Raw genomic sequence first — 54150 nt, forward strand, 5'->3', positions numbered from 1 at the left:
GATATGCGGTGGGATTTCAACGAACATATGGACGTGATCGCGTGAAAGCGCGCCATTGACGATCGTCACGCCCATTTCGACACAGACCTGCTTGATGATCTCGCGCACCCTGAGGCGGACCTCGCCGTGCAACACCTTGAACCGGTATTTGGGCGCCCAGACGATATGATAGCGATGATGAAAGGTCGTGTGGCAACCACTCGAATAGCCCATAGCAGGTATCCTCGGGAAAGTGAGACTTCACGCCCTTCAGGCGGTCTCACTTTCCCGAGGATACCTGCTATTATGCGAGTCTATGGCTGAAGCCAGTATCCGACTGAAGTCGGAGGGGTTGCTCCCAAAGCGTGACGCTAAAGCGTTTTCACACCCTTGAGCAGTGTCTCTTCCAGCTTGTTCCCGTGAAGTACCGAAATGTCGCCGGTCGTTTCCAGCACGACGGCTCTCACTTCGGAAAGATCCAAGACATTCGCTTCACGAAGCTTGGCGACGAGATCGTTTTCCGGAACGCGCGTCGCCTTCAAGGCCTCGCGAATGATTTCCCCATCACGCATGAGAATAACCGGGTTGTTCTGCAACATATCTTCTATCCGGTCCGAAGAATTCCGGAGGCGTCCTGCCAGATGCTGAAGCAGGAAAAGCCCTGCCATACCCGCTACTGGTTGTAGCCATTCCCGCCAATCTGCCGCCTGTGCAGCATTGGCGATCAAGCTTCCCAGCGCGATCGTCATGATGAAATCGAAGTTTGTCATCTTCGAGAGCGAGCGCAAACCGTTGATACGCACCAGCGCGACCGCCCAACTCAGGGCGAGCATCGCCAATAGCAGTCCCCGAAGAACCGCATCGAATTCGGGAGAGGATACGAACATAACGGCCCAACGAATGCGCCGCGCGATTTATCCCTCCGGCGCTCCGCCGGAACAGCTGGCTCCACCGAGCACGCAGAAACGGGCGCAGTGAGGGTGATTAAGAGCGATGTCGCAGGATGCTTCTTCCAGCGTTTCACCGAGATCGAAGCCCTCATCATACGGGATGAGCGTGCAGGCGACCACGCGCGATGACGCTTCGCCTTTGCGATGGACGATCATGCGGCTGTTACTGCACATTACATCGGCAGGGGACTTGCCGAGGATTGTCCAGCACTCGGTCGTGATTTCCGCAATATCCTTTTCGGCATCCATTTCTGGAAAGAGGACGAGCCGGGAGCGATCATATGCATCGATTGCAATCCCCTCACGCTCGAACAGCGCCGCGTAGCGCTCTCGCGCACGAGCATCGCCCTCTTCGGGAAGCAAACGTCCGGCGACTGCAATGGAAAAGCCATTCCTGGACAACCAGCACAGTCCCTCGATAGCTGGCTGCCAGCTACGTAAGCCGCGCTCGGCTTCGTGAGCGCGCTGGCTGTGGTGGTCGAGGCTGACTCGCAAGGTCAGACTGTCGCCATACGTTTCGCGAAGCCGCAGCAACGCCGCATCATGCCGACGCATCGGCTTCATCGCATTGGTCAGGACAAGAGCTTCGAAACCTCGATCGAGCGCACCATCCATCATCCTGACAATGTCGGGGTTCATGAAGGGTTCGCCGCCGGTGAAACCGATCTCGCGGGCTCCCAATCCTGCCGCCTCATCGAGGAAGCGTACGGCATCGCTTGCAGTAAGATATACCAGCGCATCGTTCGTGGGACTGCTCTCGATATAGCAGGTCGTGCAGGCCAGATTGCACAAGGTGCCGGTATTCAGCCACAGCGTATCCAATCTTGAAAAGGGCACATGAGCGCGCTTCTCCCCTTTCGCAGTTAATTGCGGATCGCTGAATTTTTCTCGGGATAGGGGCGCAGCCTCGACCGCGAACGGTGAGGGTCCGGCAGGTGCGTTGCGCGAACCCATGCGGGCTCTACTCACGCGAAACGCCTGCGCAGCCTTGCCACCAGCTGCGCCCATTTCTTGGGGATAGCTCCGAAAACCGTCGGCTCCCAGGCACTGAACGCGGCGGCCTTGGATATTTCGCTACGTGTGGGGTAGGCGATGATCGCCGAGCCGAGCGCAAAAGTGCTGCTCTTGCCGGTAATCGCCTGAGCGAAGGGCAGCAGCAATTCTCCAGCATCCTTTCCGACCATGCTCGCACCGAGAACCTTCTTGCCCTTCAATACGAGTTTGAGATGCCCCTTGTCCTTGCCTTCGGCGAGGGCCCGCTCATTGTCGCGGAAAGCTTCCTTCACGATCCTGATCGTATCGCCGTATTTCCTGCGCGCATCTTTTTCGGTGAGGCCAATTTGTGCGACTTCGGGATCGGTATAGGTGCACCATGGCAGTGCGGACCAGTCTACCTTCGTCGGGATGCCCAAAGTAATCTCTAGCGCGACGTTCGAGCCTTCATAGCCCGAAACATGGGTTAGCCGCGGCCCGTCCCGGCAATCGCCAATGGCATAGATGCCTTTGACCGAAGTGCGTCGGCGTGCGTCGACTGCAATCCCGTTGACTCCCATCTTCACACCGATTTCTTCAAGCCCGAAGCCTGTGCATCTCGCCTTGCGCCCGGTCGCGAGGAGGAGGTGGCTTCCCTCGATAGTCTCGCCGCCAGCAAACAGACGGATCGCTCCCCCACGGCTTTCGACTCTTTCCGCCTTGTCGTTGACGAAGCGGACGCCCTCGTCCTCCAGAACCTCGCGTATTACCGCAACACTTTCGGGATCGTCGCGGGCCAATAATCTGCCCGGCTCGATGACCGTAACTTCGCTGCCCAACCGCCGGAAGGCCTGCGCCATTTCCATACCAATCGCCCCGCCGCCCACGATTACTAGATGGTCGGGGAGATCTTCGAGATCGAACAGGTTTTCATTGGTCAGATACGGAACCTCATCCAATCCCTCGACGAGTGGAAGTGCAGGTTCTGAGCCTGTAGCTATGACGATGCGCGGCGCAGTCAGTGTGCGCCATGCCACCTCGACGGATTGCGGGCCGGTCACCTGGGCCCAGTCACGGATGACTTCGCAACCAATCTGCTCGAAACGTTCCTCGCTGTCATGCGGTGCAATGGCAGCAATCGCATCGTGGATGTGCCTGTGCACGCCCGCCCACTCTACAACGGGCTTGGCCAAGGTAACGCCATACCGGGTTCTTTCTCGCGCTTCTGCGGCGCGCTTCGCGGCAGCCAGTAGTGCTTTCGACGGCACGCAGCCATCGTTCAGACACTCACCACCCATCTTGCGGGCTTCGATCAGCGCCACGTCCAGGCCGAAGAGCGCACAGCCTCCTGCAGCGGTGAGCCCGGCGGCCCCGCCACCGATCACGATCACGTCATGGGTGAATTTCATCGCTTGCTGCCTAACGCACAATGCTGCCATTGCGAAGGAATGTTCGCTACTCCGCCTTCGACGGCCGATATCACGTGAGAATTCTCGTCACCGGGGCAGCTGGTTTATTGGGCGGCGAGATCTGCGCGCTGCTTGCGGCGGCCGGGTACGAGGTCACCGGCCTCGTACATCGCAACCCCACTATTCTTGGCAACGACGGTTCACACGTACCGGTCCGGCCCCTGTCGGGCGACGTATCGCTCCCGCGCTTCGGATGGAGCAAGGATAGATTCGCCAAGATAGCTGCGAGCCACGAATTGCTGGTTCACTGTGCCGCCACAGTACGCTTCGATCTCGCAGAAGCGGATTATCGTGCAGTCAATGTAGGTGGCGTTACCCATGCGCTCGCCCTGGCCGAGGCGGGCGACATGAATTTCCTGCATGTCTCGACCGCCTATGTCTGCGGCACGCGCGGCGGCTTGATCCGCGAGACCGATACCCTGCCGGAAACGGGATTTGCAAACGGTTACGAAGCAAGCAAGGCCGAGGGCGAGCGGCTGGTACGGCAAAGCCAACTACGCTGGGTCATAGCGCGACCCTCCATCGTCGTAGGCGAATACGACAGCGGGCAAATCCGCCAGTTCGATACGACCTATGCCGCTTTCCAACTGATTGCCGGGGGGCGGGTCCGCCACATGCCTGCTCGCCTCGACGCGACGCTGGATTTCGTGCCGATCGATCATGTCGCAGGCGGAATTTTCAGATTATTGCAGGCAATGGGCAAGGCAGCGGGAGGCACCTTCCACCTGGTATCGGGTCAGCCGCTGCCCGTTGCGGCATTCACCGGCACGATTGGGACCTATCCACAATTCCAGGAACCCGAGCTCGTCTCGCCTGAGCTTTTCGATCCGGCCAAACTGCCCGCAATCGAACGACGGCTCTTCAGGCAGGTCGCTGGCCTCTACGCGAGCTATTTCCAGCGCAATCCGCATTTCGACGATGCTGCATTCCGGGAAGTCACCGGCCTCGAATGCCCGGCGACCGGGCAAGCCTATATCCGGCGATTGATAGATTATTGTATCGGTGAGGGCTTTCTGCCGGACGCCTAGCGCACATCCGGATAGTTTTCGGCCATCCGGTGCCTGAGGCCGATGGCCCAGAGCATGCCGACCTTGAAATATATCCAGTTGGCCTTGACCGGACCCCACGCGACGATCCGGCGGTCAGACGTATATACGCACCGCAGCACCATTTTCACCCGGCCCAGCGCGGCGAGTTTCACACACAGATCCGCCTCCTCCATCACTGCATCTCCCGGCGTGCAACCACCAACCCGGAGGAAATCGCTGCGTCTGAAAAACATCACGTGATCTCCGAACAGCAGTCGCACTCCGCGAAAGAACAAGTGAGGCCGGGTAATAAGCGGAGCGTACCAGGTTTTGGCCCAATTATGGACGGTCGTAACCCACCGGGTCTTCTCCGTCCCGCGAATGATCGGGGTAAAGCTGGCGAGCGCAATTCGCCGATCCGCCAGCGTATCCTCGATCACACGGACCATATCGCTTGGTGGGATCGTGTCGGCATGAACAACACAGACAATCTCGCCCATCGCTCGATCTACGCCGAGATTAATCTGTCGTGCCCGGCCTGTGTCGCATTCCAGGATACGCCATCCCGCTTCGCGCGCTATGTCAATCGTCCTGTCGCTGCTTCCGCCATCGACCAAGAGGATTTCCTGCGGCCGGGGATCGAGTTTATCGAAGGCCTCGATCAATTCCGGAAGAGCCTTCTCCTCATCCAGCGTCGGGACGAGTAAAGTGGCGCTCATTCGAATTCGGGCCACTGAGCGAAATCTTCAGCTGTGTCGATATCGGCCAGTTCGGGCAATATCGCCGGACCGATCCCGTGCGTGGCCAGCCGCGCGAGCGTTTCCGGAAACACGCGCGGCGTACTCCACTCCATCTCTTCGAACAGGAATGATACGGGCTCGCGAAAGCCGATGAGATAGTAACCGCCGTCGTTTGCGGGACCCAGCACCACTCGCCGATCCTCCAGTGCGCCGGATGCAGCTTGCAGAAGTGGCACAGTGACACCCGGACAATCGCTCCCGATCAAGAGAGCGGGCGCTTCCACCCGCGCCATTCTCGCCCCGAGATCGCCCTCGCCCTGATCAACCACCGCAACCTCATCGCCAAACAAATCATGAAATGCAGCCACTTCGCCGCCGGTGACGCGAAGTTCGAACTCAAGTCCGCTTTCCTTCGCGACCTCCACAGTCCGCGCCAGCATTCTTGCATAAAGCCTTGCCGCACCTTCTTCGCCAAGCGCCGGAATCAAGCGTGTCTTCACCTTGCCGGGCACAGGCAGGCGAGCGAAAATCGAAAGTCTCGGAGAAGCCATCACAGTGCAGGATAGCGCACTGGCAGCGCGGGGAAAGAGGCGATGGGCGGAAATGGTGGTGAGCCGTGCTGGGTTCGAACCAGCGACCTACTGATTAAAAGTCAGTTGCTCTACCGACTGAGCTAACGGCCCGACCACGGGCGCTCACCTAGGCAGGTGATGACAGCGGGTCAAGCATCCATCGCTGCCATCCGACAATCAATCGCGCGACCCGTGATTTGCAATTTGCCGAAGCGTAAGGCCGGTTACCGGGTCGCGCCACTCGGGGGCTATTTCTGCCGCCGGTCCGATGACGAAGGGACGTTCGCGAAACAGGGGGTGCGGAATAATCAGGTCGCGGGATCCCCAAAAGCCACCACTCCACAGCACGATATCCAGATCGAGTGGCCGTGCGCGCCAAGCCGCTCCGCGCCGCCGTCTGCCAAAACGCAGTTCAAGCTGCTGCAACTGCCTCAAAAAATGCGGCGGCTCGACCGCTGTCTCCACCAGAGCCGCGGAATTCGCATAGAGGCGCTGGGAAGGACCGATTGGGCGGCTGCTGCCGGTAGACGAGACCGCTGTAACATTCCCGGCCTCCGCCAAAGCAATTGCGGCTGCATCCACGACACGATGCGGCGCGCCTATACCCGGCACCCGCATGTTCGACCCGATCGCGACCAGATAGCGATGGGTCACGCTGGCGTACCGAACAGATTGTTCCGCGCCGGTCGATGCGAAAACTCGCCCAGATTGATCCTACGCTTTCGCTTGAAAACACCGGTGGTTTCCATTGTGAAAGGCACACGGATATCGCTTGAATAATTGGCAGCGCGTACCTGGACCTCCAGGACGGCAGAGGATGAATGAAGCAAGGCAATAGCGACGCCATAGATAGTTCCACATTGCGCCCGCGGCTTGAGCAGGTCGAAGAGCCTTTCGACAGGACCTCGCTCGTCGTTCACCTCGCCGGTTTCAAGAAGGACTATTGCCTGGATCGCCCCATTGTCGCGCAATTCGAAGACCAGCGGGTGAAAATGGCCATCTTTCTCGACCCGTCCGATCGCTGCTTCGAGCGCAGCGGTGAAAAGCCGGTCAAGCTGATCTTGGCGGATAACACGACCCTTGGCCAAGCCTAGATATCCTCGCTGATCCGCCCGTACAGCTGTGGGCGACGGTCGCGGAAAAATCCCATACCCGCGCGATGCCTCGCCGCCTGATCGAGGTCGAGCGTGGCAACCAGAGTTCCAGAATCCGATGCGCCATATTCTTCCAGCAAGTCGCCCCACTCGTTGCTGATGAAGCTGTGACCATAGAAACTCTGCTGGCGGTCGGCAGGACCTTCATGACCTATCCGATTGGCGGCGCAGACCGGCATGCAGTTCGACACCGCATGACCGATCATCGCCCTGCGCCACATGCGACTGGTATCGAGATCCGCATCGTAGGGTTCGGAGCCTATGGCCGTAGGATAGAACAGCACTTCGGCCCCCTTGAGCGCCATCACGCGTGCGCATTCGGGATACCACTGGTCCCAGCAGATGCCGACGCCAATCCGGGCGCCGAAGACATCCCAAACCTTGAAGTCGTCATTGCCCGGCCGGAAATAGTATTTTTCCTCGTAACCCGGTCCGTCGGGAATGTGGCTCTTGCGATAGGTGCCCATGATCTCGCCATCGGGGCCGATCATGGCCAGCGTGTTGTAGTAGTGATGCCCGTCACGCTCGAAGAAACTGGTCGGAATTGCAACACCGAGCTTTCGTGCCAATTTCTGCATTGCCAGCACACTCGGAGACGCAGCGGTCGGGTGCGCCAGAGCGAACAACTCCTCCTCTTCCTCTCGGCAAAAATACTCGCCCGCAAACAGTTCCGGCGGCAGGATCACCTGCGCGCCCTTCGCCGCCGCTTCCTCGACCAGCGACGAAACGGCAGCGATATTGTCAGCCGCTTGCGAACGGGCAAGCGGCAGTTGCAGGACAGCGATGGTCAGCTTTCTCATGCGCGCGAGATAGGGTGCCGCCGTCGTTCAGGCAATGATTACGGGCGCTTGCGAAAAAGCAGTGTCATGCGGTCACTTTCTCCAAGATCGCGCGTGCGGGCGTCCATTTCATCGTCGCCGCCTAGGCTAGGCGGCATCATCCATACGCCCCCTTCCCAGTTGGCGGGATCGTTCGGGTTCGCATTGACTTCGCTGCTGCCAACGAATTCGAAGCCGAGCGCCTCGACGAAACCAACCACGTCGTCTTGCCGCAGATAACCTTTCGAACCGTTTGCATAGTCCGCGCTCGCATCCTGAGGCGCGCGATGCTGGACGATGCCGAGCATTCCGCCCGGCTTCAGCAATTCGCGCATTTTCTTCAGCTCGCTGTCGGCATTGTTCCAGCGCATCATGTTGTGCAGCATGCGGATCACCAGCACCCTATCGAAGGTGCCCGTCTCTCCCTCAGGCACGGCATCCAGTGTCATCGCGGAGAAATTTTCGATCGGGAGGCCTGTGAACTCCGCTGCTTCGGCTGGAAAACCTGCGGCGCCGGCACGAATACCCTGCTGCGATTCAGCGTTGAACGGACCACTGGTCGGATCGAAATAGAGGCCGACGAGCTGGCCCTCACCCCCAAGGTAATGACCCAGGACGCGGGTATACCAACCGCCCCCCGGAGCATATTCGCCGACTTTCATATCCGGTTTGACGCGGAAGAAAGCGAGGGTTTCGGCTGGATTACGAAACTCATCTCGCGCTCGGTCTTCGGCGCGGCTGGGGTGATTGATCGCACTCGAAAGCGCTTCTGCATGGGTGGCAGCGAACTCGGCCGGATCCGCCAGTTCGTGATGGTCGGCGGCGGCGGGAACGGCCAGTGTCAGCACGGCGGCGGCAAGCAGGTAGCGCATCGATTTTCTCCCTCGGTATGGTGCGGCGAGTTCTGCACGCGCACGTCCCGGATGACAAGCGAGAGACGGCTTCCTATCTGCCCCTCCAACAAGGAGATCGATCGAGATGGCAAAAGAGCAGGTAATGGTTGCGGGCGGGTGCTTCTGGTGCACCGAGGCGGTGATGAAGGACGTGATCGGCGTGAGCGAGGTCGAAAGCGGCTATATCGGAGGTGACAAGCCGAACCCCACCTACAAAGAGGTCTGCACCGGCAATACCGGCCATGCCGAAGGCGTTCGCGTAACCTTCGACAGCGAGCAGATCACGCTGGACCAGATCCTCGATATATTCATGGGAACGCATGACCCGACCCAGCTCAACCGCCAAGGCAACGATGTCGGGACGCAATATCGCAGCGCAATTTTCCCGTTGGAGGATCAGCGCGCAGCCGCCGAGAACGCGATTACCCGCTGGAACGATGATCATCCGGGGCAGACCGCGGTCACCACCATCGAAGGCGGCGAATGGTATCCCGCAGAGGACTACCATCAGGAATATTGGGAAGGCGAAGGCCAGCGGAATCCCTATTGTCTTGCAGTTATACCTCCGAAGCTGATGAAGCTGCGCAAGAGCTTTCAAAAATACCTCAAAGACGATGCATGAATAAAAAGGGGCGAGCCCGAAGGCCTGCCCCTGATCTTTCAGCATCTCGCGTCAGATTTAGCCTTCTTCGGCGGCCTTGCTGACGAGGATGTTTACCGAAACGCGGCGGTTCTGTGCCTTACCTTCGGCAGTGCTGTTGTCCGCCACTGGATCCGCTTCCGCCATGCCGGTCGGGGTCAGCATACGCCACGGCTCCCAGCCGCATTCCTGCTGGAGGTAATTGACGACGCGGCTTGCTCGGCGCTCGCTCAGAACCTGGTTGTAATCCTGATCGCCGACCGAGTCGGTATAGCCGACGACGAGCAGCAGGGCATTGTCCATCTGCTCCGCCTGCGAGGCAATGTTGCATATCTCACGCTGGCCTTCTCCAGTCAGGTTCCACTTACCGGAGTCGAAATAGACGTTGGTGACGCCGCGGACATTATACTGGTCGATATTTCCCATGCGGCCGCGCAGTGCCTCGGCAGCGGCGGTGTTTTCATCGATGTCGGCGCGGTGCTCGGCGAACTGCTGCTGGGTTGCGCCGCGGATCATCGAGGCGGTTTCGAGGTCGCTCGACTTGAGCTTGACCTGCTTGGCGACGAGGCCGCCCTGAAACTGGAGCGTCTCCACTTCGACAGGAAGGCCGTTCATCAACTGGGCAGTGTTGAGGGTCTTGCTACCGAGGCCGAGGAAGCCACCCGAGGCTTTGACCTCGGTGCCCTCGTCCACGATGATTGTGGTGGCCTGCCCGTTTTCGGTGGTCACCTGAATCCGGTCGTTTTCACGCGCGGTGATCATGCCCTCGACCTTGGGGCCTTCGGTAAGCGCCGAACCATAGACGTCGATGCCACTATCGGCTTCCTGCGCCGCAAGCGGTGCGACTATCGGAAGGGCCATTGCGGATAGCAGAAGGGGGATACCTGCCTTCTTAGTAAATGCAGTCACTTTGGTACTCCTTATTAAACGATGACGACGCCTTGAGGGGGAAGGGCGAAGTCATGACCGGCGACCCGGTGCTCGAAATCCTACGTCATTGCCTCCACGCCGAAACGGCGCAGGGCCCGGGGCTTGGCGCCACGAGAGGAGAGCGGTGTTGAGAATGGCCTTGCTCGCAAATGAACAATGGCCGGAATGTGGCGAGACTGGGGCCGGTTCGGTCGGTCGGTGCGACGAGTTGAAACCTGCGCCGCTCCGTCAGACCCCCATATCAAGCGGCTTTGCGCCGCCTCGTGATATAGAAACCATCGAGTCCACCAAGATGAGCAAGCATGCCGGGATCGGTGCGCAGGCTTCCATTTGTGTCCGGAGAGAGGCCCGCTGGCAGATCGCCTGGTGCGATCGGAACGGTTTGCAGGCCTGTAAATGTCTGTTGCTCGCCTTCGGCGGGTTCGAGTGAACAGGTGGCATAGACCAATAGCCCCCCCGGCTTCAGCCATTGGCTGGCCCTCTCGATCAGCGCGGCCTGCAGCTCGGCCATCTCCTCAATCTGACGCTGGCCGATGCGATGGATGACGTCGGGATGGCGCCGGGCCGTCCCCGTTGCGGTGCAAGGGGCATCGAGCAGGATCGCATCGAAATTGTGCTTCGGCTCCCAGACAAGTGCGTCAGCACGAACCACGCCTGCCTTGAGGCCGGTACGTTTGAGATTTACCTTGAGCCGATCGAGGCGGCGTTTGGAGATATCGAGCGCAGTTACCTGCCAGCCCTGCGCCGCCAGTTGCAGCGTCTTTCCTCCAGGTGCGGCGCACAGGTCGAGCACATGGCGCCCCTCACCCTTTCCGAGCAACCGCGCGGGCAATGAAGCAGCCAGATCCTGCACCCACCATTCGCCCTCGGCAAACCCGGCCAGCTTTTCTACATTTTCACCGCGCGGAAGGCGTATGTGCCCAGGCATGATGCTGTCGGCGGCAAGCTTCGCCTTCCAGATCTCGGTCTGGGCCGGGTCCTTCAATGTGATATCGAGCGGTGGCGGCTCGGCAAGTCCTCGCGCGATCGAAGCACTTCGCCCACCCCAACGCTCGGCAACCTCGGCAGGTAATGTCGGCATGTCCGGCAGGACCACTTCGCGCTTGGCCAGTGCCGAAAAGACACCGTGCGCCAATTTTCGCGGTCCGCCAGCGAGCAGAGGCAGGCATGTCGCGATGACCGCATGTGGCGGGGTCTGCAGGCGCAGCCACTGGGCCAGCATCATGCGCAGCACAACTCGCGCCTTGGCATCCGCGGGCAACGGCTTCTTCGTCGTGCTGTCTATGAGGGCATCGAGGTCGATCAGCCAGCGCAAGACTTCACTGGCAATTGCCCGCGCGAGCGCCTTGTCCTCGAATTTTCGCACATCCTTGGTTGCGGAGGCGAAGGCGATATCGAGCGTCTCGCCCCGGCGCAGGACGGCATCGAGCAGGCGAAGCGCGGCGCGGCGCGCATGTATTCCGGTGGGCTGGACCATGAGACAGCGCCCCTACCTGCTCTTGCGCAAAGCCGCCAGAGCGCTCATCTTGCCCGCATGACAAAACGCGTCACCAAGCGGCCCGAGACTTTCGAAAAGCCGAAGCATTGGAACAGCGAGCCGCCGCCAGAACCGAAAAAGGGTAGCGACGACGAAGACCTCAGCCCCACCCGCTATGGCGACTGGGTCAAGGATGGCATCGCGATCGATTTCTAGATTTTCTCGAGCCGGACCTTGAGCCCGTCTTTTGGCTTGGGAATCGGCCAAGGCTGCCAGTCCGGCTCCTGCTCGAGGCTTACGCGATAGCGCGGCAGGAACTGGGCGAGCAGGATCTTCACCTGCATATAGGCGAAGTGAAGACCCAGGCACATATGCGCGCCGCCGCCGAACGGCACCCATGCATATTTGTGACGCGTCTTTACCTTGTCGGGCGTGAATCGCATCGGATCGAAGGCAAAGGGATCGTCCCAATGCTCTTCTTCGTGGTGAACGAAATACTGGTTGATATTGACATGGCTGCCCGCCGGGATGCGATATCCGCCAAACTCGAATTCTCGTAACGCACGGCGCGGCATCGATGGGACAGGCGGTACCATGCGCAAGGCTTCCTTGAAGGCCATTTCGCAGAGTTCGAGTTTGCCCATGTCCTCATAGGCAAGATCGCGCGGCTTGCCGTCCGAACCCGCGCCGCCGGTTACGCTTTCGACTTCCTGCCGTAGTTTTTCCTGCCAGTCGGGGTGCTTCGCGAGCAGCCAGATGAGCGAGGTCGCCGAGCTGGTAATCGTGTCATGGGCCGCCATCATAAGAAAGTTCATGTGATCGACGACTTCATCGACCGGCATGAGACTGCCGTCCTCATATTCGGCCGTAGCGAACTGGCTGAACATATCCTTCCCTCCGCCCTCGGCCCGGCGCCGCTGCGTTTCCCGGGTGAAAAAATCCACTAGGAAGGCACGACCATCCACGCCGCGTTTCATCTGGGTGAAGGGCAATGGCTTGCGCACCGGTGCTACGCTCGCCTGAACCATATCGATGAAAGCGGTGTTGATCCGATCGGCTTCCGGGCCCCACTCGATGCCGATGAAACTGTCTGCGGCAAGATCGAGCGTCAGCGTCTTGATCTCCGGATAGAAGCGCATCGACCCTTCGCCCCAATTCTCCACCTTCTTCGCAATCCCGTGATTGAGGCTGCCCGAATAATGCCGCATCGGCTCAGGCTTGAAGGCGATGGAAAGAGCGCGACGATCTGCGCGGTGGTGATCGAAATCGAGCAGCATGAGCCCGCGCGGGAAGAGCTGGTCGAGGATCGGACCCCACCCCTGTTCGCTGCTGAAATTCCTGCCTCGGTCGAACAGTACCAGTTCGTTGGCATCGGCACCGATCAGCGCGATGTTCCAGCCCCCGAAAGCCCTGTTCTTGTACACCCGACCATAGGTCCGGACCATGTGCCGGGTGAAGGCGTGCGGGTCCTTGAGCATCCTGAAAGTGTTGCCGACCAGCGGCCAGCCCCCTTCGCCGGGGATGTGGGCTAACTGATCGTCGTTCAGATTGCCTTCGGTCCAGTGCGTCGGGATGGGATCGTGTGCTGCCGAGGTTGCCATGGGCCGACTATGCCTCAGCAGGGATTAAGTAGCAATTAGCAATCTATCCAGCCGGACAGCTCACGCCGAAGGATGGTTTCGAGCATGATCAGACCCGCCTCCGAGGTATTGAGGCAGGAAAGAGCAGCAAAACTTTCGCCCCCACCTTCAAGGAATTGGTCGCGCCCCTGGATCGCCAGCTCTTCCAAGGTTTCGAGGCAATCCGCGGAAAACCCCGGAGCCGCGATGGCCAGTCGTTTCGTCCCTTTCGCAGCTTCTTCGCCGATGACTGTATCTGTCGCTGGCTCGAGCCATTTGGCCGGGCCGAAACGGGACTGGAAAGTTGTGCGAATTCGCAAGTTTCTGCCTGTCAGCCGTTCTTGCAGCAGCCGCGAAGTCTTCTGGCAGTGACAGTGGTAGGGATCGCCAAGATGCAGCGTTCGCTCAGGCATCCCATGAAAGCTCAAGAGCAGGACTTCGGCTTCGAAATCCAGGGCATCCAGTTGGCGAGTCAGATCGGCTTCAAGCGCATCGATATAGGCCGGATCGTCGTGATAGGCCGGCAAAGTGCGCAGCGCAGGTTGCCAACGCATTGTCCGCAACTTGTCCGCAGCCTTGTCCACAACCGTAGCCGTCGTCGCAGCTGAATATTGCGGGTAGAGCGGGGCGATCAGGATACGCTCGCAGCCAGCGTCCATCAGCGCCTGCAAACGGTCAGGGATTGACGGCGTGCCGTAACGCATTGCCCAATCGACCTTCACGCCTTCGCCGAATGCCTCCTGCATGGCCTCCGCCTGTTTACGGGTAATGACTGCGAGAGGCGAACCCTCCTTTGTCCAGACCTGCGAATAGGCGTGCGCGCTCTTCTTGGGCCGGGTGTTGAGGATTATGCCGCGGAGGATGGGTTGCCAGGCGATGGGCGGAATCTCGACCACGCGGCGATCTGACAGAAACTCCGCAAGATAGCGCCTGACGGGACCGGCTTCGGGGGCATCGGGTGTGCCGAGATTGACGAGCAGCAAGCCCACCCGTCCCGATTGCACGGGGGGATGGTCTGTGGGGAGCTTCTGTGGCTGCAAGGTCATGGGGCCAGCGGCAGACGGTATGATCGCTCGCCCGTCAAGGCAAAGAGCGCATTGGCTATGGCCGGCGCGGCAACGGCGACACCGATTTCTCCCGGATCGAAGGGCTCCGCATCGCTCGCCATGAAGTCGATCAGCATGTCGGGCATCTGCGAGAGACCCGGCAGCCTCATGCCGCCCAAGGTCTTCGGCACCGGATGCCCGCTGTCGAAGCTCAGCGGCGCGCCCAGAGCGATGCCCATACCGTATAGAAGGCCACCTTCTATCTGCTGGCGCGCTATATCAAGGTTCACAATACGCCCGATATCGACGACCGCACTCAATTGCCGCACAGCTATACCGCCCTCGCCGCGCCGAACATGGGCGACACAGGCAATATGGCCTGCCCGCTCGGGATCCCGGCCCATACGGACCATGGCAAGGCCTTCGCCTGATCCTTCCTGCCCCCCATCCCAGTCCCCGAGCCGCGTGGCCCGTCTCAGAACTTCGGCCATGCGCGGAGCTCCGCCCAGCATGGCCATCCGGTAGAGAAACGGGTCACGTCCTGCATTCCTTGCGAGTTCGTCGACAAAACACTCGGTGAAGAAGGAGGTGTATGCCTGCGCCCCTCCGCGCATACGACCAGTCGGCAGACCGATGCTGGCAGGCACATGCTCCACGGCGACATGCGCGATCCGATAAGAGGGGATCGCGCCCTCCACTACATAGCTGTCGGGCTCGCCCGCACTTTCGCGCTGCGCAGCTTCGACCACGTAATTGTCGAACAACCTGTGGCCGGTTTCACGCATCCAGGCGGGAGCCGTGATGCGGGAGCGCCAGGCGACGGGCTGACCCTGCGCGCCCAGGGCCGCAGCAATCTCCGCCGAGACCGGAGCGCGTGGCGGTACGGACTGGAACTCCTGCGCACGGGTCCACGTCAGCTGGACGGGTCTACCTACCTGTGCCGCAATCTGTGCCACCTCGATCGCATGCTGCTTTTCGAGCCGAGCATCGAAGCTCCCACCAGCCGACATGGGGTAGAGGATTACGTCCTCCGCCGAGAGCCCAATGGCCTTTGCTGCCGCATCGCGCGCGGTGGCTGGAGCCTGGGTAGCGATCCAGAGCTCGAGCCGCCCGTCGGACAGCCGCGCAGTCGCCGAAGCGGTTTCGAGTGGAGCATGCGCGGCCGCGGCTACATCATAGCGCCGCGTAAACTGCACATCTGCGAGCAGACCATCGGGCTCTCCGATCGTTTCGATGCGTTCGGCAAGGTCCTCCGCCGCTTCGACCGCTCTCTCCATTTCACTGTCAATCACAACCTGCTCGAGCGCACCGGGTCCGGTGAATTGCGGGCGCATTCTTGCCAGGGCCTGGTCCGCGATCCACCAGCTTTCGGCGACAGCTGCCAACCAGCGCCTGGATCGCACCACTGCAACCAGTCCTTGCGTCCCGGCCGCAGCGTCCTCGTCGAACCGCAAGAGTTCCGGCAGACCATGCGGCCCGTGACGGATTGAAGCGTAGACCAAGCCCGGCAGGCGAATATCCCCCACGAACAGATGGCTGCCGTCCACTTTCGATGGCAAGTCGAGCCGCGTAAATAGCGTTTGCGCACCTCCTTCGCCGGGTACGGGCTCCTCGAAGGCCGGCGTCGGCCGGAGTGGTGGCGGATCGGGTGGATCGTAGTCTGCCGCCTCCTCCACCAGATCGCCGAAAGGCAGGCGGTCGGATCCGCGAATTACGAAGCCTTCCGCTACTTCGCATTCTTCGGGCTCGATTTCCCAGCGATCGGCCGCAACCCGGGTCAGCATGTCGCGCGCGCTGGCTGCGGCCTCTCGCAAAGGCAATTCATACGCCGCCAGGCTTGTGCCTGCAGCGGTCAGAGTGAAATCGTTCGACCGTGCGAATCTCTTCACCGTTCCATCCTGCGGATGATCCCCGGCACCGAGGAATCCTTCCCACAGCGGCGCCCATTCGGCGGCGAGCGGAAGATTGGCGAAGAAGCCCGCAGGCGGAACGGGTTCGATCCCCACCTGACGCCAGTCCGCACCGAGCTCGGTCGCCGCGACCTGCGCCAGCACCGTACCCACGCCCTGCCCCATTTCGAGTTGCGGAAGAGCTACCGTGATTACCCCGTCCCGCCCGATGACAAGCCAACCGCCAAACTCGGTCTCATCTTCGCGGGCAGCCAACGGGCTCGCATAGCTGCGCGGCCAGAGCGACCATGCAAGGAGCAGCCCCCCGCCTGCCGCTGCGCCGACCAGCAGCTTGCGGCGGGATACTGGAAGGCCGCTCAGTTTTTTGCGGAGATCCATGCCTGCAATCTTTCGGCAATCCGCAGGAAGGGTTCGGCCATGGAGCTGTCACCTGCCGCCGGTGGATCGCCGGCATCGCTGCCTTGTCTGATCTCGATATCGAGCGGGATACGGCCGAGGAATGGCAGGTCGAGCTTTCCGGCCGCCGCTTCCACACCGCCCGCGCCGAAGGGATCGGACAGTTCACCGCAATGAGGGCAGGCATAGCCCGACATATTTTCGACCAGCCCGATGACTTCCACGCCTGCGGTATCGAACAACTGTCCGGCGCGAGCGGCATCGATCAGCGCCAAATCCTGCGGTGTCGAAACCAGTATCGCGCCGGCCGGTTTGAACTTCTGGATCATGGTGAGCTGCACATCGCCCGTTCCCGGAGGCAAATCCACCAGCAAGACCTCGGTATCCTTGCTCCAGTGCGCTTCGATCAACTGCCCGAGTGCGCTGGCCGCCATCGGCCCGCGCCAGGCCAACGCCTTGCCTGGTGTAACGAGGTGACCCATCGAGAGATGCGGAACATCGAACTTGCCTTCGATCGGAACCGGTTTGTTGTCGCGGGCAACAGGCTTTTGGCCCTGTGTGCCAAAGATCATCGGCTGCGAAGGCCCATAGATATCGGCATCTACCAGCCCAACTTTCACACCGCTGCGCGCCAGGGCGATGGCGAGATTGGCGGTCAGCGTCGACTTACCCACGCCACCCTTGCCCGAACCGACGGCAATTATCATCGGCTCCTTTCGTTCGGCTGTCATCACAACGCGTACGTCGCCGACATCTTCGCGCGCTTCGAGTTTGTCGTGGATCAAGCGTTCCATATCGGCACGCTCTTCGTCGGAGAGGCCTGCAACGTCGAGCACCACCGTCGCCCGTCCTTCGTTGAGGACCGATCCCGTGATGCGGGCTGCGATTTCGGGTGAAAACTGGTCGGAAAAGTCGGCTCGGCTCATGTCGACCGCTGCTGTAGCATCGAAAAGCGCGCTGCAACCCCTGTTTTTCCGCCAAAGCCTTCCTATAAGACACTTATGAGAATTTTGGACGGGCTTGGACAGAGGATCCGCCTCGCAATGGCAGGAAACAATCCGTGGGGTTCGGGGAGCGAAGGCTCTTCGGGCTCGGGTGATGACGGAGATAAGGGAGGCAACGACAAGCCCAAGGGGCCGCGCAATCCTTGGCTTCCACCAGGTTCTGGCGGCACAGGCGGCGATGGACGTCGCGGCCCGAATATCGAGGAAATTTTCAGGAATCGCGGGCCTGAAGGCCCGCGTCGTCGCGGCGGCGGCGGAACGGGCGGACCGGGTTTCCGCATGCCGCAGCGCCCCGGCGGGAAAAGTTGGTTCCCGGTTCTGGTTGTCGGAATCATAGCGCTCGGTCTGCTTGCCACCAGCGTCCACCTCATTGGTCCGCAGCAGCAGGCTGTGGTCAAGACACTTGGCAATTATACGCGAACGCTCGACTCGGGCCTTCAGTTCTCCGCGCCTTTTCCCATCGAGTCTGTCGAAGTGGAAGATGTCCAGGGGGTGCGCGCCGTGCGCATTCCTGGCAACGATAGCCAGGTGAAGCTCATCCTTACCGGCGACCAGAATCTGGTAGATCTGAGCTACATCGTTCGCTGGAACATCAGAAACCTCTCCGATTTCAAGTTCCGCGTAGTCGATCCAATCGAGACCGTGAATGAAGTGGCTGAAGCCGCCATGCGCGCCTCGATTGCCGAAAAGCAGCTCGACGAGACGTTCTCTGGCCAAGGCCGTGCGGCTATCGAACTCGATGTGCGCGAAAGAATGCAGCGCACTCTCGACAATTACCAGGCCGGTATCAATGTGCTGGGTGTCGAAATCGAAAAGGCCGACCCGCCCGGCCAGGTAGTCGATGCCTTCCGCGATGTGCAGGTCGCCGAACAGAATGCCGATGCCGCGCGCAACCAGGCTGAGGGGTATGCCCAGCAGGTGCTGGCGCAGGCGCAGGGTGAAGCCCAGGCCTTCAACAAAGTTTACGAAGAGTACCGGCTCGCTCCGGAAGTGACGCGCCAGCGTCTCTATTATGAAACGATGGAACGCGTTCTGAGCAACACTGACAAGACCATCATAGAAACGGAAGGGGTTACGCCCTACCTACCGCTCCCCGAGATCCGACGGCGCGCGCAGCAATCGCAGCCAGCCACCACCGTAACCGCGCCCGAAGGACAGTAAGATGCAGCGTATCTGGGAAGATCACCGCCTGTCGATCATTGTCGGCGCAATCGTTCTGCTCGGTCTGTTGATGAGCGTCTATGTCGTATCGGAAGAACAGCAGGCAGTCGTCATCCGAACCGGTGAGCCGATCGGCACGGTCAATACTCCGGACGGAAAAACAAATGCGGGCATTTACCTCCGCATGCCGTTCGTGGACCGTGTCGTGCGCGTCGAGAAACGATTGCTGGACCTCGAGATGAGTGACGAGGAAGTGCTGTCCAACGACCAGCAGCGCCTGCTGGTCAATGCCTATGCTCGCTTCCGCATCATCGATCCGGTTCGCATGGTGGAACGCGCCGGCTCGACCGATGGTGTGCGCAACGCACTCGAACCGATTCTCAACTCGGTGCTGCGTCAGGAGCTCGGACGCCGTACTTTTCAGGCCATGTTGACCGCGGAACGTGGATCAGCCCTCGAGAATGTACGTATCAATCTCGATCGACAGGCGCGCCAGTACGGCGCCGAAGTTGTCGGCGTGCAGATTACCCGCACGGATTTACCTGACGCGCCTCTGCAATCGGCGTTCACCCGTATGGAGTCGGACCGTCAACGCGAAGCGCGCACGATCCGCGCGCAAGGTAATCGCGATGCCCGTATCATCCGTGCAAATGCCGATGCCGAATCTGCGCGCATCTATGCGGAAGCGTTCGGTAAGGATGCGGATTTCTACGATTTCTACCGCGCTATGCAGAGCTACGACGCAACGTTCGCTTCGGAAAATGATGCGGCAAGCAGCATCATCCTTTCGCCGGACAACGAGTATCTGCAGCAGTTCCGCGGACGCCGTTGATCTTTGGTCGAGAGGGGCGGACTACGAGCATCCTCGTTCAAGGGGCGTTCAGCGCGTCGGAGCAGTTTGCCGCACAAGGAACCGCAGCCTCAGCGCTGCATAGCCTGACTGCACGCGCGCAATGTGACGTGAGATAGAGGATTAGAAAGAGGACGTGAAAAAAGTGCGATATGCCTATTCCGTAACCGCGACCCTGCTGGCTGGTGGCGCCGCCCTTTCCCTCGCCGGTTTTCCGGCCGGAGCCCAGGTTGCTCAGAACGACGACGCGCAAATGGCCCGCATGGTCCCGCGTGCCGGAGCGCCGGAGAGCTTTGCGGATCTGACCGCCCAATTGCAACCTGCCGTAGTCAATATTTCGACGCGTCAGCGTATCGAAGTGCAAAACGGAGGCAACCCGTTCGCCGGCACTCCGTTCGAGGGACTGTTCAACCGCCGCCAGGGACAACAGGAGACTGAACCGCAGTATCGCGAGGGTCAGTCCCTTGGTTCGGGCTTTATCATCTCGGCCGATGGCTATGTCGTCACCAACAATCACGTGGTCAGCCCCACCGGGCGAGGATCGGTCGAAGAAATTACCGTGACCCTGCCCGACGGAACCGAATATGAAGCCGAATTGATCGGTACGGATCCGCAATCGGATCTCGCAGTGCTCAAGGTCAATCGCGACGAGCCGTTCCCGTTCGTAACCTTTGGCGATTCCAGGCAGGCACGTGTCGGCGACTGGGTTATCGCTATCGGTAATCCCTTCGGTCTTGGCGGCACTGTCACCAGCGGGATCGTTTCTTCGGTGCTCCGCAACACCGGGGGCGGTGCCTACGATCGCTATTTGCAGACCGATGCCAGCATCAACCGCGGCAATTCAGGCGGCCCCCTGTTCGACATGGAGGGCAATGTAATAGGCATCAACAACGCCATTATTTCGCCAACGGGTGGCAGTGTAGGCATCGGCTTCGCCATTCCGGCCGAGACTGCAGAGCCTATTGTCGACAAACTGGTGCGCGGCATCGAGATTGAACGCGGCTATCTGGGCATCCAGATCCAGCCGGTAAGCGACGATGTCGCTGCTTCGCTGGGTCTTGAACGCAACCGCGGCGAAATCGTGCAGATGGTCCAGTCGGGCGAAGCCGCAGATCGTGGAGGCGTCGAGGCAGGTGATATCGTGCTCTCGGTCAATGGACGCGAGGTGACACCGGATCAGACCCTCTCCTATCTCATCGCAAATATCGCACCAGGTACGACCATTCCGCTGGATGTAGTCCGTGATGGCGAGCGACGCCGCCTCAACGTCACTGTCGGCAAACGTCCGAGCGAGGAGGAATTGCGACAGAGCCAGATGTTCGACCCCGATGCGGAATCGGAAGATGATATGGCACCCAGCGACAGTGAGGTGCTGGAAGAGAGCCTTGGACTCCAGGTACTTCAGTTAACCCCGCAGATCGCCCGCCAACTCGGAGTAGGTGCCGACACACAAGGCTTGGTCGTGGCTTCGGTCAACCAGAATTCGGATGCCGCACGCAAAGGCTTGCGGCGCGGGGACATCATTCTCACCGCCAATTATCGTCCGGTGCTTCAGGTATCGGAACTTGAGGCAATCGTCCGCAGCGCTCAATCGGACAACCGCGATGCCGTGCTGCTTCGTGTCCAACGGCGCGGTGGCTCACCAGAGTATGTCGCCATACGCATGCGTTAATCGCTTAAGCGGGTGATACTGAGCCCTCCCGGTTCGCACCGGGAGGGCTTTATCGTGTCTGCGCTCAGCCCGGAGTGCGCGTCGGAGTTGGTGAAGGTCGTGTCTCATCACGTCCGATCACCCCGTCGAGGAAATCGTCGTCCACCGCCTGCGGTGCTCCGTCTGCCCCACGGCCAACGGAAGATTGGGAGCGCGGAGCAGGAACACGCGGTCCGGGTGCCGGAGAACGCGGGCGCATCGCATCACCTTCGCCATCCTGACCTTCCCCCTCTCCGGGGAATGGCAGCGCCCCGCCGGGCTCTTCGCTGCGGCCGGGCTCGATGAGATTACCTTGCTCGTCTATGTAATAATAATCGTCCGGATCTCCGAAAAAGAAGTCATCCTCTTCTTCCAACTGCCATTCAGGCAGCTGCAACTCGGTGTCGAATTCCTCGACCGGGCGATCCTTCACAGCGTAGCGCATATAGGCCGCGAAGGCCTGCGCCGGCGCGCGACCACCTTGCAATCCGCCGACACGCGCGTTGTCGTCGCGACCCATCCACACACCGGTGGTAATGCCTGATGAAAAGCCGACGAAGTACCCGTCCTTGTTCGAACTGGTGGTGCCCGTCTTGCCCGCCACCGGCCGGCCGATCTGAGCCGCGCGTCCGGTACCGGTCTGAACGGCGGTCTGCAGCAAGTCGGTAATCCCGCGTGCGACATGGTCGGGAATCAATTGCGAGCTGCGTGCGCGCTCATGCTGATAGAGCAGATCGCCATCCGCAGTAGTTACCTTGACGATACCATAGGGTTCGACCGAAGAACCGCCCGCCGACACCGCAGCAAAGGCCCGGGTCATGTCGAGCAGGCGAACCTCGTTCGAGCCTAGGACCATAGCCGGATAGGTATTGATCGGGGTGGTAATACCGAATCGTCGTGCCATCGAGGCGACCGCGCTGAAACCGACCTCGTTTCCGAGCTGCGCCGCAACTGTATTGATCGAATAAGCGAAGGCAGTGCGAAGATTAGTCTCGCCGATATTGCGGCCGTTCGAATTGCGCGGGCTCCACCCGCCTATCGACACCTCGGTATCGACCACCCGGTCTTCAGGCGTATACCCCGCTTCGAGAGCGGCGAGATAGACGAAGAGCTTCCAGCTCGAACCCGGCTGGCGCAGCGCATTGGTGGCGCGGTTATAATTGGTCTGGACGTAATCGGTGCCCCCCACCAAAGCGAGGATGGCACCATCCCGATCCAGGCTTACAAGGGCGCCTTGCGCACCCTCCGGTGTGTTGCCTGCGACCGATGCGGTCGCCGCTCTTTGCATACCCGGATCAAGCGTCGTCCAAACTTCGATCGGTTCGAACGTTTCGGGCAGCAGCAAATCGAGCTGTGGCAGTGCCCAGTCGGTGAAGTAGCGGACCGAATTGGTGCCGGTTTCCTGTTTGAGCTTTACAGCGGAAACGTCCACCTGCGCTTCGCTCGGGCTGATCCTGCCCTGTTCGCGCATAAGCCGCAGCACCACACTGGCCCGCCCAACGGCGGCATCTACATCGGCGGTGGGCGAATAACGGCTCGGCGCTTTTACCAGCCCGGCGATGATCGCGGCCTCTGCCGTCGAAAGTTCGGTCGCGGGATGGCTGAAGAACTTCCGGCTGGCCGAATCGATGCCATACGCCCCTCCCCCGAAGTAGACCTTATTGAGATAAAGCTCGAGAATCTGCTCCTTTGAAAACTTCCACTCGAGCGCCATGGCCAGCACGGCCTCCCGCAGCTTGCGGTCGAGCGAGCGATTGGAATTCAGAAAGACGTTTCGCGCCAGCTGTTGGGTAATCGTCGATGTCGCGCCAAGCCTGTCCTCACCCGTAGCCCAGACATAGACTGCACGCGTCAGGCCATAGGGATCGACGCCGGGATGCGAATAGAAGCGCCGGTCCTCGACCGAGATCATCGCATCCTTCATTACCTGCGGGATTTCGTTGCTGGATAGCCATTTGCCGTAACTGGGTCCGAGCTCCACGATTTCCGTACCGTCTCGTGCACGCACAACAATAGTCTGCGCATTCTGAGTCGCCTTGAGCTGGTAGTAGCTGGGCAAGGAACGCGCCGCGAAGGCCACCGCAATGGCGAGAAAAACCAGGCCGAGCACGGCGGCCCCGCCGCCCCATATGAGCAAGCGTCTTAGCCAGAGCCTCATTCGGCCGTTGCCGTGCCTGCCTTCCGCGTCCGCTCGTGCTGCGCGTGCCGCGCGCCTGCTGCTTTTGCGGCGGCTGCCTCTCTTGTCCATCGAGTGCGAATTCCCTCGTTTACGATTGGATTGCCCTTTATCCGCCAAGGCCTGTCATGGCGAGACGTAACCTCGGGTGAACACGGAATTCGCGTGGAGAATGGCACCAGTCAATCGTCCGGTTCGAACTCCAGTGCAGCGGAATTGATACAATAACGAAGCCCGCTTTCGCCCGGTCCATCGGGAAAGACATGCCCCAAGTGTCCTGCGCAATTGGAGCAAACCACCTCGGTACGCACCATGCCGTGTGTAACGTCGCGGTGTTGCTCCACCACGTCGTCTTCGGCCGGGGCGGTGAAGCTGGGCCATCCCGATCCGCTATCGTATTTATCCGCACTTTCGAACAGCAGTTGGCCGCAGCCTGCGCAGTGATATTCGCCGTCAGCCTTGTTCTTTTCGTACTTCCCCGTAAAGGCGCGCTCGGTGCCTTTTTCGCGTAAGATGTGATACTGCTCGGGGGTCAGCTTCTCGCGCCACTGCTCATCGGTCATTACGAGCTTTTCGGTCACTGCTTGTCCTTTCTCGGGGTTCTGCCCATATCAAGAGAACAGGGCGTCATGCGGACTGTTCCGCTTTCGCTTGACGATTCGCAAGGCCAACGCTAAGTGCGCCGCTTTCCGGCGGTCCATCCGCCCTTTTCGACACGCCAAATTGAATTTCGCCGCTGTTCGCTGCGGCTCGACCGAGGACAAACATGGCCAATACGCCGCAAGCCAAAAAGCGCATCCGTCGCAACAACCGCCGCGCAGAGATCAACACCTCGCGCATGAGCCGCATTCGCAACTTCGTGAAGAAGGTGGAACTGGCGCTTGAATCTGGCGACAAGAAGGAAGCGCAAACTGCTTTGCAGAACGCCCAGCCCGAGCTGGCTCGCGGCGTTGCACGCGGCGTGCTGCACAAGAATACTGCGGCCCGGAAGATGAGCCGCCTGTCGAAGCGCGTCGCCGCTCTCTGATTCGGGTCCGGCTGCGGTCGACCAGATGAAATTTCGAAGGGGTCGCCGGAATATCCGGCGGCCCCTTTTGTCTTATAAGGGTTGCGCTTCAAAACCGAACTGTCACTCCAATGTAACGTGATCCTCGGGATTCCTGCGATTCGCGAGCCTAGTTCTCTGAAATCTACGTAATTTCAAATGCATGAACGGGGGACTGCGGGGTAGCGTCGAGTCAACAAGTTTATTTCGACTTTTTTACAGTTATCCCCCTTGCGACTCATCCCGAGAGCGACTTAGAAAATGGTTCTGCCCGGGGGGGACAGCCCGGGTATTCACATCGATGGCCAAGGGGAGGGACCACCCGTGAATCAACCGATTCCGGGCAACGGCGGAGCCGTGCCTACGCTCCTGGCGAACCGCCTTAAAATAGCAGACGATCACGTATCGGATCGTTTGGGGGAATGAGAAAATGACAAAAACGGGCGAGCTTGCTGGCAAGCGGAAGGCAACTGACGACATGGAAGATCTCGAGGCGGTAAACCTGGCAGCGGATTGGGCCGACATTAGCCAGGGACTCCGCAAGGATCTGGGTCACCAGCTTCACAGCCAGTGGATCAAGCCGATCCAGCTAGGGAAGATCGATGCAGAGACCGGTACGCTCGATCTCTATCTTCCGACCGAATTCAGCGCCAACTGGGTCAAGGACCGTTTCGCCGACCGGTTAAGTCTGGCCTGGAAGATTGCGCGCAGCGAAGTTCGCAAGGTCGCCATTTCAGTCCATCCCGGACGCCGCCAGGTTGCCGATTTGCGTCTCCACAATGATGGCCGCCGTCCGGCCAACGACGCCGACACTTCGATGATGGCGATCGGTGCCGATACGCTGGGGGATTCCGGCTTCACCTCATCGGTCGGGCTCGACGCGACGCTGACCTTTGCCGCTTTCGTGACGGGGGAGGCAAACATACTCGCATTCAACGCTGCGCAGCGCATGGCCGCCACCGAGAAACCGCAGTTCAGCCCGCTCTATCTCAAAGCTGCGACCGGTCAGGGCAAGACTCACCTTCTCCACGCCATCGGCCATACATTCCTTCAGACGCACAACCGCAGCCGTATCTTCTACTGCAGCGCCGAGCGGTTCATGGTCGAATTCGTCCAGGCGCTGAAGGCGAACCGGATGATCGAGTTCAAAGCCCGCCTGCGCAGCTTCGATCTTTTACTGGTCGACGATATCCAGTTTATCATCGGCAAGGCTTCGGCACAGGAAGAACTGCTCTATACGATCGATGCGCTGCTGAACGAGGGCAAGCGCCTGGTCTTCGCCGCCGACCGCGCACCGCAAGCACTCGACGGAGTTGAGCCACGCCTTCTTTCGCGCCTTTCGATGGGGCTCGTCGCCGATATCCAGCCGGCCGATATCGAATTGCGCAAGAAGATCCTCCACTCCAAATTGACCAAGTTCGCGCCGCTATCCGTGCCCGAGGACGTGCTCGACTTCCTTGCGCGCACCATCACCCGCAACGTTCGCGAACTGGTCGGCGGCCTCAATAAGTTGATCGCCTATGCCCAGCTTACGGGACAGGAAGTCTCACTCCAGCTGGCCGAGGAGCAACTCACCGACATCCTCTCGGCAAACCGCCGCCGGATTACCATCGACGAAATCCAGCGGACCGTGTGCCAGTTCTACCGGATCGACCGCAGCGAGATGAGCTCCAAGCGCCGCGCGCGCGCGGTCGTCCGCCCGCGGCAGGTGGCGATGTATCTTTCCAAGGTACTCACTCCTCGCAGTTATCCCGAAATCGGGCGCAAGTTCGGCGGGCGCGATCATTCCACCGTAATCCACGCCGTGCGCCTGATCGAGGATCTGCGCCAGCGCGATGCCGACATGGATGGCGATGTGCGTAGTCTTCTCCGTCAGCTCGAAAGTTGACCCATTTCCACTCCGTAGCCCTTCGGATCGCACAGGCGCGGAGCCAGAACTGATCGACAGGCCGGGCGCAGAGGCCTGTCGACAGTTTTCCCACTTGATGCCAACAGGCTTTCCATGAGCCTGTCCCCCGATCGCCTCGACCGTTTTGCACGCCATATCGTCCTGCCGGAAATCGGCGGCGCAGGGCAGGTCGCGCTGGCCAGGAAGCACCTTGTGCTGGTCGGACTGGGCGGGATCGGCAGCCCCGCGCTGCAATATCTTGCCGCGGCGGGGATCGGCAGACTTACACTGGTCGACGACGACAAGGTCGATATCTCGAACCTGCAGCGCCAGACGCTCTATAACGAACGCGATGTCGGTCATGGCAAGGCCATTTCCGCCAAGCGCTGGATAAAGCTGTTCGATCCCGCGCTCGATGTCGAAATCAGCGACCGCCGAATCGATCCTGCCCGCGCCGCCGCGCTTGTCGAAGGCGCCCATCTCGTGCTCGACGGAACCGATAATTTCGCCACCCGTCTCGCGGTATCGGATGCCTGCGTGAAGGCAGGCGTACCGCTTCTGTCAGCCGCGGTCGGGCGCTTTCAGGGCCAGGTCGGAGCTTTCGCAGGACATTTGCAGGGAGAAGCCTGCTACCGCTGCTTTGTCGGTGATGCCTTCGATGCGGAGGATTGCGACACTTGCGCCGAAGACGGCATGCTCGGCGCGATGGCCGGATGGGTGGGAAGCTTCGCTGCACTGCATACGGTACGAATCCTGCTCGAAGACGTCAGCGGCTTTGGCGACCCTCAATGGAGCCGGGTGAACCTGCTCGACGGGATACAGCCCGGAATGCGGCAGTTCACGATTACAAAGGACCCGGCTTGCAAGGGATGCGGATCAGGAACCTAATATCTGAGACACCCATTCCGGCACGAGTTCGCCCGCTTTGCCTTGGCGAGATTCATCGAACCAGTACGAGCCCTCGCCGCGTTCCAAATTGAGTTCCAGCGTGCGGGTACCTAGTTCTTTCGCCTCGCGCACGAAACCCGCGGCCGGATAGACCGCGCCGCTGGTACCGATGCTCACGAACAGGTCCGCACGGCGCAAGGCCGCATAGATTCGGCCCATCTCGTAAGGCATCTCGCCAAACCATACGACATCGGGACGCAGCGTATGCTCGCCGCAGCCGGGACATGCCGGACGCTCGAAAAGCGGGTCGCTCCAACGGTGCCGTGCCTCGCACCGCGAGCAAAGTGCGCTCAGCAATTCGCCATGCATGTGCAGCACTCGCTTGGCCCCGGCCCGCTCGTGGAGATCGTCTACATTTTGAGTCACGATCAAAAGATCGCCTTCCCATTCCGCATCGAGCCGCGCCAGCGCCACATGCGCGGCATTGGGCGAAACCTTCCGGACCGCCTCGCGCCGTGCATCGTAGAAGCGCTGGACGAGATCGGGATCTCGCGCGAAGCCTTCCGGCGTGGCGACATCTTCCACCCGGTGCTGTTCCCACAGACCTCCGGCATCGCGGAAAGTATCGATCCCGCTCTCTGCGGATATTCCCGCGCCGGTCAGGACGACGATGTTGCGGATATTGGTCATTGCCCTCACGTAGCGAAGCGGTAGGGCAGGTTAAAGCCTACCAATGAACTACGGGAACCAACGGAGGGGCTATGGCGAATATCGGTGTCATCGGCAGCAAGGGCGCGATGGGTGAGGCACTGCGGCGCGTGATCGAGGCCTCGGACCATGATTATGCCGGAGGTGCGGACAAGGGCGACGATGTCAGCAAGCTGGCCGATGTGTCGGACATTCTGGTCGATTTCTCCGCTCCGGGCGCGCTACAGTCCAACCTGCACGCCGCCGTGGGTGCGGGAATTCCGATAGTGATCGGAACCACCGGCCTTGAAGACAAGCATCACGGAGCCATCGACCACGCCGCGCGCGCCGTGCCCGTTCTCCAGACCGGCAATACTTCGCTGGGCGTCACATTGCTGGCCCATCTCGTGCGCGAGGCGGCCTCTCGTCTCGGCAGCCAGTGGGATATCGAAATCGTCGAAATGCACCACCGCCGCAAGGTCGATGCTCCCTCCGGCACGGCCCTGTTGCTCGGCGAGGCAGCAGCGGAAGCACGGGGCATCACGCTAGCGGATAATCGCGAGAGCGGGCGTGACGGACACACCGGCGCGCGGGCAGAAGGCGCAATCGGCTTCGCGGCGCTGCGCGGCGGCACGGTGGCGGGTGAGCACAGCGTGATCCTCGCGGGCGACGAGGAACGGCTCACCCTCTCGCACAGCGCCGAGAATCGTGCGATTTTCGCCCGCGGCGCGATCCGGGCGGCCGAATGGCTGCGCGGGAGAGAGCCGGGGCGCTATACTATGGAACAGGTACTGGGCATCTGACGCGCGTGGCATGACCAGAGACCAGATCTTCGAATTCCTCCGGCGTCTGGCAGAGGACAATCCCTCGCCCGAGACGGAGTTGGAATATGGCAATGCCTACCAGTTGCTGGTGGCAGTGGCGCTATCGGCGCAGGCGACCGATGTCGGCGTGAACAAGGCTACCCGAGCACTGTTTCGTAATGTCGTATCGCCGCGGCAAATGCTGGAGTTGGGCGAAGAGGGGCTAAAGGCGCACATCAAGACCATCGGCCTGTTCAATTCCAAGGCAAAAAACGTGATCGCCATGAGCCAGTTGCTGGTGGACGAATATGGCGGCGAGGTGCCCTACACGCGCGAGGACCTCGTGCGTCTGCCCGGCGTGGGGCGCAAGACCGCCAATGTCGTACTCAACTGCTGGTTCGGGCAGGAGACCTTCGCGGTCGACACGCATATCCTCCGCGTCGGCAACCGCACCGGCCTCGCCAAGGGCAAAACACCCGAGCAGGTCGAGGCAAAGCTCGAGAAGCGCGTACCCCAGCCCTTCCGCCTCGGCGCGCATCACTGGTTGATCCTGCATGGTCGCTATGTCTGCAAGGCACGGACGCCCGAGTGTTGGCGGTGCAAGGTGGTGGATCTGTGCAGCTACCGGAAGAAGGTTCTGGAGAAGCCGAAGGGGCGTTGAAGCGGCCGGCGAAGGCCCCTCTACATTAACTTGCTTTCGTTATCGGCAACCTCAGGCAACCGCTTGGTTAGCAGCCATGCAAAGAATGCACTGAGGAACAGAACTTGAACCGACCCGATCAAAAAAGATCCAACCAAGACCCCTCCCATTTCTGACGGATCGAGCTGACCTCCAAATACTGTAGCTATTCCTTCCCAAGACAATGGCTGGTCCAGAATGACCATCATTCCGACCAACCATAAGACAGAGAAAACAACGTCCGCGACAGCTGCACCCACACCAAACACCCATATTTCAGTGGTAGTTAGCCGTCGGTTTTCTCGACTCATAAACCACCAAATCGCCCCCGATGCAGCGATGATAGTCGCCACAGTCGACAGCGAAGTTGGAATGTCTTCTACGTAATATGACGCGCCAGCGAGCGCGATACCCATCAGCAACTTGATCCCGAAGAATGCGAGAACGTACCTTAGCATTAGTTAGTCCTCGCTCATCAAACATCGTCCGCCGAGACCATCTCGCCCCGGTCGATCTCTCCCGTCATCACCGCCACCGTTGTCGCCACTGCCGCGTCGCCGCTGACGTTCGTCGTAGTACGCATCATGTCCATGATCCGGTCCACCCCGGCAACGAAAGCAATGGTTTCCAGCGGCACGCCGACCGCGCCGAAGACCAGCGCCATCATGATAAGGCCCGCGCCCGGGATGCCCGCCGCACCGACCGCGCCGAGCGTGGCAAGGATCGAGATGAGGAAGTAATCGCCCCAGCTCAGGTCCACGCCGAATATCTGCGCGCCGAACAGCGTGGCAAGGCCGAGATACATTGCCGTACCGTTCATGTTGATCGTCGCGCCGAGGCTGATCACGAAGCTCGCCACCGAGTTCGATACGCCGAGATTTCGCTCCGTACAGCGCAGGGTGACGGGCAGTGTCGCATTGGAGCTGGCAGTCGAGTAGCTCACCGCCATCGCGTCCACGATGCCGCGAAAGAAATCGCGCACCGGCAGCTTGGCGAGGAACTTGATCATCGCCGAATACATGACGAAGATGATCAGCAGACAGCCCGCATAGTTTAGCGCGACCAGCTTCGAGAGCGCCAGAAGCGCATCGAGACCCAGCGTGCCGGCCACCCAGGCCATCAGCGCGAAAACGCCGAAGGGCGTCAGTTCCATCACGATCATCGTGACTTTTTGCATGATCACCGCGCCGCTATCGAAGACCTTCTGCACGGGCAGGCCTTCTTCCTTCGCCATCAATATGCCGATGCCGATCAGCATGGAGAAGACGATCAGCGGCAGTACCGCGACATCGGCCATAACCTGCACGGGGCTTTCGGGCACGATGGACAGGATCATGTCCACTGCCGTGGTCTCGTTGGGCATGGGAGTCTCGCCGCGCTCGATCGCGCTGGTATCGACCCCGCTACCGGGAGCGACAAAGGTGCCGAGCGCAAGGCCCAGCCATACGGCGATCTGGCCGGTGACGACGAAGAGCAGCATGGCCCTGCCGCCGACTGCGCCGAGTTTGCGCAAATCGCCGATGGCGGCGACGCCGGAAACGAGGCTGAAGAAGATCAGCGGGACGACCAGCATCTTGATCGCCTTGATGAAGAAATCGCCGATCCACTTGATGCTTTCCGCATCCGGTCCCCAGGCATAACCGGTGAGCACGCCCAAGATGAGCGCAGTCAGCACGCGCTGCCACAGCGGAATTTCGAACCAGACCCTCAGCATGCGTATCCCCTTACGTCCCGGTAATTTATGTCAGCGCGTCCTTGACTATGCGCGCGTAGATGCGGCTTAGCGTGGAAAGGTCTTCGATGGCTACAGCTTCGTCGCGCTTGTGCATGGTGGCGTTGACAAGGCCGAATTCGATCACCGGGCACACCGCGCGCAGGAAGCGGGCATCGGAGGTGCCGCCGGTGGTGGAGGGTTCGGGGTCAAGGCCCGTTTCCGCCTTCACCGCACGCGCGATGATGTCGCTGAATTCGCCCGGCGGGGTGAGGAAGGGTTCGCCCGAAATGATCGGCAGCGCGGTGCCGCCGTGCTTTTCGGCAATGGCGACGACCTTTTCGGAAAGCGAGGCGCCCGAATGCTCATCGTTGAAACGGATCGAGATGCGCGCCTTCGCGGCTTCGGGAATGACGTTGTGTGCCGGGTTGCCGACTTCGAGATCGGTGATTTCGAGGTTCGAGGCCTGGAACCAGTCATTGCCCTGGTCGAGTACCAGCGCGTCGAGCTCGGCCAGCATGGCGACCAGCTTGGGGATCGGATTGTCGGCAAGGTGCGGGTAGGCAACGTGACCTTGCGTTCCTTCAACCGTGAGCCAGATATTGAGCGAACCGCGGCGGCCGATCTTCATCATATCGCCCAGCCGGTTCACACTGGTGGGCTCGCCAACGAGGCACAGATCGGGCTGATGGCCTGCCTCGCGCATGAAGTCGATCAGCGCGCGGGTGCCGTGGAGCGCAGGCCCTTCCTCGTCCCCGGTGATGATGAAGCTGATCGTGCCCGCCTCGACCGGGACGTTTTTCACCGCTTCGACCATGCAGGCGATCGCGCCTTTCATGTCGACTGCGCCCCGCCCGTAGAGCAGTTCTCCGCGCACTTCTGGGGCGAAAGCGTCGGAGGTCCAGCCGCCGCCGGGGGGGACTACGTCGAGATGGCCAGCGAAGGCGAAGTGCTTCGATCCCGCCGGTCCATGGCGGATGGCGAAGAGATTTTCGACCGGTGCCTCGGGGCTGCCTGTTTCGCCATGCCCGCTAATGAAGCGCTTGATCGTGAAGCTGAACGGTTCGAGCATTGCTTCAAGCTCGTCGAACACGGAGCCGGTGGCGGGGGTTACGCTGTGCGCGGACATCAGCCGCTTGGCGAGTTCGAGGACTTCGGTCATGGTCCCTCCGCTAGCAGGAGTGCGACCCGATGCCCAAGCTCGATCTCGATACCATCCCCCGGACCAATGCGACCGGATACCCGCCGCCCTTTGACGAGGACGTCCAGGGTCGCTGGTATCGCCGCCTCGCCCCCGCTGCAGGGCTGACGAAGCTCGGCGCCAGCCATGTCGTTCTCGAACCCGGCGCCTATTCCTCGCAGCGGCATTGGCACGAGGGGCAGGACGAATTGGTCGTCATGCTGCAGGGCGAAGCCATCCTGATCGAGGACGATGGCGAAGTCCCCGTCCACCCGGGCGATATCCTCGCCTGGCCCGCAGGCAGGAAGAACGGCCACCGGCTCCACAACCGCTCTAACAAGCCCTGCGTCTTCATCGCCATCAGCGGCGGCGACCGCGACGAGGACCGCGGCGAATATCCCGATATCGACATGGTCTTCACGCCGGAGGGCTATTTCCGGAAGGACGGCACGCCCTACCCCACCGAGCGTGTGCCCTAGTCCCGTTCGGGCTCGGGCAAGGCGCCGGGAGCGAAGGCGGCGTCGAGATATTCCGCCATGCGTAGGCCCGCCTGCGTGACGCGCTTTTGCGAAACGGGAATCGCGCGCTCGATATCTTCCTGCGTCAGCGCGGTTTCGCCCGGCAGGTCTTCGCCCTCACAGGCCGGCCGGTCGAAGGCGTTGGGATAGACGAAATCACGGCTCGTCTCCCAGCTCTCGCGGCCCCAGTCGGCAGGCGTACCCCCGCCCAGTTCGGCACGCTCTGCGGCAGTGTAACGGCGCACCAGCGGCACGGGCGACGAGGTGATCGCGCGTTCCGCCAGCGGTCCGTCCCAGATCCAGTGGAGGTTCAGCCCCGGCACGATGCCATAGGCGGTGTCGATATCGTTGCCGCCGCGGTCGTCATGGTCGCCCGAATGGAGCGGCATGTGCACATCGCCGATGAAGTGGACGAGGAAGGCAAGCGCTTCCAGCCGGACATTGGCGGGCAGGCTCTCATCGGAAAGGATCAGCTGGTTGCGCTCGATCTGCGCGAGGATGCAGTTCTGGCCCGAACAATTGGCGCGCGGCTCGTAAGCCTCGCACACGGGCGCAGTGCGATAGTGCCAGGCGAAGGTATAGCCCCAGCGCCAGTAATCCTTGCGCAGGCAATCGGGCCAGGTGCTGGCATCCTCGAGGCTGGCAAGGTCGCATCCCTCCACGCCCAGTTCGGGCGCTGCCCTCAGCAGGCGCGCAATCCCTGCGCGCGTTTCGGGACGCACATTTTCCATCGCGATCGCCGCCGTGGTGCGGTGGGCGTAGAAGCCCCAGGCCTGCACCTGCGCCGGAAGCAGCGCCAGCAGCGCCGCAAATGCGATCAGGAAACGGTTTCGTATTGCTCTATGACCCATTCTTCGTTTTCCGATGCCTCGATCCAGGCCTGCATCCATTCGTGCTCCCACATGGCCTCCATATAGGCTGCGGCGAAGCCGGGAACGGCGACCTCATAGCTGATGAAACGTGACACTACAGGTGCAAAGAATATGTCCGCCGCGCCGAAAGTGCCGAAAAGATAGGGGCCGCCATTGCCGAAGCGGCTGCGCGCCTCCGCCCAGAGGGTGAGGATGCGCAATATGTCCGCCCGGCAGTTTTCGCTCGGCTCGAATCCCTCGAAGCGCTTGCGCACGTTCATGGGACATTCGCTGCGCAGCGCCTGGAAGGAACTGTGCATTTCGGCGACCATCGATCGGGCCATGCCCCGCGCCGTGTCGTTCTTCGGCCAGAACCGGTCGCGGCCCACCTTGTCGGCAAGATATTCCATTATGGCGAGACTGTCCCACACGACGGTCTCGCCGTCCCACAGCAGGGGAACCTTGCCCGAGGAAGGGCGGATTTCGCCATCCTGCTTGGAAGCCTCCCAGTTCTCTCCGAAGAGCGGAACGACGATTTCCTCGAAGGACAGGCCGGATTGCTTGGCCGCCAGCCAGCCGCGCAGGCTCCAGCTCGAATAGTTCTTGTTGCCGATGATGATCTTCATGCAGGCTCCACCTTTCCCGTCCGGTTTGCGCCCTAATCGTTCATCCCCGCGCTGTCGACGCTGAATGGTGACAGGGCGACCGGGCGCAAGATACTGTAGGAAATTGGAAAGCGCTGGCATAGAACGGCGGCATGACCCTGCGCCCCTTCCATCTCGCATTTCCCGTCCGCGACCTTGAGGAAGCACGCAGCTTCTACGGCGGCCTGCTGGGCTGCGCAGAAGGACGCTCGTCGGACGAATGGATCGATTTCGATTTCTACGGCCACCAGATCGTTGCGCATACGGGCGGCGAAAGCGGCGACCGCGCCAGCAACCCGGTCGACGGGCACGATGTCCCCGTCCCCCATTTCGGCGTGGTTCTGACGATGGAAGACTGGCACACGCTGGCCGACCGGCTGGTTGCGGCAGGCATGGAGTTCGCCATCGAACCCACCATCCGCTTCAAGGGCCAGCCCGGCGAACAGGCGACGATGTTCTTCCGCGACCCCAGCGGCAATGCGCTGGAAATGAAGGCCTTCGCGGACGATGCTATGCTGTTTGCGCGTTAGGCTGGATTTTATTGCGCACACCCAGAAGGAGACGTTCCGCTGACGACGCCGTAGCGGACAAGTATCTATTACTGTAAACTGCATTGATGATAAACGCTGGCGACATCCCCTTTATAGCAGCTGTCATTGCGGTCGCCGTATTGGTGACAGTAGGGGCAATCCTTGTTCTACGATTGTTGAGGGTAGGACCGATTGCACTAAGGCTTTTGAGTGCGATGACTTTTCCTGCGCTGCTCGTAGCAATGATCATCTACGTCAATGTCTGGAATCCCGACCCGCACGGTTGGATAATGGTGGCGCTGAGTTTTCTGGCCTTCGCAAGCCTGCCCTTCACCATCTTAACGACCGCACTTCTGACACGTCGCTTTGCCTAAGGTGATGCTCGTAGTCTCTAGGACCGTTTCCCACCCCAAAGCAGACTCTGAACCAAGCGGCTGACCACCCGAAACCCGCGTGGGCGGCTGTCCGCAAACGCAAAAGCAGTCACAGGGGCTTGACCCGGCGCTCATTATTCCATATTTCGACATTTATCGAATCATTGGAGTAACTGATGCAGTCCGACCACGTGATCCGCGCCCTGTCAGCTCTTGCGCAGGAACACCGCCTCGCCGCGTTCCGCCTGCTGGTACAGGCGGGTGAGCAAGGTGTTGCTGCTGGATTGCTTGCCGAGAAGCTCGAGGTTCCGCCCTCTTCCATGAGCTTCCACTTGGCCCAGCTTGCCAATGCCGGGCTGGTCACTCAGCGCCGCGAAAGCCGCTCCATCATCTATTCGGCCGACTATGCCGCAATGAAAAAGCTGATGGGCTACCTCACCGAAAACTGCTGCGGCGGCATGTCCTGTTCCGAGGATGCCGCCTGTCTTCCCACCGAGCAAAGAAAGATCGCCTGATGAAACGCTTCCATGTGCATGTCGGGGTGTCCGACGTCGACAAATCCATCGCCTTCTATTCGAGCCTGTTCGGCAGCGAGCCGAGCGTCGTGAAGGCCGATTACGCCAAGTGGATGCTGGACGATCCGCGGATCAACTTCGCCATATCCGCGCGCGAGGATGCGGTTAAGGGCATCGAGCACGTCGGGCTGCAGGTAGAAGACAGGCAGGAACTGGAAGAAGTCTATGGCCGCCTGCGGGCCGCCGACCAACCCGTGCTGGAAGAAGGCGCGACCACCTGCTGCTATGCGCAGTCGGAAAAGAGCTGGATCGCCGATCCCGACGGGGTGGTATGGGAAGCTTTCCTGACCGACGGCGAGAGCACGATCTATGGCGGCAATCCCGATCTGGACCAGCTGGCTTCGGCCAATGCCGCGAACAGCGCCTGCTGCGTACCGCAAATGGCTCCGGCCAAATCCACCTGCTGCTGAGGCGAACCATGTCCGACCAACCGCTGAACGTGCTGTTCCTGTGCACGGGCAATTCCGCGCGTTCCATCCTGGGGGAGGCAATCCTCAATCACGACGGCGCGGGTCGCTTCAAGGCCTACAGTGCCGGAAGCAATCCCACCGGCAAGGTCAACCCCTGGGCGATCCATACGCTCAAGACCCTGGGTTATCCGGCAGAGGGCTATTCCTCCAAGAGCTGGGGCGAGTTTGCCGATGGCCCGGAATTCGATCTCATCTTCACCGTCTGTGACAGCGCGGCGGCGGAGACCTGCCCGGTCTGGCCCGGCCGCCCGACCAGCGCGCACTGGGGCATCCCCGACCCCGCCGCCGTCGAGGGAAGCGATGCCGAAAAGGCCGCAGCCTTCCTCGAGGCCTTCCGCATGCTCAAGCGGCGCATCGACCTGATGCTGGCATTGCCGGTCGCCAGCCTCGAACAGGTCGCCTTGCGCGACAAATTGCACGCCATCGGGCAGGAAGCGGACGCATGATGACTGCGACCACTGCGGAAATCGACGCCCGCGCGGCGGGCCTGGGCCTGTTCGAGAAATGGCTATCCGTCTGGGTGGCCGCGGCGATCCTTGCCGGGATTATCCTGGGCAATCTGATGCCCGGCGCCTTCGCCCTGCTCGCATCCATCGAGTACGCCTCGGTGAATCTGGCAGTCGCCCTGCTGATCTGGGCGATGATCTTTCCGATGATGGTCGCGGTGGATTTCGGGGCGGTGCGCCGCGTGGGAGACAAGCCGAAGGGCCTGATCATCACGCTGGTGGTCAACTGGCTGATCAAGCCGTTTACGATGGCCGCACTGGGCGTGTTGTTCTTCGAAGTGGTTTTCGCCGACCTGATCGACCCGGCCGACGCACAGCAATATATTGCCGGCCTGATCCTGCTCGGCGCGGCGCCTTGCACCGCCATGGTTTTCGTGTGGTCGCAACTTACGAAGGGCGATCCCGCCTATACGCTGGTGCAGGTGGCGGCGAACGATCTCATCATGATCATCGCCTTTGCGCCGCTCGTTGCGCTGTTGCTGGGCGTGACCGACATTTCCGTGCCGTGGGAAACGCTGCTCTTGTCGGTCGGCCTATATGTCGTCGTGCCGCTGGCCGCCGGGGCCTTCGTGCGCCACCGCTTGCTCGCCAGCCACGGGGGCGACGAAAGCGCGGTATCGGGCTTCACCTCGCGCATGAAACCGCTGTCGATCATCGGCTTGCTGCTGACGGTGCTGCTATTGTTCGGTTTCCAGGCCGAAACCATCGTTTCCCGCCCCTTGCTCATCGCCCTGATCGCCGTTCCGATCATCGTCCAGAGCTATGGCATTTTCTTTATCGCCTACGCTGCGGCAAAGGCATGGAAGGTACCGCATGCTGTGGCCGCGCCATGCGCGCTGATTGGCACGTCCAATTTTTTCGAACTGGCCGTGGCAGTGGCGATCGGTCTGTTCGGATTGGGCAGTGGCGCCGCCCTTGCTACCGTCGTCGGCGTTCTTGTCGAAGTGCCGGTCATGCTGTCGCTGGTAGCCATCGCCAATAGGACGCGGGGCGGCTTTCCTTCAGAGTGATCACAAGGCGGCGGCCTGGCCGCAAACCGACGTTCGTCAGACTCCGGCGTCCCGCAGCACCGCAGCCCTCAGTTCCGCAATCCCCATGCCCTTCTCCGCACTGGTTACGTGGATCTGCGGATAGGCTGCGACGTGCTTCTTCGTCTCGGCTTCGACCGCGGCGACGGTCTTTTCGAGTTCGCTGGCCTTGATCTTGTCCGCCTTGGTCAGGACCACGCGGTAGCCGACCGCGGCCTCGTCGAGCATCTTCATCATCTCGCGGTCGACGTCCTTCAGCCCGTGGCGGCTATCCACCAGCACGAGATTGCGGACCAGCACCTGCCGTCCGCGCAAATAGGTTTTCACGAGGGCCTTCCACTTCTCGACCACCTTCACCGGCGCCTTGGCAAAGCCGTAACCGGGCATGTCGACGAGCCGGAACTGCGTGGGCTCCCCCACTTCGAAGAAGTTGAGTTCCTGCGTGCGGCCGGGGGTCACCGACGCACGGGCGATCTTCTTGCGCCCCGTCAGCGCGTTGAGCAGCGAGCTCTTGCCGACATTGGAACGCCCGGCAAAGGCGATTTCCGGCACCGTCGGTTCGGGCAGAAACCTGAGCTGCGGGGCCGAGAGGAGGAACTCCACCCGGCCCGAGAACAGCTTGGTCGCGCGCCGCTCCAGCAGGGCCTGTTCGGCGGCTTCTTCGTCGGTCATCAGCCGTCGGCCTTGGCAGCAGCGGCGGCCTTTTCGGCCTTTTCCTTCTCTGCAGCCGCCTTCAATTGCGGATGCTTGGAATAAAGGTACTTCTGCTGGGCCAGCGTCAGGATGTTCGAGGTTACCCAGTAGAGCAGCAGACCTGCGGCGAAGGGCGCCATGATGAACATCAGCACCCAGGGCATGATCGAGAACACCTGCTGCTGGATCGGGTCCATCGCGCTGGGGTTCAGCTTGAACGTCAGCCACATGGTCACGCCGAGCAGAACGGCAAGCACGCCGATGGCAAGGAAGCTGGGCGGCGTGAACGGCAACAGGCCGAACAGGTTGAGGATGGTCGCCGGATCGGGCGCGGACAGATCCTCGATCCAGAGGAAGTTCTGGTGGCGCATCTCGATCGCGAGGTAGAGCACCTTGTAGAGCGCGAAGAAGATCGGGATCTGCAGGATCAGCGGCAGGCAGCCGGCAAGCGGATTGACCTGTTCTTCCTTGAACAGCTTCTGCATTTCCTGCTGCTGCTTCAGCTTGTCGTCCTTGTGCTTTTCCTGCAGCGCCTTCATCTTCGGCTGGATCGCCTTCATCGCCGCCATGGAGCCGAACTGCTTCTGCGCGATGGGGAACATCAGCCCGCGCACGATGATCGTCAGGATGATGATGGCGACGCCGAAATTGCCGACGATTTCGAAGATGTTCTTGAGCAGCCAGAGGAACGGCTTCTCGAACCAGCGGAACCAACCCCAGTCGATAGCGAGACCGAACTGCGGGATCCCGGCATCCTGATAGGAGTCGAGGATTTCACTGTCCTTGGCCCCGGCGAAGAGGCGCGAGGTAGTGGTATATTTACGCCCCGCCGGAACGGTTACCGGATCGTAGATCATGTCGGCGCGATAGGTATCGGCGCCAAGCGAGCGGAATGTCGCATCGGGCGCCGCGCCCTGCTGCGGCACCAGCGCGGCCAGCCAGTAGATGTCGGTGAAGCCGATCCAGTCGGGCGCGCCGGCCGGACTTACCTTGCCGGCTTCTTCGACATCGTCGTAATCATAATCGTAATCGACGCTCTGGCCGAAGGATCCGATCGGGCCGGAATGGGCAATGAAGAAATCGTCGCTCGCCGTCGTGCTGGTGCGTCCGACCAGCCCGTAAGGCTGCGCCACCACCGGTGCCGCGCTGCCGTTCGAGATCGCCTGCTCGACGCTGACCATGTAATTCTCGTCGATCGAATAGGTAAGTTCGACCGTTACGCCATCGCCCGCATCATGGCTGAGCGTGACTGGGTTGCCCGGGCTGAGGGTTCCGCCATCGGCCTGCCACACGGCATCGTCGGAAATCTTCTGCCCGTTGAGCAGGAAGCCGAACTGCGAATACTGCTGGGTCGCCGTGCCGCGGGGCGCAAAAATGCGGACCGGTTCGCTGTCGGCATCCGGAGTGGCGGCATAATCCTTGAGCACCACATCGTCGAGGAAGGCGCCCTGCAGGTTGATCGAGCCCGCGACCTTCGGCGAATCGATGGCCACGCGCTGCGCAGAGCCCAGCGAAGTGGCAAGATCGACCGTAGGCGTCGCCCCGCCGCCGATTTCACCGCTTGCCGCGACGGCGGCCTGTTCGGCTGGCGTATCGACCTGTTCGGCCGTAACGGGCACTTCGTCGGGCTGCGGATAGAAATAGTCCATGGCCCACTGCCAGCCGATCAGGACGGCCAGCGACAAGGTCAGGACGAGCACGAAATTGCGAGAGTTTTCCAAGGTCGATCCCGTTGGTGGTTGTATTCGGTCAGATGGGCCGGGTGTGTTGCTACGTCAAGACAGCACCCCCGCGCGATAAGCTCAGGGTACTGGATCGTGGCCGCAGCCCCCCCAGGGTTGGCAGCGCAATAGCCGCTTGAACGCCAACCATCCACCCTTGATTGCCCCATGCTTTTGCAGGGCCTCGATGGCGTATTGGCTGCACGAAGGGGTGAAGCGGCAAGTGGGCGGCAGGATACGGCTTGGGCCTAGCTGCCAGCCACGAGCGATCCAGATGAGAAGGTATTTCATGCGCGCCGCGATCGCTGGTGACGGGGCCGCCGGGCGCGGTCGCCCTCGCCGCGGGCAGCACGGGCGAGCGCAGCCTGGAGTTCGTCTTCCAGCTTTGCGAAATCGCGCTCCACCCCGGTTTCGCGGCCGATGAGGATGTGATCGTGATCGGGCAGGCCGGCTTCGGGCAATGCCGCCCAGAGCAGTTCGCGGAAGCGCCGCTTCATGCGGTTGCGCACGACGGCATTGCCGATCTTTTTGGTCACGGTGATCCCGTAACGCTTGCCCTTGCCCTCGTTCGGGCGCGTCAGCAGCACGAATCCCGGCTTCGCATTGCGCAGTCCGCTATTGGCAGTGAGAAAGTCGCTACGCTTGCGGATGACGGAGAGGCTCGGGTGCATCGGGTGCAGATACGCAAAACGGGCCCCCGATGGGAGCCCGTTTGACTGTCGTGATTGAAGCCGCACCGTGGCGCGGCCAATCAGTCGATCAAGCGCAGAGGTTCTTGCGGCCGCGGTTGCGACGTGCACGGAGCACCTTGCGGCCACCCGGAGTTGCCTTGCGGGCGAAGAAACCGTGGCGACGGGCGCGTACCAGGTTCGAAGGCTGGAAAGTCCGCTTCATCGGAAAGTCCTTTAAAATCCATAGTTGCTGCCGGGCGAATCGCTCCGACAAAAAAGGGCCGCCGCAACGGGCGACCGCTCACAGGTGGGCGCGCTTAAGAGAATGTGCCCTCAAGGTCAAGCCTCAAACCTCGGCGCAGCGTCCTCGATAAGCCAAGTCTCGACAATATCTGCGCTTCTTGCCAGAGCGTCAAATTCAGACAGGGGTTTGGGGGTATTTGCGTGGTCGCACTGGTCCGGACGGTGGCCTATCTCGGGCTGGAAGCGCGCGCGGTGGAAGTGCAGTGCTCGCTCGCGCCCGGACTGCCCAATTTCAACATCGTCGGTCTGGCCGACAAGGCGGTGGGCGAAAGCAAGGAGCGGGTACGCGCCGCGCTTTCGTCGATGGGTCTTGCCCTGCCGCCCAAGCGGATCACCATCAACCTTTCCCCCGCCGACCTGCCCAAGGAAGGCTCGCATTACGATCTCCCGGTCGCGCTTGCCGTGCTCGCCGCAATGGGCATCACCGATGCGGAGCAGCTGGCGGACTGGATCGTGGTCGGCGAACTGGCGCTCGACGCGCGGATCGCCCCCTCGCCCGGCGTATTGCTTGCGGCCATCCATGCGAGCGAGGAAGAGAAGGGCCTCATCTGTCCTGCGGCACAGGGCTCGGAAGCCAAATGGGCGAGCGACGTCCCCATCCTCGCCGCGCCGGGCCTTGCCAGCCTGCTCAACCATCTCAAGGGCACGAGCCTGCTGCCCGATCCCGAACGCGGTCTCGTGGAAGAGCCCGGCCGCGCGCCCGATCTCAAACAGGTGAAGGGACAGGAAACCGCCAAGCGCGCGCTCGAGATCGCGGCCGCCGGTGGTCACAATTTATTGATGATCGGTCCGCCCGGCGCAGGGAAGTCTCTGCTGGCCAGTTGCCTGCCGGGTATACTTCCTCCGCTTTCGCCGCAGGAAGCCCTGGAAGTGAGCATGGTTCAATCGGTCGCGGGCACGCTCGAGGAAGGTCGGATCAGCCGCGCCCGCCCCTTCCGCGCGCCACATCATTCGGCAAGCATGGCCGCGCTGACCGGCGGCGGGCTAAAGGTCAAGCCGGGCGAAGTCAGCCTCACGCATCTCGGTGTGCTGTTCATGGACGAACTCCCCGAATTCCAGCGCGCCGTGCTCGATTCGCTGCGCCAGCCGCTCGAAACGAACAAGGTCGATGTCGCTCGCGCCAATGCGCATGTAAGCTTTCCGGCGAACGTCCAGCTGGTTGCCGCCATGAACCCGTGCCGCTGCGGCCATCTGGGCGATCCCGCGCTGGCCTGCAGCCGCGCACCCAAATGTGCCGCCGATTATCAGTCGAAAGTGTCGGGCCCGCTGCTCGACCGCATCGACCTGCATGTCGAAGTGGATCCGGTCAGCGCTGCCGATCTGGCGTTACCACCACCATCGGAAGGGAGCGCGGAAGTTGCCGCGCGCGTGGCGAAGGCGCGTGCGATCCAGACGGAACGTGCGGAGAAAAGCGGGGCGCGCACCAATGCGGAACTGGAGGGCGACGCGCTCGAAGAGATCGCCGGTCCCGAGGAAAAGGGCCGCGAACTGCTTATGCAGGCCGCAAGCGCGATGCGCCTTTCGGCACGCAGCTACACCCGCATGCTGCGGGTCGCGCGGACCATCGTCGATCTCTCAGGTGCCGAACAGGTGGGGCGCATCCACGTGGCGGAGGCACTCAGCTACCGCCGACAGCCACCCCGCGCCTGATCTTCAGCGTACGTTTTCCTCGCTCATGTCGAGGTTGAGCTTGACCGTCTCATGTTCGTGGTCGCCCTCGAACTTGGCGAGGAAATCGGCGATCGGCATTGCCTGGTCGGGCATATGGGTCGCCCCCGCGCTCGGTGTCTCCAAAGCCCCGCCATCACCGGGCGTGGTGCGCACATGCAGATAGGGCACCCAGATTTCGCCGAAGTCGGCCTGCTGGTACCATACGTCGAGCACATCGTAGCTTGCCCAGGTTCCGTCGGGTTCCTTCAGGCGCAACCCTTCACCAATGCGCGGCACGGCCATCGCCTTGATGCGGAATTGCGTCTGGTGGGTCTCGTTCTGAACTTCGATTTCGATCACGTTTCTGTCCGGCTCAAACGGGCATGTGCCCCGATTCACCGCAAGGTATGCCAGAAAGGTGTTGCGATGGTTTTAACGATGACGTCACTCGGAAAATCGCCATTTGACGTCACGACGCCATAGGCCCGTTAAGGGTGGGCCTCGCCTTGGCGACAACCATTCTTCGGTGGAATTTACCCCGCTGCTCCGGGTTCAGGCTGCGTCGCGCTTGCGACGGTCGGCAGCAAGATCCACCACGGATCCACGATCCAGGGGTTCACCCTGTGCAGCCTTGCTTCCGTCGGCGCGTATGCCGAGATTTGCACGCTCGACCAGATGGAGATCCTGGGGGCCGAGAATCCGCCCGTCATGGCTCAGGATGGAGGTCGGGCCGATAGGAAGCCGGTCACGTTCATCCACGAGAACGGGGTTTTCGATCACTTCGGCCCCGTATTTCTGACCCCACTGGCGCAGCGCAACCATGGCGGGCAGCAGATCGAAGCCCTTTTCAGTCAGGCGGTACTCGATCTTGCGGCGATCGTCGGGACAGGGATCGCGTTTGAGAATTCCATGCTCGACCAGTTTTGCCAGCCGGTTCGAGAGGATATTGCGAGCGATACCCAGTTCGCTGAGGAATTCCTCGAAATGATGCAGGCCGTTGAAGCTGGCGCGCAGGATCATGAAACTCCAGCGTTCGCCCATGACCTCAAGCGCCTGTGGCAGACCGCATTCGGTCAGTTCGCGCAGCGGTTCGCGGATATCGCCCATAGAAATCAGTCCTCTTCCTGCAACCTGTCTAGCGCATAATCCGCTGAAGCCAAATATTTAGAAAAATGGGTTGCATTACGAAACCTATAAGCATAGGTAGTGATTCGCAACCAGTTGCAAATCGAAACTTAGTTGCTGTTTTCGCAATTGCTGTTGTTAAAAATGCATCCACCGAAAGGTTTCGACATGACCCTCTCCCTCTCCAACTCTCCCTCCGCCAAGCTGGGCGTCTTCGGCGCCGCTATCCTCTACACGGCCGCTGGCTTCGGCGCCCTTGTTGCGCCGAGCGCAGCCGAAGCACGCAGCAATGCGCCGTTCTATACCGCTGAACTCTCGCAGCCCGCAACCGAACGCACTGTGATCGCCGGTGGTGTCGCCTGGACCTGTCGGGGAACGACCTGCGTCGCACCGAAGGGCACTTCGCGTCCCTTGCGCGTTTGCCGCGAACTTCAGCGCGATACCGGTGAAGTGGTCGCTTTCACCGCCAAGGGCGAAGCGCTCGAAGCTGACAAGCTGGCGAAGTGCAACGGCTGAACCGTCCCGATCCCTCCCACCCCCTCTCCATCAGGGTGGGCCTTCAAGCCCCGGCGATAACCGCCGGGGCTTTTTCGTCAGATCAGGCCGCGCGCCGATAGATCCTCCTCGAGCAACTCCGCATCGGTGAAGTGATGCACCTGCCAGCCACAGTTCTGCGCCGATACGATATTTTCGGGATTGTCGTCGATGAAGAGCATGGTCTGCGGCGCGTAGCCGAAGCGCTCCGCCGACAGCATAAAGATAGCCGGATCGGGCTTTGCGATCCGCTCGACCCCGGAAACCACAATTTCACGGAATCGGTCGAAGATCGGTTCGTGCGGGGCAAATCGCCCCCAGAACTCCGCCCCGAAATTGGTTATGGCGAATAGCGGTACGCCCCCTGCATGGAGCCGTTCGACCAGGGCGTGACTGCCGGGAACAGGTCCGGGAATCGTCTCGTTGAAGCGGCTGCGATAGACCCGAATGGCTGCTTCGAATTCCGGATAAAGAGCGATCCGTTCAGCAATCATCTCGTCCAGCAGACGTCCGCGATCATGCTCGAAATGCCATTCCTCGGTGACGACCTCGTTCAGAATCCGTTCCAGCCGCGCGGGATCGTCGATCACCTTTTCGAACAAATGGCGCAGGTCCCATTGGTAAAGCACGCGCCCGACGTCGAAAACGACGGCGTCGACCCGCTGACGGTTCATAATGCTGGTTCCCCAAATGCGAACGGCCCGCGCTCCCTTCGGAGCCGGGCCGGTCGGTAGACAATCGCGCAGGACGGCCCGCGCGCAGCCGAAGCTTAGCCCTGGCGGGCCTTGAAGCGACGGTTGGTCTTGTTGATGACGTAAGTGCGGCCGCGACGACGGATCACGCGGCAATCGCGGTGACGGCTCTTGAGCGATTTGAGGCTGTTGCGGATCTTCATCGTTTCTCTCTGCAAATAAATACGCGCCGGAGATTGTGCCCCGACGCGCCAATTTCAAGCGCGCCCGTTAGAGGCAGTGCCGATTCTGGTCAAGCTTTTCCGCGAATTTTGGAGAGCTGGCGCTCCCATTGCAGCGCGTGAGTGATGATTATACCAAGATCATCGCGCGACGGAGCCTTGTCGCAGCCCGGGCGTTGGAGAAAGACTTCCCCAATGCAAGAAAGCAAGAAAGGTCGCATAATGACATTGAGATCCGCCGCCGCCGCAACTCTCGCTGCCATGACGCTTGCGGCCTGCGCAACCACTCCCGGCCCGGTCGAGGTAACGCGCTTCGTCGCATCCGAGGCCAGCGATCGGCTGGGCCAAGGCAGTATTTTCGTGGAAAGCGCCGAGGGCATGGAAGCCGACAGTCTTTCCGCGGCACCCTATAAATCCGCAGTCGCAGAGGAACTGCGGCGCCTCGGCTATAGCGAGAGCGAGCGTGGCTCCGCCTCCCAGATCGCGACCGTTTCCATCGAAAGATACGTGATGACTGCCGAGGGTCGTCGCTCTCCCGTGAGTGTCGGCGTAGGCGGCAGCACCGGAACATATGGTTCCGGCGTCGGGGTCGGACTCGGCATCAATCTTGGCGGGGGTCAGCGCGATCAGGTCGGCACCCAGCTGGCTGTGACAATTCGCGATGCAGCAACTTCGCAGAACCTGTGGGAAGGCCGCGCCGACTTCCGTGTGGCAGACAATTCGCCCCTTGCGCAATCGCAGGCGAACGCCCAGACGGTCGCCGCCGCGCTGTTCAGCGAATTTCCCGGCAATAATGGCGAAACAGTAGAAATTGAGGTTCCCGAGTGAGTGATATCCGGATCGATGCAGCTTTCGACAGCGGCAATATCGAAGTCCTGTCGGTAGAAGGCGCAACCGCCCGTCTGGCAATTCCCCGGGATACGAATAGCGAGTTCAAGCAGTGGTTTCACTTTCGCGTCTCGGGCGCTGCGGGCCGCGAACTCGTGCTCAAGATCACCCAGCTTTCGAACAGCGCCTATCCCGGCGGCTGGCCCGACTATGACGCCTGTGTATCCGAAGACCGCGACTATTGGGGCCGAGCCTCTTCCAGCTACGACGAAGGCGAAGAAGGCGGAACACTGACGATCCGCTATACGCCCGCCAGCGATATCGCCTATTTCGCCTATTTCGCGCCCTATTCGATGGAGCGCCATCACGATCTCGTAGCCGAGGCCGCGGCTTCGGAAGGGGTGACCCACACTCATCTCGGCAATACGCTGGACGGCCAGCCGATCGATTGCCTCGAGATGGGCGATGGCAGTTTCAACGTGTGGCTCTACGCCCGCCAGCACCCGGGCGAAACGCAGGCCGAGTGGTGGATGGAAGGCGCCTTGGAAGTGCTCACCGATCCATCGGACAGCGTCGGGCGCAAGCTGCGTCAGCGGTGCCGCCTGCATCTCGTGCCCAACTGCAACCCGGACGGTTCGAAGCGGGGGAACCTACGCGTCAACGCGGCGGGCGCAAACCTGAACCGCGAATGGGAAAACCCCAGCGCCGAACGCAGTCCGGAAGTGCTCGCCATTCGCAACTACATGGACAAGACCGGCGTCGATTTCGCTATGGACGTGCATGGTGACGAAGCGATCCCGGTCAGTTTCCTTGCAGGCTACGAAGGCATCCCCTCCTGGACCGAGGAGCATGGGGAGCGCTATTACAGCTACGAACGCATCCTCGACCGCCGTACTCCCGATTTCCAGACCGAATTCGGCTATACCAAGGCCGCCCCGGGCAAGGCCAACCTCTCCATGAGCACCAATCAGGTTGCAGAACGCTTCGGCGCGACCGCGATGACCTTGGAAATGCCCTACAAGGATAACAAGGCAGATCCGGAACCCGAACAGGGCTGGAGCCCGGAACGCTGCAAGATGCTGGCCCGCGACTGCCTTGCTTCACTGGTTGAATGGATGGACGAGCGCGGCATCTGAGCCGCGCCCGGCGAACTCAGCGCACGATCGGCTCCAGGAGGGCGATCGTGCGCGCAGCAGCATCGATTTCCACCATCCCGCCGTGGGGCAGGCTTAACTGCCCGCGATGATGGCCGATATTGGCGCCTGCGAAAGCAGGAATGCCGAGCGGCTCCAGATAGCTGGTCAGCAAATCGTCAAGCGTCTGGCCCGCGTAGTCCGGGTCGGAATTCGCACAGCTGCGGCACCGGCCGAAAACCACGCCGGATAGCTGACCCAACACGCCTGCCAGCGAGAGTTGCTGCAGCATCCGGTCGATCCGGTATTCTTCTTCGTTCACGTCCTCGAGGAACAGGATCGCTCCGCTAAAATCGGGAACGTAAGGAGAGCCCATCAGGGTAGAGAGAACGGTCAGATTACCACCCAGCAATCTGCCGCGCGCCATGCCCGTCCGGATCGTCCTTCCTTGCGGCCCCTGTGCGAGTTCGATTCCGGTGCTCAGGACTGGCGTCTCGCCGGTGAAGGCGAGCCGCCACAAGCTTTCCCAGCTTGCCTTGGGCCAGGGACTGCCAGCATTGGGCGCATGGAGGGTGGCGAAGCCTGTCCTCGCCGCAATCGCGAGGTGCAGCGAGGTCACATCGCTATAGCCGATGAGGAGCTTCGGATTCTCGCGGATCAGATTCCAGTCCAGCATCCGAAGCAGCCGCGCCCCGCCCCAGCCTCCGCGAATGGCGAAGATCGCACTTACGCTTTCGTCGGCGAACATCTCCTCGAGATCACTGGCACGCTGGCGATCCGTCCCGGCGAGATAGCCATCTCTTGCAGTGACGCTGGAACCGAGTTTCGGCACCAGTCCCATGCCACGGATATTATGCTGGGCGAAGGCTATCTCCTCGTCGCTCACCGCGCTGGCTGGGGCCACAAGGCCCACTGTATCGCCAAGCGTGATGCGCCGCGGCTTGCGACGCGACCTGGGGCGAGAGGGGGCGTGAGCGAGCGAAGGTGCTGCAGTCGCCAGAGACAGTGCGGCCAGACCGCCGATGGCGGCGCGCCGGTCGATCATACGAGGCTGGCGGGCCCGAATGCTTGCGGAAGGAGCTCGCTGAGCTTCACCCGGTGTACCTTTTGGGGCCCCACACACAGGATCAGCGGATCGGTCCCGCCCAGTTGCGCGAGTTCGTTGAGAACCTGTCGGCAGCGGCCGCAGGGGGTAATCGGTTCGTCGCCCGGCCCGGTCACTGCGACCGCTTCCAGTCCGCCGCGAATCCCGTCTGCCATGGCCTTCGATACCGCGACCGTTTCGGCGCAAAGCGCAAGGCCATAGCTGGCGTTCTCGATATTGGTGCCGGTCACCACGCTCCCGTCTGCAAAGCGCAATGCGCTGCCCACTGCGAAATTCGAATAGGGGGAATAGGAATTTTCGGCGGCCTTGCGGGCGGCAGCGATCAGGTCGTCGTCAGTCATGATTGCGGCTCTACGGTCGCACGACCAGCCAGCGCAAGGGCTTCTCGGCCGCTTCGCTGAGATAGGACGAATTGGCGGTCCAGACCGTCCACGGTCGTCCGCCATAATCGGGCTCCTTCATGTCACCATCCAGCCAGAGCGCACGTTCGAGACGGCGTGCGGGCCGATAGCGATCCTCGAACTCCTCGCTCGGCGCGAGCACGACTGGGGCTTCGGTATGCGATTCGATCTGGTTGACGAGCGTCAGCAACTCGCTCTGCACCGCCGCTTCGGAAACACTCTCGGGACACTCGTCGGTCATACGCGACAGCCGGATCGCAGGAGGCAGCAGGTCGGCATCGCGCGGCACGATAGTGACGTAATTCGCCGATTGCCCGTCGGCGGTTTCACACGGATCGAACAGATGGACCGCGCCGACCTGCAGTCCGGCCTCGCGCGCCGCGGCAAGATTGCGCGAGAAATTGGCGTCCTTGCCGCGCGCGCCGCGACTGGCCTCGAGATAGACGAACTCGGCCCCCAGACCCTTCAGGACCTCGAAATCGACCGCGCCATCGTTCTCGCCAATCAGGGCGCCCTGGTCCGGATAGGCCTGATCGTCTGGTCTCCAGCCCTGCTGCTCGTATTGAAGATACAGCCAATAGCCTGCGCCGATCAGGCCTGCGAGCAGCAGCAACTTGATCAGGAGGCCTCCACGGCTCTTCTTGCGTTTCGCCATCGCCGGTCAGCCCTTGATGTGCAGGACGCAGATGAGGGTAAACAGGCGGCGGGCAGTGGGAAAATCGGTTTCGACCTTGCCTTCCAGCCGCTCGAGCAACAATTCGGCCGCGCGGTTGTGTACGCCCCGGCGCGCCATGTCGATCGTCTCGATCTCGCCCGGTGTCGCCTTGCGGATCGCCTGGTAATAGCTGTCGCAGATGGCAAAATATTCACGGATCGGGCGGCGGAAGCGGGCGAGGCCGAGCAGCAGTTCCTCCAGCACGTTACCTTCGCTGTCCGAGATGGTCATGAGAAGCCGCCCGTCGCGTACGGCGAGACGCAAGTGATAGGGGCCGGCCGACCCGCGTTCGGCCGCGCGCACCGGCTTGAATGTATTTTCTTCGATCAGGTCGAAGATCGCGATGCGCCGTTCCTGTTCGATATCGGCATTGCGCCAGATTATCGTCTCTTCATCGAGATCGATCTTCGCAATGCGCTGGTCGCCTGAAGGGGTGGTTGAATCGCTCATCGTCCGAAGCTGCTTTCGCAACTGCGACGAGGCGGGGCAAGGCCTGTCGAAACAATCCACGCTATCCACAAGTCAGGATGACAAATCGGCACACTCGTTCGCTTGTGGATAGAGTCGCCGACGGCCATGGTGCCGCGCATGGCCGAAACCGATCTTCTCTTCCCCGCAACCGATTCGACACCAACTGCCGAGAAGCAGGGCCAGACCCTGCCTAGCAATGTCGAAGCGGAAGCTGCCTTCCTCGGTGCGGTGCTGATCGACAACCAGGTGGTGCAGGAACTCAACACCCCGCTGCAGCCGCACCATTTCTACGAGCCGGTGCACCAGCGAATCTACGAGCGCATCCACAAGCTGATCGATCGCAATTCGGTGGCTACGCCAGTCACCCTCAAGCCCTATTTCGAGAGCGACGAGGCGATGAAGCAGCTGGGCGGGGTGACCTATCTCGCGCAGCTCACCATGGACGGGCAGGGACTGCTCGCCACCGGTAAGCTGGCCGAACAGATCTACGATCTCGCCCTGCTGCGCGAGCTGGTGCATGTCGGACGCAATCTCGTCGAAGGCGCGCTGGACACTTCGGATGAAGTCGCGCCGATGGACCGCATCAGCCAGGCCGAAGCCGATCTCTACAAGGTGGCCGAAGGTGCCACGACCGGGAGCGAGGCACAGGATTTCCGCACTGCCGCGCTCGGCGCGCTCAAGATGGTCGAGGCGGCGATCAATTCCGGCGGCAAGTTTTCGGGCAAGACCACCGGGCTCGAAACCCTCAACGACAAGACCAGCGGCCTGCATAATTCCGACCTCGTGATCCTCGCAGGCCGTCCGGGCATGGGCAAGACCTCGCTCGCCACCAATATCGCCTTCAATGCCGCGCGCCGGCTGATGGATGACGAGAAGATCGGCATCGAGCGCAGCGAAAGCCCCGGCGCGGCGACCGCCTTTTTCAGCCTCGAAATGAGCGCCGACCAGCTGGCGACCCGTATCCTCGCGGAGACGGCGGAAATTTCATCGGAAAAACTGCGGTCGGGAAAGCTGAGCAAGGAAGAGTTCCAGCGCCTTTCCTTCGCCAGTCAGGAACTGAACGAGCTGCCGCTTTATATCGACGACACGCCGGGCCTCACCATCGGCGCACTGCGCACGCGCGCGCGGCGTCTTAAGCGTCGCCACGATATCGGTCTGATCATAGTCGACTATCTGCAACTGCTGCAGGGTTCGGGCCGCGCAAACGACAACCGCGTGAACGAAATTTCCGAGATCAGCCGCGGATTAAAGACGCTCGCCAAGGAATTGCATGTTCCCGTTATAGCGCTGTCGCAGCTAAGCCGCGCGGTGGAGCAACGCGAGGACAAACGCCCGCAACTGTCGGACCTGCGCGAATCTGGCTCGATCGAGCAGGATGCCGACATGGTCTGGTTCATCTATCGCGGCGAATATTATCACAACGCGCTCAAGCCCGACACGCCGGACGAAACCAGCAGCGAAGAGGCGCGCATGAAATATGCCGATTGGGAAGCGCGTCACCTCGAGCTGGTGAACCGCGCCACACTAATCGTCGCCAAGCAGCGCCACGGTTCCACCGGCAACGTACCGCTGCTCTTCCAGAGCGAATTCACCAAGTTCACCTCGCCCGAACTGCGTAGCGGTTACGAGGATTACGAATAGATCTCAGATACCGAGGTTGAGTCTGCGGGTGACCGTATAGTCGATCACCGAAACCAGCAGCCAGCTGAGGTTCCAGCGAATACGGTTCCACAAGGTCGCACGGCGTTTATGCAGCGGGATGGTTATGCGTTCCGACACGGCGATGTGCTGGCCGACGAACTCGCGCATACGCTCCGCCAGCGCGGCATCTTCGATTTTCAGCACCAGCTCGAGATTGATATAGAGGCTCCGCATGTCGAAATTGGCGCTCCCCAGATAGACTGCATCATCGAGTACGATGAGCTTGGTATGGAGCTTGCACGGCTCGAATTCCCAGATCTCCGCGCGCTTTGCCAGCAGGTAATCGTATAGCGAACGACTCGCTCCGATCGTCGCTCCATTATCCGATTTTCCGGCCATCAGCAGGCGTGTGTCACCTTTCTGCGCGATCCGGCCTATCCGGCGAAGCAGCTTCTTGGGCGGGCTGAAATAGGCCATGAACATGTCGAGGCGGTCGCCTTCTATGAGGTCGTCCGACACGCAGCGCGCCCAGCTCGACAGCCCCCGCGTCGGCCCACCGACCAGCCAGGTGACTTCGTCTTCCTTCCATTCCCAGTCGCGTACCGTGCGGGCGATCTCGCGGGCATGTTGCTCCTCGCGCTCGGTCCACTGGCGCAATTTTGCATACCAGTCGTTCAATCCATCGACCGCCGGACCTTCGATCACGATGCCGAGATCGTTCCACCCGTTTTCTTCAGGCGGCGCGAAGTAATCGTCGGCAATGTTGAACCCACCGAACATTGCCCGTTTTCCGTCTGCAATGACCAGCTTCTGGTGATTGCGAATGAGATAGCGGCGCGTCCACTTGGCAGAAAAACACAGGAAAGCTCCCCCGGCATCGGTCAGCGGGCGCAGGAAGCTTTCGGTTGCGGCCGCACCGAAGCGGTCCACGATGAGCGTCACTTTTACGCCGCGCCGTGCGGCTGCCACCAGCGCATCGCGAAATTCGGTGCTGACCGTATCTTCGGCAAAAATGTAAAAGCAGACATCGATGCTGGTTTTTGCACCTTCGACCAGTTCGAAGAGAGCAATGCGGCGATCGATCCCGCCCGGATAGAAAGCCAGGTGCTGACCCGCCGCATCCATTTCGAACGGTTCCGGGTCCCGGAATTGCGGGGGTGGGCAGGTGCTTTCGGTATCTCCCATTTCCCGGCCTTAGCGACTTGTCGGCACTGCGCAAATCCTTGACTATCGGCCGATCCATCCCTATTTGGCGCGCTTTCCAAGATTCTCTTCAGATTTTGCATCGGAGTGCCCATGGCGCGCGTTACCGTCGAAGATTGCGTAGACAAAATTCCCAACCGTTTCGATCTCGTCCTGCTGGCTGCCCAGCGGGCTCGCGAGATTTCGGGCGGCGCGGAACTGACTATCGACCGTGACCGTGACAAGAATCCTGTCGTGGCGCTGCGCGAGATTGCCGAGCAGACCGTGAAGCCTAAGGATCTGAAGGAAGCTGCCGTCACCAACCTGCAGAAGATCCTGCCGGACGACGATGACGAAATGGATGAAGTAGGTTCGCTCAGCCAGTCGGCGGAGGCGCTGCGGATCACCGCCTCGGCCCCGACCCGTTCGACCTCGATCGGTTCCGACTACGAAGGCTGAACCTCCGCTCGTTCGATACGAAAAGGCCGCCTCCCATCGGGACGCGGCCTTTTTGTATTTGCGTGCATAGAAACGGGCAAATGTTCGACCTCGACGAGGTCTGGTGATGCGGTTTAATAGCAACGCCGGAGGGTGTGGGAATGAGCGATTTCGGCGAAGCAATCGGAACGGCAGCGGAGGGAGGCCTCTTTGCGAAGGTCGTCGGGCGCAAAGGGAACCAGGCCGTTACCGGTGAGCCGACACCGCTCGTCCAGGGGCATTTCGCCGAGGGCACCTGCCTCAATTGCGGGACCGGGCTGATCGGTTCGCATTGCCATGAATGCGGACAGCAGGCGCACCTCCACCGCACAATCGGCGCATTTCTACATGACCTGCTGCATGGGGCGCTCCATTTCGAAGGGCGAACGTGGAAAACGCTGCCCAAGCTGTTCTTCAAACCCGGCGAACTTACGCGCCGCTATATCGATGGGGAGCGGACCCGTTTCGTTTCTCCGATGGCGCTGTTCCTGTTTTCCATCTTCCTCATGTTCGCGATCTTCCAGATGGCGGGAATCTCGACGCCCACCGACATGAGCAGCCCGAATGCGGAGGTGCGTGAACGGGCCGAAGGCGCACGCGAGGCATTGAAGGCAGAACTCGCGGCAACCGATCTCTCGGATAGCGAGCGACGGGCAGAACTGGAGACCGAGATAGCCGGCCTCGACGAAGCAATCGCGTTCATCGAGACCGGAAGAGACTATGATTTCATTGATCG

At 61.1% G+C, this 54150-nt stretch carries 63 protein-coding genes and 1 tRNA gene (1 of these 64 only partly in view); 25 read left to right on the forward strand and 39 right to left on the reverse strand.

Annotation, left to right across the window (positions count from 1 at the left end):
- The 4 genes from tnpA to AC13CE_RS11385 form a co-directional block, all read right to left on the reverse strand.
- Positions 1–213 (reverse strand): IS200/IS605 family transposase (gene tnpA / locus AC13CE_RS11370; RefSeq protein ID WP_482971299.1); only part of this gene is annotated, 213 nt, incomplete at its 3' end.
- Positions 214–350: 137 nt separating this feature from the next.
- Complete coding sequence (locus AC13CE_RS11375; RefSeq protein WP_482972470.1) at positions 351–866, reverse strand: DUF421 domain-containing protein; 516 nt, start codon at positions 864–866, stop codon at positions 351–353.
- A gap of 27 nt (positions 867–893) precedes the next feature.
- A complete protein-coding gene (locus tag AC13CE_RS11380; RefSeq protein WP_482972471.1) occupies positions 894–1898 on the reverse strand; it encodes a radical SAM protein in 1005 nt (334 codons plus the stop codon).
- Positions 1895–3310 (reverse strand): dihydrolipoyl dehydrogenase family protein, encoded by a 1416-nt coding sequence (locus AC13CE_RS11385; protein ID WP_482972472.1) that lies wholly within the window; start codon positions 3308–3310, stop codon positions 1895–1897. Before AC13CE_RS11385 ends, AC13CE_RS11380 begins: the two co-directional genes overlap by 4 nt.
- Positions 3311–3384: 74 nt before the next feature.
- On the opposite strand from AC13CE_RS11385, the gene AC13CE_RS11390 reads away from it, so the two are divergent.
- Complete coding sequence (locus AC13CE_RS11390) at positions 3385–4398, forward strand: SDR family oxidoreductase (RefSeq protein ID WP_482972473.1); 1014 nt, start codon at positions 3385–3387, stop codon at positions 4396–4398.
- On the opposite strand, the gene AC13CE_RS11395 is transcribed toward AC13CE_RS11390, so the two are convergent.
- From AC13CE_RS11395 to AC13CE_RS11425, 7 genes are all read right to left on the reverse strand, one after another.
- Positions 4395–5117, reverse strand: a complete 723-nt coding sequence (locus AC13CE_RS11395; RefSeq protein ID WP_482972474.1) for a glycosyltransferase — start codon at positions 5115–5117, stop codon at positions 4395–4397. The two genes, AC13CE_RS11390 and AC13CE_RS11395, sit on opposite strands and share 4 nt — an antisense overlap.
- A complete protein-coding gene (locus AC13CE_RS11400) occupies positions 5114–5689 on the reverse strand; it encodes a TIGR04282 family arsenosugar biosynthesis glycosyltransferase (RefSeq protein ID WP_482972475.1) in 576 nt (191 codons plus the stop codon). The genes AC13CE_RS11395 and AC13CE_RS11400 overlap by 4 nt, the downstream gene beginning before the upstream one ends.
- Before the next feature lie 56 nt (positions 5690–5745).
- Positions 5746–5821: transfer RNA gene (locus tag AC13CE_RS11405), tRNA-Lys, on the reverse strand.
- Positions 5822–5887: 66 nt separating this feature from the next.
- Positions 5888–6364 carry a 2-amino-4-hydroxy-6-hydroxymethyldihydropteridine diphosphokinase gene (gene folK, locus AC13CE_RS11410; protein WP_482972476.1) on the reverse strand — a complete coding sequence of 159 codons (477 nt, stop codon included), beginning with the start codon at positions 6362–6364 and terminating at the stop codon, positions 5888–5890.
- Entirely contained in the window at positions 6361–6798 is a 438-nt protein-coding gene (locus AC13CE_RS11415) for a hypothetical protein (protein ID WP_482972477.1), read from the reverse strand. The genes folK and AC13CE_RS11415 overlap by 4 nt, the downstream gene beginning before the upstream one ends.
- 2 nt (positions 6799–6800) lie before the next feature.
- Positions 6801–7664, reverse strand: a complete 864-nt coding sequence (aguB, locus tag AC13CE_RS11420) for an N-carbamoylputrescine amidase (protein WP_482972478.1) — start codon at positions 7662–7664, stop codon at positions 6801–6803.
- 38 nt (positions 7665–7702) lie between these two features.
- Complete coding sequence (locus tag AC13CE_RS11425) at positions 7703–8554, reverse strand: class I SAM-dependent methyltransferase (RefSeq protein ID WP_482972479.1); 852 nt, start codon at positions 8552–8554, stop codon at positions 7703–7705.
- 106 nt (positions 8555–8660) lie between these two features.
- Between AC13CE_RS11425 and msrA the strand changes: the two genes are divergently transcribed.
- Positions 8661–9197, forward strand: a complete 537-nt coding sequence (gene msrA, locus AC13CE_RS11430) for a peptide-methionine (S)-S-oxide reductase MsrA (RefSeq protein ID WP_482972480.1) — start codon at positions 8661–8663, stop codon at positions 9195–9197.
- Between the two features lie 57 nt (positions 9198–9254).
- On the opposite strand, the gene AC13CE_RS11435 is transcribed toward msrA, so the two are convergent.
- Together AC13CE_RS11435 and AC13CE_RS11440 are read right to left on the reverse strand one after the other, a co-directional pair.
- Positions 9255–10124, reverse strand: coding sequence for an OmpA family protein (locus AC13CE_RS11435; RefSeq protein ID WP_482972481.1), 870 nt, complete (start codon positions 10122–10124; stop codon positions 9255–9257).
- Between the two features lie 262 nt (positions 10125–10386).
- On the reverse strand, positions 10387–11622 hold the full coding sequence (locus AC13CE_RS11440) for an RsmB/NOP family class I SAM-dependent RNA methyltransferase (protein WP_482972482.1): 1236 nt from the start codon (positions 11620–11622) through the stop codon (positions 10387–10389).
- A gap of 57 nt (positions 11623–11679) precedes the next feature.
- Between AC13CE_RS11440 and AC13CE_RS11445 the strand changes: the two genes are divergently transcribed.
- Positions 11680–11838 (forward strand): DUF1674 domain-containing protein, encoded by a 159-nt coding sequence (locus AC13CE_RS11445; RefSeq protein WP_473820308.1) that lies wholly within the window; start codon positions 11680–11682, stop codon positions 11836–11838.
- On the opposite strand, the gene AC13CE_RS11450 is transcribed toward AC13CE_RS11445, so the two are convergent.
- Genes AC13CE_RS11450 through AC13CE_RS11465 form a run of 4 tightly spaced genes read right to left on the reverse strand, consistent with a single transcriptional unit; the run spans position 11835 to position 17519 of the window.
- Entirely contained in the window at positions 11835–13223 is a 1389-nt protein-coding gene (locus tag AC13CE_RS11450; RefSeq protein WP_482972483.1) for a cytochrome P450, read from the reverse strand. The genes AC13CE_RS11445 and AC13CE_RS11450 overlap by 4 nt on opposite strands.
- A gap of 35 nt (positions 13224–13258) precedes the next feature.
- Positions 13259–14287 (reverse strand): ferrochelatase, encoded by a 1029-nt coding sequence (gene hemH, locus AC13CE_RS11455; RefSeq protein WP_482972484.1) that lies wholly within the window; start codon positions 14285–14287, stop codon positions 13259–13261.
- Complete coding sequence (locus tag AC13CE_RS11460; RefSeq protein WP_482972485.1) at positions 14284–16575, reverse strand: molybdopterin cofactor-binding domain-containing protein; 2292 nt, start codon at positions 16573–16575, stop codon at positions 14284–14286. Before AC13CE_RS11460 ends, hemH begins: the two co-directional genes overlap by 4 nt.
- A complete protein-coding gene (locus AC13CE_RS11465) occupies positions 16554–17519 on the reverse strand; it encodes a P-loop NTPase (RefSeq protein ID WP_482972486.1) in 966 nt (321 codons plus the stop codon). The genes AC13CE_RS11460 and AC13CE_RS11465 overlap by 22 nt, the downstream gene beginning before the upstream one ends.
- Positions 17520–17636: 117 nt before the next feature.
- Here AC13CE_RS11465 and hflK point away from each other — a divergent pair, with 117 nt between their 5' ends.
- From hflK to AC13CE_RS11480, 3 genes are all read left to right on the forward strand, one after another.
- A complete protein-coding gene (gene hflK / locus AC13CE_RS11470) occupies positions 17637–18758 on the forward strand; it encodes a protease modulator HflK (protein WP_247710515.1) in 1122 nt (373 codons plus the stop codon).
- A gap of 1 nt (position 18759) precedes the next feature.
- The gene (gene hflC, locus AC13CE_RS11475; protein WP_221541109.1) at positions 18760–19590 is read left to right on the forward strand and encodes a protease modulator HflC; all 831 of its coding nucleotides are present in this window, start codon (positions 18760–18762) and stop codon (positions 19588–19590) included.
- Positions 19591–19753: 163 nt separating this feature from the next.
- Positions 19754–21280 (forward strand): Do family serine endopeptidase, encoded by a 1527-nt coding sequence (locus tag AC13CE_RS11480; protein WP_473820342.1) that lies wholly within the window; start codon positions 19754–19756, stop codon positions 21278–21280.
- 64 nt (positions 21281–21344) lie between these two features.
- Here AC13CE_RS11480 and AC13CE_RS11485 read toward each other — a convergent pair whose 3' ends face one another.
- Together AC13CE_RS11485 and msrB are read right to left on the reverse strand one after the other, a co-directional pair.
- The gene (locus AC13CE_RS11485) at positions 21345–23456 is read right to left on the reverse strand and encodes a transglycosylase domain-containing protein (RefSeq protein ID WP_482972487.1); all 2112 of its coding nucleotides are present in this window, start codon (positions 23454–23456) and stop codon (positions 21345–21347) included.
- Positions 23457–23656: 200 nt separating this feature from the next.
- Entirely contained in the window at positions 23657–24037 is a 381-nt protein-coding gene (gene msrB, locus AC13CE_RS11490; RefSeq protein ID WP_221541151.1) for a peptide-methionine (R)-S-oxide reductase MsrB, read from the reverse strand.
- A gap of 203 nt (positions 24038–24240) precedes the next feature.
- On the opposite strand from msrB, the gene rpsT reads away from it, so the two are divergent.
- The 3 genes from rpsT (at position 24241) to AC13CE_RS11505 (ending at position 27295) form a co-directional block, all read left to right on the forward strand.
- Positions 24241–24501 carry a 30S ribosomal protein S20 gene (rpsT, locus tag AC13CE_RS11495; RefSeq protein WP_221541114.1) on the forward strand — a complete coding sequence of 87 codons (261 nt, stop codon included), beginning with the start codon at positions 24241–24243 and terminating at the stop codon, positions 24499–24501.
- 448 nt (positions 24502–24949) lie between these two features.
- A complete protein-coding gene (gene dnaA / locus AC13CE_RS11500; RefSeq protein WP_221541115.1) occupies positions 24950–26407 on the forward strand; it encodes a chromosomal replication initiator protein DnaA in 1458 nt (485 codons plus the stop codon).
- Between the two features lie 114 nt (positions 26408–26521).
- Positions 26522–27295: a HesA/MoeB/ThiF family protein gene (locus tag AC13CE_RS11505; RefSeq protein WP_482972488.1), complete on the forward strand. Its 774-nt coding sequence runs from the start codon at positions 26522–26524 to the stop codon at positions 27293–27295.
- Here AC13CE_RS11505 and AC13CE_RS11510 read toward each other — a convergent pair.
- Positions 27284–27985, reverse strand: a complete 702-nt coding sequence (locus AC13CE_RS11510) for an NAD-dependent deacylase (protein WP_482972489.1) — start codon at positions 27983–27985, stop codon at positions 27284–27286. The two genes, AC13CE_RS11505 and AC13CE_RS11510, sit on opposite strands and share 12 nt — an antisense overlap.
- 71 nt (positions 27986–28056) lie before the next feature.
- Between AC13CE_RS11510 and dapB the strand changes: the two genes are divergently transcribed.
- Both dapB and nth read left to right on the forward strand, forming a co-directional pair.
- A complete protein-coding gene (dapB, locus tag AC13CE_RS11515; protein ID WP_482972490.1) occupies positions 28057–28785 on the forward strand; it encodes a 4-hydroxy-tetrahydrodipicolinate reductase in 729 nt (242 codons plus the stop codon).
- 10 nt (positions 28786–28795) lie between these two features.
- Complete coding sequence (nth, locus tag AC13CE_RS11520) at positions 28796–29446, forward strand: endonuclease III (protein WP_482972491.1); 651 nt, start codon at positions 28796–28798, stop codon at positions 29444–29446.
- Positions 29447–29466: 20 nt separating this feature from the next.
- Here nth and AC13CE_RS11525 read toward each other — a convergent pair whose 3' ends face one another.
- From AC13CE_RS11525 to dapE, 3 genes are read right to left on the reverse strand one after another with little or no spacing between them, the layout of a single operon-like run.
- Entirely contained in the window at positions 29467–29922 is a 456-nt protein-coding gene (locus AC13CE_RS11525) for an ABZJ_00895 family protein (protein WP_482972492.1), read from the reverse strand.
- 17 nt (positions 29923–29939) lie between these two features.
- Positions 29940–31178, reverse strand: coding sequence for a dicarboxylate/amino acid:cation symporter (locus AC13CE_RS11530; protein WP_473820322.1), 1239 nt, complete (start codon positions 31176–31178; stop codon positions 29940–29942).
- 25 nt (positions 31179–31203) lie between these two features.
- Positions 31204–32337 carry a succinyl-diaminopimelate desuccinylase gene (dapE, locus tag AC13CE_RS11535; protein WP_473820323.1) on the reverse strand — a complete coding sequence of 378 codons (1134 nt, stop codon included), beginning with the start codon at positions 32335–32337 and terminating at the stop codon, positions 31204–31206.
- A 29-nt stretch (positions 32338–32366) separates the two neighbouring features.
- Between dapE and AC13CE_RS11540 the strand changes: the two genes are divergently transcribed.
- Positions 32367–32834 (forward strand): cupin domain-containing protein, encoded by a 468-nt coding sequence (locus AC13CE_RS11540; RefSeq protein ID WP_473820325.1) that lies wholly within the window; start codon positions 32367–32369, stop codon positions 32832–32834.
- On the opposite strand, the gene AC13CE_RS11545 is transcribed toward AC13CE_RS11540, so the two are convergent.
- Positions 32831–33724 (reverse strand): S1/P1 nuclease, encoded by an 894-nt coding sequence (locus tag AC13CE_RS11545; protein ID WP_482972493.1) that lies wholly within the window; start codon positions 33722–33724, stop codon positions 32831–32833. The two genes, AC13CE_RS11540 and AC13CE_RS11545, sit on opposite strands and share 4 nt — an antisense overlap.
- Entirely contained in the window at positions 33691–34350 is a 660-nt protein-coding gene (locus AC13CE_RS11550) for a glutathione S-transferase family protein (RefSeq protein ID WP_482972494.1), read from the reverse strand. The genes AC13CE_RS11545 and AC13CE_RS11550 overlap by 34 nt, the downstream gene beginning before the upstream one ends.
- Before the next feature lie 131 nt (positions 34351–34481).
- Here AC13CE_RS11550 and AC13CE_RS11555 point away from each other — a divergent pair, with 131 nt between their 5' ends.
- The 6 genes from AC13CE_RS11555 to arsB all read left to right on the forward strand — a co-directional run bounded on the left by AC13CE_RS11555 (position 34482) and on the right by arsB (position 37833).
- On the forward strand, positions 34482–34898 hold the full coding sequence (locus AC13CE_RS11555) for a VOC family protein (protein ID WP_473820328.1): 417 nt from the start codon (positions 34482–34484) through the stop codon (positions 34896–34898).
- 215 nt (positions 34899–35113) lie between these two features.
- Positions 35114–35272 (forward strand): hypothetical protein, encoded by a 159-nt coding sequence (locus AC13CE_RS11560; protein WP_473820329.1) that lies wholly within the window; start codon positions 35114–35116, stop codon positions 35270–35272.
- Positions 35273–35448: 176 nt separating this feature from the next.
- Positions 35449–35787: an ArsR/SmtB family transcription factor gene (locus tag AC13CE_RS11565; protein ID WP_473820330.1), complete on the forward strand. Its 339-nt coding sequence runs from the start codon at positions 35449–35451 to the stop codon at positions 35785–35787.
- On the forward strand, positions 35787–36257 hold the full coding sequence (locus AC13CE_RS11570) for an ArsI/CadI family heavy metal resistance metalloenzyme (RefSeq protein WP_473820331.1): 471 nt from the start codon (positions 35787–35789) through the stop codon (positions 36255–36257). The genes AC13CE_RS11565 and AC13CE_RS11570 overlap by 1 nt, the downstream gene beginning before the upstream one ends.
- An 8-nt stretch (positions 36258–36265) precedes the next feature.
- Positions 36266–36763, forward strand: a complete 498-nt coding sequence (locus AC13CE_RS11575; RefSeq protein ID WP_482972495.1) for an arsenate reductase ArsC — start codon at positions 36266–36268, stop codon at positions 36761–36763.
- Positions 36763–37833 carry an ACR3 family arsenite efflux transporter gene (arsB, locus tag AC13CE_RS11580; RefSeq protein ID WP_482972594.1) on the forward strand — a complete coding sequence of 357 codons (1071 nt, stop codon included), beginning with the start codon at positions 36763–36765 and terminating at the stop codon, positions 37831–37833. Before AC13CE_RS11575 ends, arsB begins: the two co-directional genes overlap by 1 nt.
- Positions 37834–37869: 36 nt before the next feature.
- Here the strand turns inward: arsB and yihA are convergent, their stop codons facing one another.
- The 5 genes from yihA to rpmH all read right to left on the reverse strand — a co-directional run bounded on the left by yihA (position 37870) and on the right by rpmH (position 41159).
- Positions 37870–38523 (reverse strand): ribosome biogenesis GTP-binding protein YihA/YsxC, encoded by a 654-nt coding sequence (gene yihA / locus AC13CE_RS11585; protein ID WP_482972496.1) that lies wholly within the window; start codon positions 38521–38523, stop codon positions 37870–37872.
- A complete protein-coding gene (yidC, locus tag AC13CE_RS11590; protein ID WP_482972497.1) occupies positions 38523–40265 on the reverse strand; it encodes a membrane protein insertase YidC in 1743 nt (580 codons plus the stop codon). The genes yihA and yidC overlap by 1 nt, the downstream gene beginning before the upstream one ends.
- Positions 40266–40346: 81 nt before the next feature.
- Positions 40347–40556, reverse strand: coding sequence for a membrane protein insertion efficiency factor YidD (yidD, locus tag AC13CE_RS11595; RefSeq protein ID WP_473820335.1), 210 nt, complete (start codon positions 40554–40556; stop codon positions 40347–40349).
- Positions 40553–40936, reverse strand: a complete 384-nt coding sequence (rnpA, locus tag AC13CE_RS11600; RefSeq protein WP_482972498.1) for a ribonuclease P protein component — start codon at positions 40934–40936, stop codon at positions 40553–40555. The genes yidD and rnpA overlap by 4 nt, the downstream gene beginning before the upstream one ends.
- An 88-nt stretch (positions 40937–41024) precedes the next feature.
- Positions 41025–41159, reverse strand: a complete 135-nt coding sequence (gene rpmH / locus AC13CE_RS11605; protein WP_090478272.1) for a 50S ribosomal protein L34 — start codon at positions 41157–41159, stop codon at positions 41025–41027.
- 221 nt (positions 41160–41380) lie between these two features.
- Here rpmH and AC13CE_RS11610 point away from each other — a divergent pair, with 221 nt between their 5' ends.
- Entirely contained in the window at positions 41381–42889 is a 1509-nt protein-coding gene (locus AC13CE_RS11610; protein ID WP_482972499.1) for a YifB family Mg chelatase-like AAA ATPase, read from the forward strand.
- A 3-nt stretch (positions 42890–42892) separates the two neighbouring features.
- Here the strand turns inward: AC13CE_RS11610 and AC13CE_RS11615 are convergent, their stop codons facing one another.
- Both AC13CE_RS11615 and AC13CE_RS11620 read right to left on the reverse strand, forming a co-directional pair.
- Positions 42893–43249: a hypothetical protein gene (locus AC13CE_RS11615; protein WP_473821360.1), complete on the reverse strand. Its 357-nt coding sequence runs from the start codon at positions 43247–43249 to the stop codon at positions 42893–42895.
- Positions 43250–43441: 192 nt separating this feature from the next.
- On the reverse strand, positions 43442–43996 hold the full coding sequence (locus AC13CE_RS11620; protein ID WP_221538420.1) for a winged helix-turn-helix transcriptional regulator: 555 nt from the start codon (positions 43994–43996) through the stop codon (positions 43442–43444).
- 186 nt (positions 43997–44182) lie between these two features.
- On the opposite strand from AC13CE_RS11620, the gene AC13CE_RS11625 reads away from it, so the two are divergent.
- Positions 44183–44530, forward strand: a complete 348-nt coding sequence (locus AC13CE_RS11625; RefSeq protein WP_221538421.1) for a DUF8200 family protein — start codon at positions 44183–44185, stop codon at positions 44528–44530.
- Between the two features lie 77 nt (positions 44531–44607).
- On the opposite strand, the gene AC13CE_RS11630 is transcribed toward AC13CE_RS11625, so the two are convergent.
- Both AC13CE_RS11630 and ykgO read right to left on the reverse strand, forming a co-directional pair.
- Positions 44608–45222 (reverse strand): HAD family hydrolase, encoded by a 615-nt coding sequence (locus AC13CE_RS11630; protein WP_482972500.1) that lies wholly within the window; start codon positions 45220–45222, stop codon positions 44608–44610.
- Between the two features lie 95 nt (positions 45223–45317).
- Positions 45318–45443, reverse strand: coding sequence for a type B 50S ribosomal protein L36 (gene ykgO / locus AC13CE_RS11635; protein WP_006833921.1), 126 nt, complete (start codon positions 45441–45443; stop codon positions 45318–45320).
- Between the two features lie 240 nt (positions 45444–45683).
- Between ykgO and AC13CE_RS11640 the strand changes: the two genes are divergently transcribed.
- Both AC13CE_RS11640 and AC13CE_RS11645 read left to right on the forward strand, forming a co-directional pair.
- Complete coding sequence (locus tag AC13CE_RS11640; RefSeq protein ID WP_482972501.1) at positions 45684–46289, forward strand: DUF4136 domain-containing protein; 606 nt, start codon at positions 45684–45686, stop codon at positions 46287–46289.
- On the forward strand, positions 46286–47425 hold the full coding sequence (locus tag AC13CE_RS11645) for a M14 family metallopeptidase (protein ID WP_482972502.1): 1140 nt from the start codon (positions 46286–46288) through the stop codon (positions 47423–47425). Before AC13CE_RS11640 ends, AC13CE_RS11645 begins: the two co-directional genes overlap by 4 nt.
- Positions 47426–47441: 16 nt before the next feature.
- Here AC13CE_RS11645 and AC13CE_RS11650 read toward each other — a convergent pair whose 3' ends face one another.
- The 4 genes from AC13CE_RS11650 to AC13CE_RS11665 are packed head-to-tail and all read right to left on the reverse strand — an operon-like array spanning position 47442 to position 50093.
- Positions 47442–48467, reverse strand: coding sequence for a S66 peptidase family protein (locus AC13CE_RS11650; protein WP_482972503.1), 1026 nt, complete (start codon positions 48465–48467; stop codon positions 47442–47444).
- Positions 48464–48868 carry a cytidine deaminase gene (locus tag AC13CE_RS11655; protein ID WP_482972504.1) on the reverse strand — a complete coding sequence of 135 codons (405 nt, stop codon included), beginning with the start codon at positions 48866–48868 and terminating at the stop codon, positions 48464–48466. Before AC13CE_RS11655 ends, AC13CE_RS11650 begins: the two co-directional genes overlap by 4 nt.
- A 10-nt stretch (positions 48869–48878) precedes the next feature.
- Positions 48879–49583, reverse strand: a complete 705-nt coding sequence (locus tag AC13CE_RS11660; RefSeq protein WP_482972505.1) for a glycoside hydrolase family 25 protein — start codon at positions 49581–49583, stop codon at positions 48879–48881.
- A 6-nt stretch (positions 49584–49589) separates the two neighbouring features.
- Positions 49590–50093 (reverse strand): UPF0262 family protein, encoded by a 504-nt coding sequence (locus AC13CE_RS11665; RefSeq protein WP_482972506.1) that lies wholly within the window; start codon positions 50091–50093, stop codon positions 49590–49592.
- Positions 50094–50231: 138 nt separating this feature from the next.
- On the opposite strand from AC13CE_RS11665, the gene AC13CE_RS11670 reads away from it, so the two are divergent.
- Positions 50232–51755 carry a replicative DNA helicase gene (locus tag AC13CE_RS11670; RefSeq protein WP_482972507.1) on the forward strand — a complete coding sequence of 508 codons (1524 nt, stop codon included), beginning with the start codon at positions 50232–50234 and terminating at the stop codon, positions 51753–51755.
- Between the two features lie 3 nt (positions 51756–51758).
- On the opposite strand, the gene AC13CE_RS11675 is transcribed toward AC13CE_RS11670, so the two are convergent.
- Positions 51759–52940, reverse strand: coding sequence for a phospholipase D-like domain-containing protein (locus tag AC13CE_RS11675; RefSeq protein ID WP_482972508.1), 1182 nt, complete (start codon positions 52938–52940; stop codon positions 51759–51761).
- 111 nt (positions 52941–53051) lie between these two features.
- Between AC13CE_RS11675 and rpoZ the strand changes: the two genes are divergently transcribed.
- Both rpoZ and AC13CE_RS11685 read left to right on the forward strand, forming a co-directional pair.
- On the forward strand, positions 53052–53396 hold the full coding sequence (rpoZ, locus tag AC13CE_RS11680) for a DNA-directed RNA polymerase subunit omega (protein WP_221538431.1): 345 nt from the start codon (positions 53052–53054) through the stop codon (positions 53394–53396).
- Positions 53397–53536: 140 nt separating this feature from the next.
- Positions 53537–54150: the 5' portion of a DUF3667 domain-containing protein gene (locus AC13CE_RS11685; protein ID WP_482972509.1), read on the forward strand. 472 nt of this gene lie beyond the right edge of the window; the window shows 614 of its 1086 coding nt (coding positions 1–614); it begins with the start codon at positions 53537–53539; the stop codon falls past the right edge of the window.

This window comes from Qipengyuania sp. B-5 (assembly GCF_056857815.1).

Bases quoted from the DNA above. Each gene is read 5' to 3' on its own strand.
- AC13CE_RS11385 (WP_482972472.1), bottom strand. From the start codon at position 3,310: ATGAAATTCACCCATGACGTGATCGTGATCGGTGGCGGGGCCGCCGGG.
- AC13CE_RS11505 (WP_482972488.1), top strand. From the start codon at position 26,522: ATGAGCCTGTCCCCCGATCGCCTCGACCGTTTTGCACGCCATATCGTC.
- ykgO (WP_006833921.1), bottom strand. From the start codon at position 45,443: ATGAAGATCCGCAACAGCCTCAAATCGCTCAAGAGCCGTCACCGCGAT.
- AC13CE_RS11540 (WP_473820325.1), top strand. From the start codon at position 32,367: ATGCCCAAGCTCGATCTCGATACCATCCCCCGGACCAATGCGACCGGA.
- AC13CE_RS11375 (WP_482972470.1), bottom strand. From the start codon at position 866: ATGTTCGTATCCTCTCCCGAATTCGATGCGGTTCTTCGGGGACTGCTA.
- hflK (WP_247710515.1), top strand. From the start codon at position 17,637: ATGGCAGGAAACAATCCGTGGGGTTCGGGGAGCGAAGGCTCTTCGGGC.
- yihA (WP_482972496.1), bottom strand. From the start codon at position 38,523: ATGACCGACGAAGAAGCCGCCGAACAGGCCCTGCTGGAGCGGCGCGCG.
- rpsT (WP_221541114.1), top strand. From the start codon at position 24,241: ATGGCCAATACGCCGCAAGCCAAAAAGCGCATCCGTCGCAACAACCGC.
- AC13CE_RS11510 (WP_482972489.1), bottom strand. From the start codon at position 27,985: ATGACCAATATCCGCAACATCGTCGTCCTGACCGGCGCGGGAATATCC.
- AC13CE_RS11440 (WP_482972482.1), bottom strand. From the start codon at position 11,622: ATGGTCCAGCCCACCGGAATACATGCGCGCCGCGCCGCGCTTCGCCTG.
- AC13CE_RS11530 (WP_473820322.1), bottom strand. From the start codon at position 31,178: ATGCTGAGGGTCTGGTTCGAAATTCCGCTGTGGCAGCGCGTGCTGACT.
- aguB (WP_482972478.1), bottom strand. From the start codon at position 7,664: ATGAGAAAGCTGACCATCGCTGTCCTGCAACTGCCGCTTGCCCGTTCG.
- AC13CE_RS11640 (WP_482972501.1), top strand. From the start codon at position 45,684: ATGACATTGAGATCCGCCGCCGCCGCAACTCTCGCTGCCATGACGCTT.
- AC13CE_RS11625 (WP_221538421.1), top strand. From the start codon at position 44,183: ATGACCCTCTCCCTCTCCAACTCTCCCTCCGCCAAGCTGGGCGTCTTC.
- dnaA (WP_221541115.1), top strand. From the start codon at position 24,950: ATGACAAAAACGGGCGAGCTTGCTGGCAAGCGGAAGGCAACTGACGAC.
- AC13CE_RS11650 (WP_482972503.1), bottom strand. From the start codon at position 48,467: ATGATCGACCGGCGCGCCGCCATCGGCGGTCTGGCCGCACTGTCTCTG.
- AC13CE_RS11570 (WP_473820331.1), top strand. From the start codon at position 35,787: ATGAAACGCTTCCATGTGCATGTCGGGGTGTCCGACGTCGACAAATCC.
- AC13CE_RS11425 (WP_482972479.1), bottom strand. From the start codon at position 8,554: ATGCGCTACCTGCTTGCCGCCGCCGTGCTGACACTGGCCGTTCCCGCC.
- arsB (WP_482972594.1), top strand. From the start codon at position 36,763: ATGACTGCGACCACTGCGGAAATCGACGCCCGCGCGGCGGGCCTGGGC.
- AC13CE_RS11550 (WP_482972494.1), bottom strand. From the start codon at position 34,350: ATGAAGATCATCATCGGCAACAAGAACTATTCGAGCTGGAGCCTGCGC.
- AC13CE_RS11630 (WP_482972500.1), bottom strand. From the start codon at position 45,222: ATGAACCGTCAGCGGGTCGACGCCGTCGTTTTCGACGTCGGGCGCGTG.
- AC13CE_RS11450 (WP_482972483.1), bottom strand. From the start codon at position 13,223: ATGGCAACCTCGGCAGCACACGATCCCATCCCGACGCACTGGACCGAA.
- dapB (WP_482972490.1), top strand. From the start codon at position 28,057: ATGGCGAATATCGGTGTCATCGGCAGCAAGGGCGCGATGGGTGAGGCA.
- rnpA (WP_482972498.1), bottom strand. From the start codon at position 40,936: ATGCACCCGAGCCTCTCCGTCATCCGCAAGCGTAGCGACTTTCTCACT.
- AC13CE_RS11675 (WP_482972508.1), bottom strand. From the start codon at position 52,940: ATGGGAGATACCGAAAGCACCTGCCCACCCCCGCAATTCCGGGACCCG.
- AC13CE_RS11445 (WP_473820308.1), top strand. From the start codon at position 11,680: ATGACAAAACGCGTCACCAAGCGGCCCGAGACTTTCGAAAAGCCGAAG.
- AC13CE_RS11560 (WP_473820329.1), top strand. From the start codon at position 35,114: ATGACTTTTCCTGCGCTGCTCGTAGCAATGATCATCTACGTCAATGTC.
- rpoZ (WP_221538431.1), top strand. From the start codon at position 53,052: ATGGCGCGCGTTACCGTCGAAGATTGCGTAGACAAAATTCCCAACCGT.
- AC13CE_RS11665 (WP_482972506.1), bottom strand. From the start codon at position 50,093: ATGAGCGATTCAACCACCCCTTCAGGCGACCAGCGCATTGCGAAGATC.
- AC13CE_RS11525 (WP_482972492.1), bottom strand. From the start codon at position 29,922: ATGCTAAGGTACGTTCTCGCATTCTTCGGGATCAAGTTGCTGATGGGT.
- rpmH (WP_090478272.1), bottom strand. From the start codon at position 41,159: ATGAAGCGGACTTTCCAGCCTTCGAACCTGGTACGCGCCCGTCGCCAC.
- AC13CE_RS11485 (WP_482972487.1), bottom strand. From the start codon at position 23,456: ATGAGGCTCTGGCTAAGACGCTTGCTCATATGGGGCGGCGGGGCCGCC.
- AC13CE_RS11545 (WP_482972493.1), bottom strand. From the start codon at position 33,724: ATGGGTCATAGAGCAATACGAAACCGTTTCCTGATCGCATTTGCGGCG.
- hflC (WP_221541109.1), top strand. From the start codon at position 18,760: ATGCAGCGTATCTGGGAAGATCACCGCCTGTCGATCATTGTCGGCGCA.
- dapE (WP_473820323.1), bottom strand. From the start codon at position 32,337: ATGACCGAAGTCCTCGAACTCGCCAAGCGGCTGATGTCCGCGCACAGC.
- AC13CE_RS11400 (WP_482972475.1), bottom strand. From the start codon at position 5,689: ATGGCTTCTCCGAGACTTTCGATTTTCGCTCGCCTGCCTGTGCCCGGC.
- nth (WP_482972491.1), top strand. From the start codon at position 28,796: ATGACCAGAGACCAGATCTTCGAATTCCTCCGGCGTCTGGCAGAGGAC.
- AC13CE_RS11555 (WP_473820328.1), top strand. From the start codon at position 34,482: ATGACCCTGCGCCCCTTCCATCTCGCATTTCCCGTCCGCGACCTTGAG.
- AC13CE_RS11655 (WP_482972504.1), bottom strand. From the start codon at position 48,868: ATGACTGACGACGACCTGATCGCTGCCGCCCGCAAGGCCGCCGAAAAT.
- AC13CE_RS11465 (WP_482972486.1), bottom strand. From the start codon at position 17,519: ATGAGCCGAGCCGACTTTTCCGACCAGTTTTCACCCGAAATCGCAGCC.
- AC13CE_RS11575 (WP_482972495.1), top strand. From the start codon at position 36,266: ATGTCCGACCAACCGCTGAACGTGCTGTTCCTGTGCACGGGCAATTCC.
- AC13CE_RS11460 (WP_482972485.1), bottom strand. From the start codon at position 16,575: ATGGATCTCCGCAAAAAACTGAGCGGCCTTCCAGTATCCCGCCGCAAG.
- AC13CE_RS11670 (WP_482972507.1), top strand. From the start codon at position 50,232: ATGGCCGAAACCGATCTTCTCTTCCCCGCAACCGATTCGACACCAACT.
- AC13CE_RS11620 (WP_221538420.1), bottom strand. From the start codon at position 43,996: ATGGGCGATATCCGCGAACCGCTGCGCGAACTGACCGAATGCGGTCTG.
- AC13CE_RS11395 (WP_482972474.1), bottom strand. From the start codon at position 5,117: ATGAGCGCCACTTTACTCGTCCCGACGCTGGATGAGGAGAAGGCTCTT.
- hemH (WP_482972484.1), bottom strand. From the start codon at position 14,287: ATGACCTTGCAGCCACAGAAGCTCCCCACAGACCATCCCCCCGTGCAA.
- msrA (WP_482972480.1), top strand. From the start codon at position 8,661: ATGGCAAAAGAGCAGGTAATGGTTGCGGGCGGGTGCTTCTGGTGCACC.
- msrB (WP_221541151.1), bottom strand. From the start codon at position 24,037: ATGACCGATGAGCAGTGGCGCGAGAAGCTGACCCCCGAGCAGTATCAC.
- AC13CE_RS11660 (WP_482972505.1), bottom strand. From the start codon at position 49,583: ATGGCGAAACGCAAGAAGAGCCGTGGAGGCCTCCTGATCAAGTTGCTG.
- AC13CE_RS11565 (WP_473820330.1), top strand. From the start codon at position 35,449: ATGCAGTCCGACCACGTGATCCGCGCCCTGTCAGCTCTTGCGCAGGAA.
- yidD (WP_473820335.1), bottom strand. From the start codon at position 40,556: ATGAAATACCTTCTCATCTGGATCGCTCGTGGCTGGCAGCTAGGCCCA.